The organism is Neobacillus sp. PVCKKU3 (assembly GCF_058323225.1).
In genome coordinates, this window is record NZ_JBLVQN010000027.1 from 1 (window position 1) to 57,058 (window position 57,058).

Below are 57,058 nucleotides of genomic sequence, written 5' to 3' on the forward strand. Positions count from 1 at the left end.
AAGGGGGGAAACGTATGAATTTTAAGGCAGGTTTATGGCAACAACAAACTCTGAAATTAACCATGACGCAGGAACTGTCCCAGGCGATTGCCTTATTGCAGTATTCAGCGCAAGAATTGACAGCATTTTTAGAAAATAAGGCACTTGAAAATCCCCTAGTACAAATTGAAAATTTCAATGAGCGACCGATGAATCCGCTGCTTGACCGGAACCGGCGCAAACATCAAAAGACGGAAAAAGACTGGATTGAGCAGATTGGTGCAAAGCCATACTCGCTTGAGGAACAATTAATTTCACAGTTAAATATATCAAAGCTACCGGCGGAGGAGTTAAAAGCAATACGCTATCTTATTCAGAATTTAGATGAAAACGGTTACTTTACTGGCGATTTACACGAGGTAGCCGCAACATTAAGAATACCGCTTGAACTAGCTGAAGACGGCCTGGCCGTTCTTCAGACGCTTGAACCGGCGGGAATTGGGGCGAGAAACCTGCAGGAATGTTTGCATATCCAGGTTGACTATCTAATGCCTGATAACGAGCTTGCCAAAAAGATAATCTCTGACTATTTTATCCCGTTTGCCGAAAAGAAATGGAAGCAAATTGCGAAGGAGCTTCAGGTCTCGTTAAAGGAGATCCAAGGTGTTTTTGACGAGATCCAATTTTTGAACCCGAAGCCGGGGGCCCTTCTGGGAATAGAAACGGCTTCTTACATCATTCCAGATGTGATTATTGAACAAACACAAGAAGGGCTAATCGTCCGAATGTTTGATGACCCCATTCCGAAAATTAGTTTTAATGATAAATATTTTCATAAATTTAAGGACCAGGATCAGCAGGTCAGCAAATTTCTTCATGAGAAGGTACAGGATTATCAATGGATTTTAAAAAGCATTGAGCAGCGCAAGGAAACGCTGACAAGGGTGGTTACCAAGATTGTCGAAAAGCAGCCTGCTTTTTTCCAAAAGGGTCCGCAATATTTGGCACCGATGACGATGAAGGAAATTGCCTCCGAGTTGGATGTTCATGAATCGACTGTCAGTCGGGCGGTTCGGGAAAAATATGTGCAAACTCCGATTGGGACATTTCCGTTGAAGTCGTTTTTCTCGAGTACGATCCAAACCGTATCGGAGGAAGAGTCCACCTCGTCGACACAGGTAAAGAATGCTATTAGCAAACTGATTGAAAAAGAAAACAAAGAAAAGCCTCTTTCAGATCAGGATATCGCTGAACAATTAAAGGTCTTGGAGGGAATCGTCGTCTCCAGAAGAACGATTGCCAAATACCGGGACCAACTTGGCATCCCGTCTTCTTCGAAGAGGAAGAGGTTTAACTAGTGTGGCAATTGGAGAGATATAGCTGCCCCTCGCATGATAAAAGTTAGAAAGGATACAAATAATGCCGCAATCAACCATTACCCTATACACAAGAAACGGCTGCCCTCTATGTGATAAAGCCAAAGCTACCTTGCTCGAACTGAAGGAGGAATATAATTTTTCTCTGGAAGAAATCGATATCGAGCAGGATGATGAGCTTCATGAGCGCTACGGACTGATGATCCCGGTTGTCCACATTGATGGGGAAGAAGCTGCATACGGGTTCATTGATAAATATGAAATAAGTAATCGTTTGCAAGAAAAATCCTAAGTTTTATTTGTTGAATTAAATTTTCACTCCTGCTACAATAAAAAACGTAGTAAGGGTGATTTTTTTTTGGTGGTTGTGGGACATAATATGTCTATGGTGGACATTTTTTGACCAACTGCATATAATAAAGGAGTATGAAAACATGCAGTCATTCATCGATATGACAAAAAGATTATTGCCCGATTTCCTTCCAGTCCTGCAAAAACGTCATTCCATCCTAAGATACATAGGAATGATGCAGCCTGTAGGCAGGAGGAGTTTAGCCACAAGCCTTGGACTGACCGAGAGAATCCTTCGTAGTGAAGTAGAATTCCTCAAAGAGCAAAATCTTATTTATACAAACAATGTAGGAATGAGTTTAACTCTTGAGGGAAAAAATTTGCTTGAGGATTTAAACGGGTTTATGCGTGAGTTGAAGGGTATCGACGTCATGGAGCTTGAACTAAAGCATCAGCTTGGTATTAAAAAAGTCATCATTGTTCCAGGAGACAGCGACGAATCCCCGATGGTCAAAAGTGAGCTTGGCAAGGCGTCTGCGGCCTGCATGAAAAAGCTTTTTCAAGGGGAAAATATCATCGCTGTTACAGGTGGTTCAACGATGGCTGCTGTAGCGGAATGGCTCTCACCTATAGCCTCTGGCAAGGAATTGTTGTTTGTGCCAGCACGAGGCGGGGTTGGCGAGGATGTTCAAAATCAAGCCAACACAATTTGCTCCAATATGGCGCAAAACACCCATTCTAGACACCGCGTCTTTTATGTTCCCGATCAGGTCAGCACGGAAATTTATGACTCCCTGATTAAGGAACCTGGCATCCACGAAGTTTTGGAATTAATCCGCTCCGCCAACATGGTTCTCCATGGAATTGGGGATGCTATGACAATGGCCGAACGGCGCAAGACGAACCCTGATATATTGGAAAAGCTGGAAAATGGTAAAGCTGCCGGCGAGGCTTTCGGCTATTATTTTAGCGAGGCTGGCGAGATTGTCCACAAAGTGGTCACCATTGGACTTCAGCTAGAGGATTTGGAAAAGATTCAAAACGTGATTGCAGTCGCTGGTGGAACGTCAAAGGCGAAAGCAATCAGGGCCTATATGAAGCAGGCACCGCCATCCACGATATTAATTACGGATGAAGGGGCAGCGAACAAATTATTAAACCAGTAATAGTTAATGAAAAGGATTATTCCTTTTTAAAAATAAAACCCTGCCCATTTAAAGGAGGAAATTAACATGACAGTAAAAGTTGGTATTAATGGTTTTGGACGTATCGGTCGTAACGTATTCCGTGCGGCATTAAACAATAGCGAAGTAGAAATCGTAGCAATCAATGACTTAACAGATGCAAATATGCTTGCTCACCTTTTAAAATATGACACTGTTCACGGAACACTTGCAGAAGATGTAACTGTTGATGGTGAATACCTAGTAGTTGGCGGCCTCAAAGTGAAGGTTTTAGCTGAGCGCGATCCTGCGCAATTAGGCTGGGGCGACCTTGGTGTAGACATAGTAGTAGAATCTACTGGCCGTTTCACAAAGCGCGAAGATGCAGCGAAACACCTTGAAGCAGGTGCAAAAAAGGTTATCATCTCTGCTCCAGCAACTAACGAAGATATCACAATCGTTATGGGTGTTAACGAAGACAAATACGATGCAGCTAACCACCATGTACTTTCAAACGCATCTTGTACTACTAACTGCTTAGCTCCATTTGCAAAAGTATTAAATGACACATTCGGTATCAAGCGCGGTATGATGACTACTGTTCACTCTTACACTAACGACCAGCAAATCCTTGACTTGCCACACAAGGACTACCGTCGTGCTCGTGCAGCAGCTGAAAACATGATCCCGACTTCAACTGGTGCTGCAAAAGCGGTAGCGTTAGTTTTACCAGAACTAAAAGGCAAATTAAATGGTATGGCAATGCGTGTACCAACTCCAAACGTTTCTATCGTTGACTTAGTTGCTGAATTAGAAAAAGATGTAACTGTTGACGAGATCAACTCAGCTCTTAAAGAAGCTGCTGAGGGTCCATTAAAAGGTATTCTTGCATACAGCGATCTTCCATTAGTTTCTAGCGATTACAACGGTGCTACCGTTTCTTCTACTGTTGATGGTTTATCAACAATGGTTCTTGAAGGAAACATGGTAAAAGTATTATCTTGGTACGATAACGAAGTTGGTTACTCTAACCGCGTTGTTGACCTTGTAGATTACATCGCTCAAAAAGGACTTTAATTCTTTTTTCCAATCCCGTTGGATAGGAATGGAATTTTTACCGCAAACTATTTATAATGATTAATGGTATTCCAAGGGGAGTGGGTGATGGGAGCCCCTCTCCTTTTTTACTGTGTTTTACCAGGGATTTTTTCAATAGCCATACATAAGGAGGTCCTTTTTCGATGAACAAAAAGTCAGTAAAAGATGTTGATGTGAAGGGTAAACGCGTGTTTTGCCGGGTGGATTTCAACGTTCCAATGCAAGATGGAAAAATTACCGACGAAACGCGAATTCGTGCTGCACTGCCAACGATTCAATATTTAATCGAGCAAGGTGCAAAAGTAATTCTGGCGAGCCATTTAGGCCGACCAAAGGGCAAAGTGGTTGAAGAGATGCGACTAACTCCAGTAGCGGTTCGCCTGTCTGAACTTCTTGGAAAAGAAGTGAAGAAAGCAGATGAAGGCTACGGGGATTCTGTTAAAGCGTTAATCGACACCATGACTGAAGGCGACGTTTTATTGCTTGAAAATGTTCGTTTCTACCCTGGTGAAGAAAAGAATGATGCAGAACTTGCGAAGTCATTTGCAGAGCTAGCCGATGTTTATGTAAATGATGCATTTGGTGCTGCCCACCGTGCTCATGCTTCCACAGAAGGAATTGCACACCATCTGCCAGCAGTATCAGGCTTCTTAATGCAAAAAGAGCTTGATGTTCTTGGCAAGGCATTGTCAAATCCGGAACGTCCATTCACAGCGATTATTGGCGGGGCAAAGGTAAAGGACAAAATTGGTGTTATTGAAAATCTATTAGAATTAGTTGACAATTTGATTATCGGCGGTGGCCTTGCTTATACGTTCGTTAAGGCACAGGGCCATGAAATCGGTAAATCACTGCTTGAAGAGGACAAAATTGACTTAGCTAAATCCTTTATGGAAAAAGCAAAGGCGAAGGGCGTTAACTTCTATATGCCGGTTGATGCGATAGTTGCTGACGATTTCTCAGCAGATGCCAATACAAAAGTGGTTGCGATCGAAGAGATTCCTGCCGATTGGGAAGCATTAGATATCGGACAAAAAACAGCAGAAATTTACCGCGATGTCATTCAAAAATCCAAGCTTGTCATTTGGAACGGGCCAATGGGTGTGTTTGAAATCGATAAGTTCGCTGGCGGCACGAAGGCTGTTGCACAGGCTTTGGCAGATGCTGAAGGTGCGTATTCCGTTATTGGCGGCGGCGATTCAGCAGCGGCAGTTGAAAAATTCGGCCTTGCTGATAAAATGAGCCACATCTCCACAGGCGGCGGTGCTTCATTGGAGTTTATGGAAGGAAAAGCACTTCCAGGTGTAGTGGCGTTGAACGATAAATAATTTTATCTACAAATTTAAGGTTGATATCTACAAAGATTGAGCCGATATCTACAATTTTTAAAATATATCTACAAATTTTAGGCAGATATCTACAAATTTTGTACTGATATCTACATTTCAATTTTTTTAACCAAAGAAAGGGATGTTCCAGCATGCGTAAACCAATTATTGCAGGTAACTGGAAAATGCACAAAACACTTTCCGAAGCGAAAAGCTTTGCGGAAGAAGTGAAAGGCCTTGTGCCTGCTGCTGACAAGATGGATTCTGTCATTTGCGCACCTGCGTTATTTTTACAAAGCCTTGTGGAAACGGTCAAAGGCAGCGAAGTGAAAATTGGTGCTCAAAATGTGCATTTTGAAGAAAAGGGTGCATTTACAGGTGAAATCAGCCCTGTGGCACTTGCTGACTTAGGCGTTCAATATGTCATTATTGGCCACTCTGAGCGCCGTGAAATGTTCAATGAAACAGATGAATCAGTTAATAAAAAGGTTCTTGCAGCATTTAAACACGGCCTAACACCAATTGTTTGCTGCGGTGAAACATTAGAGCAACGCGAAAACGGCGAGACGATGAACCTTGTTGGCTCCCAGATTGAAAAAGCACTTGCAGGCTTAACTGCGGATCAAGTAAAAGAAACAGTGATTGCTTATGAACCAATTTGGGCAATCGGAACAGGTAAATCTTCGACTGCTGCAGATGCAAACGAAGTCTGCGCGCACATCCGCCAAGTTATTGGTAAGCAATTTTCCGATGATGTTGCAGCGGCTATCCGTATTCAGTACGGCGGCAGCGTGAAGCCAGAAAACATTAAAGAATACATGGGACAGCCTGATATTGACGGTGCCCTTGTTGGCGGCGCAAGCCTTGAACCGCAGTCATTTTTGCAATTACTAGAGGGTGGTAAATATGAGTAAAGCTCCTGTTGCCCTCATCATCCTTGACGGCTTCGGCTGCCGGGACGAGCATAAAGGTAATGCGGTCTACCATGCGAAAAAGCCAAATTTTGATCGCTATTGGGAAACATACCCACATAACCATTTAACCGCGAGCGGTGAAGCAGTCGGCTTACCTGAGGGGCAGATGGGTAACTCGGAAGTCGGTCACCTGAATATCGGTGCTGGCCGGATTGTTTACCAAAGCTTAACTCGTGTTAACATTGCTATCCGTGAAGGGGAATTTGAAAAAAATGAAACCTTCCTAGGCGCGATGGAGCACGCGAAGAAAAATGGCACAGCTTTGCATCTGTTTGGCCTTCTGTCTGACGGCGGGGTGCACAGCCATATTAACCATATGTTTGCCCTTTTAAAACTGGCCAAGGAAGAAGGCGTGGAAAAAGTATATATTCACGCATTCCTTGACGGCCGCGACGTCGGCCCACAAACAGCACCAACATATATTAAAGAAACAATGGAAAAAATGAAGGAGATTGGTGTCGGCGAAATCGCCACCATTTCCGGACGCTATTATTCCATGGACCGTGACAAGCGCTGGGAGCGTGTTGAAAAATCATATCGGGCAATGGTGTATGGTGAAGGTCCTTCTTACAAGAGCCCACTAGAGGTTGTAGAGGATTCTTATTCTCACGGAATCTATGATGAATTCGTCCTGCCATCGGTAATCGTCAAGGAAGACGGACAGCCTGTTGCAACCATCCAGGACAACGATGCAGTTATTTTTTATAACTTCCGTCCGGACCGGGCCATCCAGATTTCGAATACCTTTACCAACGAAGATTTCCGTTCGTTTGACCGCGGACCGAAGCATCCGCAACATTTACACTTCGTTTGTTTAACGCACTTCAGCGAGTCAGTCGACGGCTATGTTGCCTTTAAGCCGACAAACTTGGACAACACGTTAGGTGAAGTATTGTCGCAAAATAATATGAAACAGCTGCGCATTGCTGAAACGGAAAAATATCCGCATGTCACGTTCTTTATGAGCGGCGGACGCGAGGATAAGTTCCCTGGTGAGGAGCGGATCTTAATCAATTCGCCAAAGGTACCAACTTATGACCTGCAGCCGGAAATGAGCGCCTACGAAGTTACTGATGCTTTGTTGAAGGAAATTGCAGCGGACAAGTTTGATGCGATTCTTTTAAACTTTGCCAACCCAGATATGGTCGGGCACTCTGGTAAGCTTGAACCAACCGTCAAGGCAATCGAGGCAGTAGATGAGTGCTTAGGAAAAATTGTTGATGCAATTCTTGCAAAAGGCGGTACAGCGATTATCACTGCCGACCACGGAAACGCTGATGAAGTAGTGACTCTTGAGGGCAATCCGATGACGGCGCACACCACTAACCCCGTGCCGGTTATTGTCACAAAGCAGGGTGTTGAGGTTCGTGACGGTGGTATCCTTGGAGATTTAGCGCCAACTATACTGGATCTTCTAAATGTGAAGCAGCCGGCTGAAATGACTGGAAAATCGTTGATTAAGTAGGAGTTCGCTTAAAAAATCGATTCGCCAATAGAACGTTGAAATTCGCCAATAGAATGCTGGTATTCGCCAATAGAACTGCGAAATTCGCCAATAGGACTCCCGAATTCGCTAGTAGAACCGGAAAATTCGCTAATAGGGTGTAATTTTTCACCTAAAATTGAACAGAACTTGATTAATAAAATTAATTTTTCAAAGGAGAGAATTAAAAATGCCATATATTATTGATGTTTATGCTCGTGAAGTATTAGATTCCCGCGGTAACCCAACAGTAGAAGTTGAAGTTTTCACTGAATCAGGCGCATTTGGCCGTGCATTAGTACCAAGTGGTGCTTCTACAGGTGAATACGAAGCAGTTGAACTTCGTGACGGCGATAAGAGCCGCTACCTTGGCAAAGGTGTTCAAAAAGCAGTTGACAACGTAAACGACATTATCGCGCCAATGCTAGTAGAAGAAGGCTACAGCGTACTTGATCAGGTTTCTGTCGATAAGGCTCTTATCGAGTTAGACGGAACTGAAAACAAAGGCAAATTAGGTGCAAACGCAATTCTTGGCGTTTCTATGGCAGTGGCTCATGCTGCAGCAAACTACCTGGATGTTCCTTTATACCAATACCTTGGCGGCTTCAACTCCAAGCAGCTTCCAGTCCCAATGATGAACATCGTGAACGGCGGCGCGCATGCTGATAACAACGTAGACATTCAGGAATTCATGGTTATGCCTGTTGGTGCTCCTAGCTTCAAAGAAGCTCTTCGCATGGGCGCAGAAATTTTCCACAGTTTAAAGTCTGTTTTAAAAGGCAAAGGCTTAAACACTGCTGTTGGTGACGAAGGCGGCTTTGCTCCAAACCTAGGCTCTAACGAAGAAGCATTACAAACAATCATCGAAGCTATTGAAAAAGCTGGCTACAAGCCTGGCGAAGAAGTTATGCTTGCTATGGACGTTGCTTCTTCTGAACTTTACAGCAAAGAAGACGGCAAATACCATCTTGAAGGCGAAGGCAAAGTCAAGACTTCTGAAGAAATGGTTGCTTGGTATGAAGAGCTTGTTTCCAAATACCCAATCATCTCTATCGAAGACGGCCTTGATGAAAACGACTGGGAAGGCCACAAGCTATTAACTGAGCGCATCGGCGGCAAAGTTCAATTAGTCGGTGACGACCTATTCGTTACAAACACTAAGAAACTTGCAGAAGGAATTGAAAGAGGCATTGCCAACTCTATCCTTATCAAAGTTAACCAAATCGGTACATTAACTGAAACTTTTGATGCGATCGAAATGGCTAAGCGTGCTGGCTACACTGCGGTTATCTCTCACCGTTCTGGTGAAACAGAAGATGCAACAATCGCTGACATCGCTGTTGCTACAAACGCTGGTCAAATCAAGACTGGTGCACCATCTCGTACAGACCGCGTTGCGAAATACAACCAATTGCTTCGCATTGAAGATCAATTAGGTGAAACTGCACAATATAATGGCATCAAGTCTTTCTATAACTTGAAGAAGTAATTTTTAATAAAATTAGGACCTCCTGCCGGACACTTGGCTGGAGGTCCTTTTATTATGTTTTGGGGGTTACTGTTGGATAAGTCGCTTTTACTGGCGGATAACGTATGGTTACTGTCGGATATATCGCTCCAACTGTCGGATAGCATTTCGTCACTGTCGTTTACTGTCGTAAGGAGTTTTTTCACTGTAGTAGCATCCATTTATGAAAAAATTTGGAACGAAAAGCAGGGAATGAACTCGCCTTTGTATAATAATACTTAGATAACAACATTGTTTAATACAGATAGACTGGGGAAGATGGGAATGAAAAAAATTCTGAAAAGGTTATCGAAGATACAGTGGGTGCTTATAATTGTTGCTGTTCTTGCTGCAGGATATTATCTTTTCAACGGAGCTTTTCCTTTTCAAAAAGCGGATGTCACTATGAAGGAGCAAAAAGCAAAGAGTGGGGAAACCGTCATCCAAATTGAGGATGCTGACGTCAGCCAAATTGCAGTGGAGTTCCCAATGGATATGTCCGAAACGGCAGTCATGGATGCTATTCACAAAATGTCTCACCAAAAGGTGATCGCCAATAAAAAGTGGGGAGCAATCCCATTAACAAAGGAACGGGTGGAACGATTGCTGGAAATAGTCAATACACACCCTGCCAAATATGAAAATGCAGCCCTTTATATTGCTATTTTGAACCGCTGGGAAAAAGGAGAGTTTTCAAGGGTTGATACCGACCACAATGCTATTTGGAATCTTCAAGGCGGAACCATTGGAAAAGCGACTGGAGTATTATCACTGGATGAAGAGAAAAAGTATATCGAGGCCAATTTCAATATTAAGGTAAAACAATAATCCTTTTCTTACAGTCCTCCAATCCAAAACCTGTCACAGAAAGTTGTATTGTTAAAAAGGCTTAATTATGGTAAATTTAATATACTGTGTATTGTACGTCTACAGGAGGTGGCCTTCATGCATGCATTTTTAGTTACATTATTAGTGATCGTAAGTATTGCACTTATCGTTGTTGTCTTACTTCAATCAGGTAAAAGCGCTGGTTTATCCGGTGCCATTTCCGGTGGTGCTGAACAGTTATTCGGTAAGCAAAAAGCACGTGGACTTGACTTGATCCTTCATAGAATCACAGTCGTTCTATCAGTCCTATTCTTCTTGCTCACCTTAGCCGTTACCTACTTCAAAATCTAATATAAGTAAAAAAACCCGGCCCCGCGCCGGGTTTTCTGCGTTTCTGGAAAGGACGTGTTGAGAGGTGTCCATATGGGGTGGACAATGTCCACGGGCGATGCCTGACACGCTATTCAAGCATTTTGGTAGAATGTTCACTTCTTGTTTGATTAAACTAAGGAATAGCGATATTTTGTGTTAGTGAAGGAGTAGTAAGTATGAGAATTTCATTGCCAAAACCATTTACCTTTGAGGGAGGGAAGCGGGCGGTTTTGCTGCTGCACGGATTTACCGGCAATTCTTCGGACGTCCGGATGCTGGGCCGTTTTTTGGAAAAGAAGGGCTACACCTGCCATGCGCCGCATTATAAGGGACACGGAGTCCCCCCTGTGGAACTGGTCCATACAGGTCCGGAGGATTGGTGGCAGGACGTATTGAACGGGTATGAATTTTTGAAAAATAAAGGCCACGAGGAAATCGCGGTTGCCGGTTTATCCCTTGGCGGCGTATTTTCCTTGAAATTGGGATACACTGTACCTGTAAAGGGAATTGTCACCATGTGTGCCCCGATGTATATCAAAAGTGAACAAGTTATGTACGAAGGAGTTCTCGAATATGCCCGTGAATTTAAAAAGCGGGAAGGAAAATCAGACGAGCAAATCGAATTTGAAATGGATGAATTTAAAAAGACACCAATGGGGACGCTTAAGGCTCTCCAGGAATTGATTGCCGATGTACGCGACAATGTCGATATGATCTATGCCCCAACATTTGTGGTTCAGGCCCGCCACGACAACATGATCAACACCGAGAGCGCCAATATTATTTTTGAAAATATTGAATCAGAAAAGAAGGAAATCAAATGGTACGAAGAATCCGGCCACGTCATTACGCTGGACAAAGAGAAGGAACAATTGCATGAAGATGTGTACGCCTTTTTAGAAAAACTAGATTGGCTCGTATAACGTTAAAAACCTTTTTAAAGGAGGGCTAATATGGAAGAAAATATTAAAAAGCATATCGACAGGCTTTTGCAATATATGAAGGACGAGGCATACAAGCCGTTAACAGTTCAGGAGCTGGAATCCGCGTTGGGTATTTCGGATTCTGCTGATTTTAAGGAATTTGTCAAAGCACTTGTGCAAATGGAGGAAAAGGGTCTTGTTGTAAGAACCCGGGCGAACCGTTATGGTCTTCCGCAAAAAATGAATCTAATCCGTGGCAAGTTGACAGGGCATGCAAAGGGATTTGCGTTTGTTATTCCCGAAGAGCCAGGGATGGATGATATTTTTATCCCTCCGACAGAAACGAATAATGCCATGCATGGGGATACCGTGTTAGTTCGAATTTCCTCTGAAAGCTCTGGCCAGCGCCGCGAGGGAAGCATTATCCGGATCATCGAACGGGGCATACAGCAAATTGTCGGTACGTATGTTGAAAGCAAAAGCTTTGGTTTCGTCATACCGGATGACAAGAAATTTGCTAGTGATATTTTTATCCCAAAAGAGGCATCCAAGGGTGCGGTCGAAGGTCACAAGGTAGTCGTTAAGCTTATCTCCTATCCTGAGGGGAGAAAAAGTGCTGAGGGTGAAGTCATCACAATTCTCGGCCATAAAAATGACCCTGGTGTGGATATTTTGTCTGTCATACATAAGCACGGGCTGCCGATGGCGTTTCCGGATGAAGTTCTGCAGCAGGCTAATGAGACACCAGACACAATCGATGAAAGTGAGCTGGTAAATCGCCGTGACCTTCGTGGCGAAACCATTGTGACGATTGATGGTGCGGATGCAAAAGACTTGGATGACGCTGTTACTGTTACGCGACTCGAAAATGGTAACTACAAGCTCGGCGTCCATATTGCTGATGTCAGTTATTATGTAAAAGAAGGTACGCCGATTGATGTCGAAGCAGCAGACCGGGCTACAAGTGTTTATTTAGTAGACCGTGTAATTCCGATGATTCCACATCGGTTGTCGAATGGAATCTGTTCCCTGAATCCAAAGGTAGACCGGCTAGTGCTATCGTGTGAAATGGAAATCAACGAGGAAGGCCAAGTCGTCTCTAATGAAATTTTTCAAAGCGTGATTAAAACGACTGAGCGGATGACGTATTACGATGTCAACCGGATACTCGTCGATAAGGACGAGGAAACCCGTGCGCGCTACGAGGCGCTGGTACCAATGTTCGAATTGATGGGCGAGCTTGCTTCGATTCTTCGGGCTAAACGAATGAAGCGGGGCGCAATAGATTTTGATTTTAAAGAATCAAAAGTATTGGTGGATGAGGAAGGAAAACCAAGCGATGTGGTCTTGCGCGAACGTTCAGTAGCGGAACGCCTGATTGAGGAATTCATGCTGGCGGCCAACGAAACGGTGGCAGAGCATTTCCACTGGATGGATGTTCCGTTCATTTATCGGATTCATGAAGATCCGAAGGAAGATAAGCTGCGAAAGTTTTTCGAGTTTATTACTAACTTCGGGTATTTTGTAAGGGGGACAGCAAACAATGTCCATCCGCGGGCATTGCAGGAAATTATTGAAGAGGTCCAGGGCAAGCCAGAGGAAATGGTTGTTTCCACTGTGATGCTGCGCTCCATGCAGCAGGCGAAATATGATCCGGAAAATCTTGGCCACTTCGGGTTATCAGCCCAGTTTTACACCCATTTCACCTCGCCAATCCGCCGTTATCCGGACACGATTGTGCACCGGTTAATCCGGACATATATTATTGAAGGAAAACTGGATGAGGCCACAAGGGCAAAATGGAATGCTGAACTTCCGGATATTGCAATGCATTCTTCAAAAATGGAGCGCCGTGCCGTTGATGCGGAGCGCGAAACCGATGAATTGAAAAAAGCAGAATATATGGAAGATAAGATTGGCGAAGAGTACGACGGAATTATTAGCTCCGTCACGAACTTCGGTATGTTTGTAGAGCTTCCAAACACGATTGAAGGCCTTGTCCATGTCAGCTACATGACAGATGATTATTACCGTTTTGATGAGCGCCATTATGCGATGATTGGCGAACGAACCGGGAATGTGTTCCGCATTGGTGATGAAATTACTGTTCGGGTGGTTAAGGTCAATAAAGACGAGCGCTCGATTGATTTTGAAATCGTCGGCATGAAAGGCACGCCACGGCGTGAGCGTTCTGATGCGCCGAAGGTCTTTAGGACGGGCAGCAATGAGTCCAAGCCTCGCCGGAATAAGCAAGGTGAGCGCGGGCAGCAAGGCGGCCGAGGAGGCAAACAAGGTGACGGCAAGTCCGATGCTGGCGGCGGTGGCGGTCAGGGCGGCGGAAAGTCGAGAAAGAAACGCAAATTTTATGAGAACGTTCCGAAAAACAAGAGCACGAAGCGGAAGAAGAAGAAATATTAGGGGAGAGCCTTTTGGGCTCTCTTTTTAACTATAAGGTAAATAAATGATGAAGGACAAAATGCAGGCTGTGAAAGAGGATATGTCCTTCATGAGGCAGATGAAGACCAAAAAGCAGGGTATGCAAGCAGGATATGTCCTTCATGAGGCAGATGAAGGCCAAAAAGCTGGCTGTGAAAGCAGGAATGTCCTTCATAAGGCAGATGAAGACCAAAAAGCTGACTATGAAAGAACGAAATGTCCTTCATAAGGCAGATGAAGACCAAAATGCTAACTGTGCAAGCAGGAAATGTCCTTCATGAGTCAGATGAAGACCAAAATGCTAGCTATGCAAGCAGGAAATGTCCTTCATAAGGTGAATGAAGACCAAAATGCTAGCTGTGAAAATAGGAAAAGTCCTTCATGAGTCAGATGAAGACCAACTAGCAACTGTGGAAGCAAAAAAATGTCCTTCATCAGTCTCAGGCAGCCCAAACATCCTCTTTTATAATTGTATCCCCACACCTGTTCTGTTAAAATTAACACGTAAACGAGGTGAAAATTATGCCAAAAGGTGAAGGAAAAGTCGTTGCCCAGAATAAAAAGGCTTATCATGACTATTTTATCGAGGAAACATACGAGGCTGGAATCGTCCTGCAGGGAACGGAGATCAAGTCCATTCGTGCCGGCAAAGTAAACCTAAAAGACTCCTACGCGCGGATTCATAATGGAGAAATCACCCTTATCGGAGTGCATATCAGCCCATATGAGCAGGGAAACCGCTACAATCATGACCCAGAACGAGAACGAAAGCTGCTGCTTCATAAGCGCGAGATTTTAAAGCTTTTTGGAGATACTAGAGAAGCGGGCTATTCTTTAATTCCATTAAAGCTTTATTTGAAAAATGGTTTTTGCAAGGTGCTGCTTGGACTTGCAAAAGGTAAAAAGAACTACGATAAGCGTGAGTCTTTGAAGCAAAAAGAAGCAAAACGTGAAATCGAGCGCGCCTTCCGCGATCGTCAGAAGATGTAAAAAAGGCAATTTGATATGTCTTACAAATACTTACAATTGAAAAATCCTCTAAATGTGTTATAATAAATTTGTCGCTGAGATGAGCGGCAAACAACTTGGCTCAAGAGCTTGCCATTTTCCTAACGTCTTGCTTCATAAAAGCAACTTTTTATAATGGGGACGCTACGGATTCGACAGGGGTAGTTTGAGCTTAGGTTGCGAGTCGAGGGGATCGGCCTCGTTAAAACGTCAAAGCCATAACTGGCAAAACTAACAACAACTTAGCTTTCGCAGCTTAATAACTGCATAGCTGTTCGCCCCTCCATCGCCTATGTGGTAGGGTAGCGGACTCACTCTTAGTAGGCTACGCCGGAGTCCACCGCCTGAGGACAAAGGAAGAGAACAACCAGGCTAGCTGACCGGACGCCTGTCGATAGGCAGATGGATCAGCGAAGCGCGAATATGTCGACTACACTCGTAGAAGCTTAAGTGCCAATATTCTTGGACGCGGGTTCGATTCCCGCCGTCTCCACCATACATAGGTGGATACAAGATCAGCAGAAATGCTGGTCTTTTTTAATGCTCATTTTTCCCTAAATAAACCAAACGCATCCTAACCAGACCTTCGCCTCTCGACACATCCCAAAAAGTTTGTCGAACAATATATTGATACGAAATAGTACTCCGGTAGTATAATGGAAATTAAACGTTACTACATAATTACGAATTTACCAAAAATTATGAGATTTTGGTTGAATCGGCCTATGAGTAATTTTATACTTATGAAAAATATTGCGATGGAGGATAGTAAGAAAATGGAAAAGAGAGAGAGATTAAAAAGCAGATTTCGTCGAAAATCTAAACTATTTGCAGGTACCGTTGCGCTGATAAGTGCCGCATATATGTCATTAACTCCAATCACAGCATCCGCATCTTTGTTATCTTCAGACCCAATCACAACACTTAGTTCAACTCTTAACTCTACTACACAAACACTTACATCACAGACCCAATTAACAACAGGAGGAACGAACCTTCTCAACGGAACGACAAGCACCCTTACAGACGTGGGAACGGCCGTTGGCAGCACAGTTGGCGGAGTTGTCGGTGGTGTAACCGGCACAGTAGACGCAACTGTCCAACAGGCTGGAGAAATCCTAACGAATCCAACCACATTGCCAGATAAACTAAGCGATCCTGCAACTACCGTAGGCACTATTACAGACCCATTACTAGGAGGTTTGACAGGTAATCAACAAGGAACAAATCAGACCACCGTTCCTGGGACTGACCCAATCACAAAAACAGTTGAAACAGTAACAGATACCGTAAATAACACAACAAAAACGGTAACTGATATCCTACAAAATCCCGCCAATGTCGGGGAGACAATTAAGGATGCCATTCCGGGGGCAGGGGCCGGGGCCGGGGACCAGAAGGACTCTTCAGGGTTGTTAAATGCAAATATCATGACAAATGAAGCCTTAGGTGCAAGACTGCAAGAACAAAGCTCAGGTAAATATAAGCTGTTCCTTGAGTACTCAGGCGTACCAACTATAGCTGTTACCTTACTTAGTAAAACATATATATATTTTGAAATGCCTGAGGAATTTAAATCTTTAATGGCCAGCAAGGACTTTAAAAAGGCAATTAAAGCAACGTACAGTGTGCCGATTCTCGGTTCACCTGGGCCAAGTGCCATGAACAGCGGTGCTTTTGCTGACAGCGCCATAAAAATCAATACGGATACCAACACTATTATGTTAACGTATAGCGGCCAGATTAGTCTCGCTCTACAGTCAGCTTCAAAGTTCAGCCTGGAAATCAATTTGGACAGCCTTCCTGCATCTTCTGACAAGGTTTACACATTTTATTCAACAGCTTACGACAAAAATGCCATAAAAGTAGACTTGCTTGAAGATAAAGGAGCAAGGGCTGATGTCAATGTTCCGAATAACGGAAAGGGCTCTAACAATGAAAACACCAATCCTGGCAACAGCAGCGGAAACAATGGTGGTAGCAATGGCAGCAGCAGTAACGGCGGATCTGGTTCTGGCGGCGCAACTGGTGCCGATTCAAAAAGTACGGGTGCATCCTCTTCTTCCGGATGGCTTGGGGGGTTGCTTCCGAACACCTCCACAAATATATGGAACATTGGATTGATTGGTCTTGTACTCTTCATTGCCGGGGCAGCAATCAAATTCCATAAGATGAGAGGTCTTGTTTAAACCTTACTGAGGCTGTTTCAAAAAAGGACTTTTTGGAACAGTCTCATTTATAGTCCATAACGCGAGGAGAAAATCATGAAAAAAGTCGGAGATATTCTGGTAGCCGTTGGTCTCCTCATGATGGCTTTCACTGTTTTTAAAGTCTATCAAGTATACCAAAATCAAAATATCGGATTGGCCAAAGCGAAAAGTATCTTGAATGATAAAAGTCTGAAGGATATCAAAAACTTCCATCCGAAAGAAGACGACGTCATCGGAATACTTAAAATTCCTAAGCTGGATGATGACCTGGCCATCTACGAAGGGTCGGATGAAGATTCCTTAGAAAAAGGAGTCGGTCACCATCGTGCAACAGCGTTCCCTGGCCAAGGCGAGCAAATTCTATTAGCTGGGCACAGAGACACGGTATTCCGAAAGTTTGGCGAACTGAAACCAGGCGATGTTTTTATCCTTGAATTCTCTTATGGTACTTTTAAATACAAAATGGCTTCTTCGAAAATTGTCGATAAAAATGATCGGACCATCATTAGAAAGGCGGGCAAGGAGGAGTTAGTCCTTTCCACCTGCTACCCGTTCCATTTTGTCGGCAAAGCGCCGAAACGATATATCATTTATGCGTATCCGGTTGATTAAAACCGGATTTTTTTATACTCAAAAGGAGGAATTTTCAAATATTCGGAGAATATTTGATTACAAAAGGAATCATACAGAAAAGTTGATTCGAATTTTCATCAACAATCGTTGGGGGTGAGCGCCAGTGGAAAATGAGAACTTCTTTATATCAGAAGCCATGCGGATGAATGGAGTGGAAAAGTCGGATATCGAAACTATTTTGGTGTCGATTTTTCATGGAAGCTACGATGGAGTCTATGTTGCGGATAAAAACGGTGTCGGCGTGATGGTAAACCGGGCTTACTCCAAAATTACCGGTGTGAAGAGTCACGAACTGCTTGGAAAAAGTATGGAGACTGTGGTGAAAGAAGGGATTGTCTCTGAGTCGGTCACATTAAAAGTGTTAGAAGAAAAAAGACCGGTCACAATCATTCAAACAGTAAGAGGCAAGGAACTGCTGGTAACCGGGAGTCCGATTTTTGATTCGGGCGGTGACATAGCGTTTGTTGTCACGAATGTTAGGGATATATCAGATTTAAATCAAATGAAAAGCGCACTCTATCAATCTAGAAAATTAACAGAAAAATATTTAAGTGAAATTGAAGATTTCAAAAAACGAGAATTAATCCAGATGCATGTTGATGGAATTGTGGCACAAAGCCAGGAAATCATGAGGGTTTACCATCTAGCAAGAAAAGTGGCAAAGGTTGACTCGGGTGTGCTTATTTTAGGGGAGTCCGGGGTAGGAAAAGAAGTCATTGTCAATTATCTCCACAACGAAAGCGACCGGGCCGATAAGCCACTAATTAAAGTTAATTGCGGTGCCATTCCGAAACACCTGCTTGAATCTGAATTATTTGGCTATGAAAAAGGGGCGTTTACCGGAGCGGACAGCAATGGAAAACCAGGATTATTTGAGCTGGCAAACGGGGGCACCATCTTTTTAGATGAGATAGGTGATATGCCAATTGATCTCCAGGTGAAATTATTAAGGGTGCTGCAGGAGTTTGAAATCATGCGGATCGGCGGACGAAAAAGCATCAAAATTGATGTTCGGGTCATCTCGGCGACACATATGAATTTGGAGGAAATGGTGGATAAGAATGATTTCCGAAGGGACCTTTATTACCGATTAAACATCGTTCCTATCCGTATTCCGCCATTGCGTGAAAGGAAAGCAGACATTGTGCCTCTGGCGTTCTATTTTTTAAATAAAACGAATAAAAAAAGCAAGTCGAATAAGCGATTTCACCCTGAAATTCTGAATTTCTTTGAAAAATACCATTGGCCCGGAAATATAAGAGAATTGGAAAACCTGGTTGAAAGACTGGTAATTACCTCTGACCATGACGAAATCCACATTAAAGATTTGCCGCCAAATTTACTCAGAGGTTTGGAAAAAACAACAACAGAAAAGGGGAAGTTAAAGGAAATTTTGGCCAATGTGGAGCGGAAGGTCATAAAAGAACAAATGGAGGAATCCAGGACAACCAGGCGTGCTGCGATGGAATTAGGAATTAGTCAGTCTGCGCTAGTAAAAAAGATGCAAAAGTTAGGTATATAAAATCTTTGATGAAAAAAGGAATCAAAACCTAATACCCATATTTAAGAGCCGACGTTTATTTGTCGGCTTTTTTCTGTTCTTTTCAACAAGGTTTGACAAAAATTTTATAAAAATTTGTCGATTAATATCTAAATATTAAATATTTTCTATTTATTCAAAAATTGGCACGATAATTGCAATATAAAAATATGGATTGTCATTAAAAAAATAAATTTGACGGAAGGTGATGAAAATTGATGGATTTTCCAACTTTTGAGCTTAGTGGAAAAGTGGCCCTTGTAACCGGAGGAAGTAAAGGAATTGGCTTAGGTATGGCACAAGCTTTGGGTCGTTATGGGGCAACTCTTGTCATTACCAGCCGGGGGGCCGATGAAGGAGAAACGGCCGTACGACAATTAAAGGAAGAGGGCATGAATGCCGCTTATATTCAAGCTGATGTGACAAAAAAGGAGCAGGTAGAAAAGCTTGTCCAGAAAATAGTCGAGCGCTTTGGCTCGCTTGATATCCTGGTCAACAATGCCGGCATGAATATCCGCAAGCCGTTGGTCGAAGTGGAAGAAAGCGATTGGGACCGAGTTTTGGGGGTCAATTTAAAAGGGATTTTTCTGGTCGGGCAGGCTTGTGCCAAGCAGATGATCAAACAAAACTACGGGAAAATCATTAACATCTCCTCCATTTTTGGAACAGTGGGAATGTCGTTTCAAACTTCCTATGCTGCCAGTAAAGGCGGCATTAATCAATTAACAAAAATCTGGGCTGAGGAATTGGCACCAAATAACATTACTGTCAACGCGATTGGCCCTGGCTATATTATGACGCCGATGACGCAGGATTGGCTTTCTGATCCTGAGCGGGTCGAAAAGATCGTCAACTCTACGATGATCAAAAGATTTGGGGAAATATCAGACCTCGTTGGTCCAGTCGTGTTCTTGGCATCTGATACATCAAAATATGTAACAGGTCAAGTGCTCCATGTCGACGGCGGTTGGACGGCACGTTAAAGGAGGTCTACTACATGAATATCAAAAAAGAAACCCATTTTAATCGTGAATTAAAAGTATTCAAGAACCGGCCGCAGAATCTTTTTGCGATGTTGGAGGAAGCCGCCGGAAAGTACCCTGAACACGAAGCGCTGGTCATGAACGGAGTACGCTTGACCTACAAAGAAACGCACGATAAAGCACTAGAAATTGCCGGCAATTTACAAAGTTCCTTATGTGTAAAAAAAGGCGACAGAATTGCTCTTTTGTTGGGGAACAGTATTGAATTTAGTTTGCTGGTGTTTGCCTGCGCCAAATTGGGGGCTATTTTTGTACCATTAAATACCCGTTTAAAAGAAAACGAGCTTTCCTATATGCTGGAGCAATCAGGCAGCAAGCTATTGTTTGTTGACGATGAATTCTTGGAAACAGTTGAAAGCATGAGAGACAGCAGTTCAATCGATACGATTCAAAATTTCTTTTTAATCGGAAATAAAACTCCTAAACGAAAAGACTATTTACCTTTTGAAATCCTTGAGCAGCCTGCATCTGTCTCCGAGGTTCCTGTTTCAGAGGATGACCCACTATTTATTATGTATACTTCTGGAACTACCGGGTTGCCAAAGGGAGCAGTGGGAAGCCATTTAGGTGCCATTCACAGTTCCATCAATTATGAAACAGTATTTAAAACAACGCACAATGCAAAAACGCTGATTGCGGTTCCGCTTTTTCATGTGACCGGACTGATTGGCCAGCTTTTTCATATGGTACGAGTGGGCGGAACGTCCGTCATCATAAGGAGATTTAAGACGGAGGAATTCATCCGCCTGGCAGCCGAAGAAAAGGTAACATTCTTATTTAATGTACCGACCATTTATGTCATGATGACGTCCCATCAGGATTTCTCATTATACAGCTACACAAATGTAAACTGTATCGCGTACGGCGGCGCGCCGATGTCGACAGAAACCATTTATAAATTGAAAAAGTACTTTCCAAACGCCTATTTGCAAAATGCCTATGGCGCAACGGAAACCTCTTCTCCTGCAACGCTTATGCCACAGTCATATAACGAAGCGAAATTTCAATCGGTCGGCTTGCCGGTACCAGTTGGCGAGTTAAAGGTTGTAAATGATAACGATGAGCCATGCCCACCGGGAGAAGTCGGGGAACTATTAATTAAGGGGCCGATGGTTGTAGAGGGATATTGGGACAATGAAACAGCCAATCAAACCTCATTTGATAATGGATTTTGGCGCTCCGGCGACCTGGCCAAAATGGATGAGGACGGCTTTGTTTATATAGTCGACCGGAAAAAGGATTTGATTAACCGCGGTGGTGAAAAAATATTTTCCATCGAGGTCGAAAATGTCCTTTATAATCACCCAAAGGTGCACGAAGCAGCCGTAGTCGGCGTTCCTGATGCCATTTTTGGAGAAGTGGTCAAAGCGGTCATTGTACCGAAAGACCAGGCGGTTATTGACCCGCAGGAAATAAGAGATTTTGTAGCTGAAAGATTGGCAAATTACAAGATTCCGAAACTAGTAGAATTTGTTTCCGAGCTGCCTCGCAACCCTGCGGGGAAGGTTTTAAAAAATGCATTGAAGAACCTGCAAAGCTAATTTTACATTCGAAAGGATTTGATTCCATTGTCCACCATGGCAAAAAAAGCTTGGAAATATCGTTATGTCGTTCTTGTCATTCTTTGGTTAGTCTACATTATTAACTATTTTGATAGAATGGCCGTTCTCACCTTCCTTCCGTTTATCCAGAAGGATTTAAATCTGACACCGGTTGAGGTTGGCCAGCTTGCTTCCGTGTTTTTCTTTGCCTACGCTGCCGCCCAAATCAGCGCCGGTTTTCTCGCTGATAAAATTGGTGCCAAAAAGGTTATGTATATTGCAATTACCGTGTTCACCGCAGTTACGGCTGTGACAGGCGTGGTGAAAAACTTTGCCCAGTTCTTAGCGCTTCGTATCGGTTTGGGACTAGGGGAAGGCCATCATTTTGCACCAGCAATCCGCGCCATCAATAACTGGTTCCCGTTCAAGGAAAGAGGAAGAGCCGTATCGTTTTTTGCCACCTCTTGGGCTGTTGCACCGGCGATTGTTCCGGTTATCGTTACCAGCATTTCGGTTTACTTTTTCGCAGGTGACTGGCGTCCGGTCTTCTATGTTCTAGCTATCCCGGGTGCACTTGGAATTTTCTTATTATGGCGTTTTGTAGCGGATTCTCCAAAAGAAATGATTGAAAAAGGAAGATTGAGCAAGGACGAAGATATTGAAGATGGAGCGGTTTCTGCCACTCTTACAAAAGAAGAGAAAAGAAAGCAATACGGAGTTTTCTTAAAGGATAGCAATTTTTATGTATATACATTGTGCTTATTTTGCCAGCTGGCTGTCTATTGGGGTTCATCCACTTGGCTGACGTCTTTCTTGGTTACCCAGCATGGATTAAATATTAAAGAAATGGGCTTTTTCGCATCTGCTCCTTACATTGTGGCCTTCTTCGCAATGATGCTAGGCGGCTGGCTGATGGATAAAGTTCTACATCGTATGAAGCCTGTTGCCTTGATTGCTTATATCGGCTGTATTCCTGTCCTATGGATGCTTGGTGCCGTTGAAAAAGGTAATACCGGCATGTTGCTTACGCTCCTTTTACTTACTGGTTTCTTTGTTAACTTAAACTTCGGCTCCATCTATGCTTACTTGCCAAAGCGCTATCCAAAGGAGATCGTCGGAAGTGCAACTGGTCTTGCTAACGGTATCGGTCAATTGGGTTCATTTGTATCGCCGCTTGTTGCCGGCTATTTAGTAAAGGTTGGCGCAAATGGCTCACAGGATTTTAGCGGTGTTTTCATATTCTTCGCGTTGACTGCAGCGTTAGCGGCTGTGTGTGCGATTATTTTGAAAGAGAAGCAGATTCATCAGCTTGCGGTAGTAAAAAATGAAAAATCAGTAATTTAATTTTTAGAAAATAGGGAACGAATCTTTCTAAGCATCTTCGTTCCCGCTATTTGAAGCAAGGGGGACAAATCGTGCCAACAAATACAGCAAATAATGAGTCATCTATTCTTGAAAAAGAACAGAAGCGCTGGGAAAGATTTTTCAAAACTCTTAACAGTGGTGATTTCCGATTCGGTCATACGTCCAGACAATTAGTTTGGAAAAAGAATAAAGCCACCTTATGGCACTATCCGGCAGCAACAACAAAAAAATATGATGTTCCTATTTTTATTGTCTATTCGCTATTCAATCAGCCAACGATTCTCGACTTTGCTCCAGGCTCAAGTGTTCTCGAGGGCCTGGTAAACAGGGGGTATGATGTCTATTTATTAGACTGGGGCGTCGCCGGGTACGAAGATAAAAATATTTCAATTGAGGATTATGTAGCCAGCTATATCAAAAAAGCGGTTCAGCGGGCATTAAGGCATGCCGGTGCGGAGGAAATATCGGTGGTCGGATATTGTCTGGGCGGTACGCTGGCAGCGATGTATGCCTCCATAGCGGAAGAACCAATCAAAAACCTTGTGACGGCTGCTGTTCCAATTGATTTTAGTGTGGCGGCCTCCTTGCCTGAAAATTGGGCGGAAGCAATGCTTGAAGGGAACATGGATCTCGATCGCTTTATCGAAGTGTATGGATTAGTTCCTCCTGTTTACGTTGAGGCCATGTTCAGGTCGATCACTTCACCGGTCTACAACACCCCTTACACGCTCCTTTTATCACGGGCGCATGATCAAAGGTTTACGGAAAAATGGCATCGTATGAACACATGGACAAAGGGGCACGTCCCGTTAACCGGCGGAGCGTTTAAACAGTTAAATGAAGACTTGTTTAAAGGAAATAAGCTGGTTAAAGGTGAGTTTACCATTCACGGCAAAAAAGCGGATTTAAAAAATATTAAGTCAAACCTTTTGGCTGTCAGCATGAAAAGCGACAACCTGATTCCAGAAGAGCAAAGTAAGCCCATTATGGATTTAGTTTCAAGTGAAGATAAAACGTTTTTACGTATAGAAGGCGGCCATGTGAACTTAGCAATGTCCGGTAAATTTGCTGGAATTTTGGATGACTGGCTCAGTGAACGTTCAACCAAATAAAATAGCAAGGTGGGGAAGCAAATGCAGATGCTGCATTCGATATATGAGATGGTAAATGTAGAAGAATCGGTCCAATTTTTGCAATCTCTTATCCAAGTTAACAGTGTTAATCCTGACGGCAATGAAAAAAGGGTCGCTGAGGCTATTGAAACGTTTTTAGCTTCATCCAAGCTTCAAGTGGAGCTGGATGACCTAGGCAATAACCGGGCCAACTTGTTTGTTACTTATCCAGACAGAAAAACTGACGAGAGGTATTTAGTTTACAGCGGTCATTTTGACACCGTCCCAACCGGTAAAGTGGAGTGGCAGCATGGTCCTTTTTCCGGGGAAATCGTCGGCGACAAAATGTATGGCCGCGGCACTACTGACATGAAAGCTGGAGTTGCTGCAATGATTCTGGCGATGGAGTATTTATCTCGTGCAGGTGTGAAACTTAAGGGTAAGCTGCAGTTTGTTGGAACTGCAGGAGAAGAGGTCGACGGCTACGGTGCCAAGACGGTTGTTCAAAAGGGCCAGATTGACAAGGCCACTGCCATGGTCATCTCGGAGCCAAGCGAAAACGAAATTTATAATGCCCATAAAGGCTGCTTGTGGCTGGAGATTACTACGAATGGAAAAACTGCCCACGGTTCCATGCCGGATCAGGGTGTTAACGCCATTTTGGCAATGAACGACTTAATTAACGCGCTTCTTAAGTATGAGTTTTCTTATATACCACATCCAATCCTGGGGCATCCAACCTTAAATATTGGCACCATTGAAGGTGGCGTCAAGACAAATGTAGTGCCTGACCAATGCAGTGTAACGCTGGATATTCGAACAGTTCCGGGACAGGATATTGACCGGATTTTAAAAGATATTGAAGATATGCTAAAGGGAATCACTGAAAAATCAAAGGCGTCTTATCAGATTAAAATAATTAATAGAATGGAATCGGTTAGTACAAAGGAATCCGATGAATTTGTCCAATTGGCGGTCCGAACTGGTAAGAAAGAGTTGAACTTGGACTTGAATCCAACCGGTGTTAATTATTATACAGATGCTTCTGTTTATCAGCCTCATTTGCAGATTCCAACATTCATCTTTGGCCCGGGGCACCCAAAACTTGCCCATCAGCCGGATGAATATGTGGAAATTGACAAGTTCATTGAATCCATACGTTATTTTATGGCACTGGCCATTGAGTATTTAGGGGAGAAATAAAAGAGCTGGAGGCTGTCTTATTAGGGTCTGAACCCCCTTTAAGACAGTCTCCAGTTTTTATGTTTAATGCTTCAAATTCATGTTGTTGTTCATGCCCATATTCATATTAGGATTCATGTTCATATTCATGTTTTGAGTTTGCGGCATCCCTTGAGCAGGTGCAAAGGAATTAACGATTTGCGTCATATCCTGCTGGGCTAGCTGCGGTACCTGGTAGTAATGGTTTTTATTTTGATAAATGGAAAGCTCATAAGCCATTTCAATGCAGTTTGGCACAGAGTCCGCAAGCACGCGGCGGACAACCGGATTTGTCGTTTCACACGCAGCCATAGTCTTGTGTGTAGCACCGGATTTGCACGCTGTCAGCATACAGCCGGAAATAAACTCATCGGAGATTTCCGTCATGTTCTGCATTGGCTTCTTCGGCTGGGTCGGAGTTAACCCATAGACAAAGTCATTTCCCTGCTTCATTTTATAGCTTTGCGTCGGCTTAGACGGGTCCTGCCCGGATTGGAAGCACTGCAATGTAATATTATATTCATCTTGAATGAACTGATATTGGCGGTCTAAAATATCCAGTAGCTCTGGGTCCTTTACATGCGGACGCAGCATCAGATACTGATTCAAAGTACCAATTGACCCATTCAACACTTCATGTACATCAAACATTTCATGGCCGCCATGGTTCAACTGTTGCGGCACAGCCCCTGTATGCATATTTTGGTGCATTTGCCCCTGCTGATTCTGAATCATCAATCGAATCTCCTCCTCAAAAAAATTGGACACAGCCACTCATTATTTTGGTTAATGGAGGGATTGTTATTCTCTATTGAAATTTATAAAAACTTTCCATTGAGGCATGGGGACTGTTTGCGCATCAACAGCTAAAATAAACTGTGTTACAAAGGGCTAGTTTTTTGAAAATATTGTAAGGTATCCCGAAGCAAAATTAGCTTAGTATAAGTATTATTCAGCTGACAGATTAATTTGAATTGCAATCCTTTGCTTCGTGATACACATGAACATCGACGTTCTGGTTGTATTTTTTGATAAAACCAAATGATGCATAACACTCAAATAAAAAAGGACCTCATCCATTTTGGAGGATTCAGTCCTATAAAATGTTACATAACTATTTTTGTAGTATATTTTGCGTTATCTGACATTTCTTTAGGTGTTATAATTCTTATGAATTTCCCTCTCACAGATTGTGGTTTTGGCTTTGCCTTATCATCCACATGTTCTAGTTCAAAAGCTGCAAATCCAATCACCGATCTAGTGCTGGTACCTGTACCGCTTCCACTAACAATTGGTACGATAACATAGTCTCTTTTGTTTAATTCAGTTAAGATGGGGTTACTATCTATCGGATCGCCAGTTTCTGTACAAATAATCATATTAACTGATAAAGGTTCAGGAGCACCATCTCTAATGTAAGACGCAACTGTCGGGCTGCCACCGCTGTTACATTTTACATTGAGAGTGCCAGGTGCTTCTATTATATCAAAATTTAATAAACCATAGTTTCCTGTCTCTCCATCTCCTGGTGGGTAAGTTAAATCATAAATATTTCCGGGTTGGTCAGGAGTATATTTAATTCCAATAGGAATTACATCGGAGTAAGCAGGTGTAATAATTTTCACTTTTGAGTATGCCTTTACCTCAGAATTGGAATATCCTAATACTTTCATTAAAGCGAAATCAACTGTAACTGTACCTCTCATTTGATAATAGTTTTCTTTTCGACCTTCAACATAATCGGCAGTTGGTTCATAGGAGGCAGTAAGGTTATTATTAGCAACAACAGTTGCGACCGCTTTTATCTTAGTGTCGTTACTAGGTTCAAATTCCTTTTTGGGTACCAAATAATCATCTATTAAAGCATCTGCACCAGCCAATGCCCCGGCATCGACAGCCTTTTGCAGTTCAGATTTAGCAAGATACAACCTTCCCCCGTCAATGGCAAATCCTGCAATTCCAATTAAGGCAGTTAACATTAAAGCAACTAGAACCAAAGATTGTCCCTTTTCCTCTATCATGATTTTTTTAAACAATAGATTCCCCTCCTTTTTCGTTCTTTATAAAGAATAATAATATGAAACTGTATTATTGTATAGAGAATTCATAGATTAATTTCATTTAGGTTTAAGTGGTTTTGGAACAATCTATTATACTTCCGTTTTTTATTCCTAATTTTTTAATAGATCCTGCAGGAAGCTCTAACGTTGAATGGGCATCTTTTTCAGGTTTTGTTATTTTCCACGGCATTAAGTTTTCATATACTTTTACGACTTTATTTTGTTTGCTAAGAAATACGACATCAATTGGAAATCTTACAAAAAACATATGCACTGCATTGCAAGGTATGATCCAAAGTCCTTCATTAACAATAGGTTCCTTTCGAAACATTAACCCAATAACTCTTTTTGCAATTGAATCCGCTAATTTTATCTGATAAGGAATGTGAACAATATCTCTTTCCATAAAAATGCCCCTTTCAATTATATGTATTTATTATAATGAACAGTTTGTTTCCTTTAAAGAACAAAAAAGTGAGAAATATTTAGATATTTTAAGAGAATGATAAAAAAACATAGGAAATACCGCTAAAACGAACAAAAATGAGAGTTTTCAAAATTTGTTGTTCATTATATATTTAATTTAGGTTCTAAATATAGAACAATTAATTTTAAAAAGGATAATAGGAGGAGAAAAGAATGAACGTGATTAAAAAGTTGTGGAAAGAAGAAGAAGGACAGACATTGTCAGAGTATGGATTGATTATTGGATTGGTTGCAGCTGTTGTTATTGCAGCTGTACTTGCACTAAAAGCTGGAATTGACGATGTATTTTATGATATTAAAACCAAATTACAAAATGCAATAAATTAAGAAATTTTTAATAGCGGTTTTTGTTCAGCCCTGCATCACAAATCCGAAGCAGGGCTGAAGCTATAGGGAGGTGGATTTGTAAAAATGCAAATTATTATTTTATGTATTAGCCTAATAATTTGTTTAGTTACAGATATTAAATCACGAAAAATATTAAATATTGTAACTATACCAACTATTATTTTCAGTTTTGCTAATTCCATAGTTACATCTGGGTTTAATGGATTATTATTTAGCGGCAAAGGATTCCTAGTAGGATTAAGCTTACTATTAATTCCATTTATTTTAGGTGGAATGGGTGCCGGGGATGTAAAGCTTATGGCAGCAATTGGGGCCTTAATGGGTACGGAATTCGTATTTTATTCGTTTATTTATACAGCACTGATTGGCGGAGTAATTGGTCTTTTATTAATTATAAAAAATAAAGGCTTTATACCCCTGCTTAAGTCTTTTCTTTTTAATTTAGTATTTTTAAGAAGCAATCTTGGGGAGATCATTATATCGCAAGATAAAAAGGGAAGTGTTTCATTTCCTTACGGAGTAGCAATTGTCCTTGGTACACTATGCGCACTGGTCTGGGGTGGATTTTAATGAAATCAGAAAAAGGCCAATCACTAGTTGAATTTGCCTTAGTCTTACCTGTATTACTGTTACTACTATTTGGAATTGTTGATTTTGGAAGAATTCTACACGCGTATCTTACAATCGATCATGCCGGGCGGGAAGCAGCTCGAGCAGCAAGTATTGGCGGTGGAAATATTGAACAAGTCGCTGTTGATAATGCTGTAGGAATTAGCTTAACAACAGGAAATGTGAAAGTAACTAAAGGAGTACCAACTTCCAACGATGTAACAATTGCTATTACCTACCCAATTACATTTCTAACACCAATAATCAGTAGTGTAATTGGGGAAGTCGAACTAAAAGATAAAACGGTAATGAGAGTGGAATAAGAAAAGTTAAATTTGCAAGAAGCAAGCAGTGAAAGATTGTAATAGTTAGATTTTCATAACTATTATTTTTTCCACAGCTTTAAAGATAGATAAAGTGTGAGTAATTATATTAATGGAAATTCAGGTCATAAGGGAGTTAGGGAGGTTCACAATGAACACAAAAAAAATCTGGCTAATATCATTAATCTTCGGAATAGCTGTCGCGGGTGTTGTTTATTTTACAGTATTTTCAAAAGGTAACGGGTCAACCCCAGCAAGTGCACCAATCACCGAGAAACTGAAGGACGTCGCAGGTGAAAAGTCCAAGAAAGAAATTGAAAAAGAGAAACAAGCTGAAAAAGAAAAAGCGCTAGAGAGGCAGTTCGTTAACCCAATGGTAGATGTCAGCGAGGGGAAAAGGGCCATTTCAATAAGAGCTGAAAAGGAAGAAGGCGTTTCTGGGTATATAGCGCCAAATTCAATGGTCGATGTCATTGCCTATGAATCTACCAAAGACGATGCAACTGGAAAAGAGTATAAATCCGCAGTGCTTGTCCTTGAAAATGTGAAAGTCCTTACGTCCGGTAAATCAGCGGATAACAAGGAAGCCGCCCTTAACTATGAAACGGTTACGCTGGAAGTGAAGCCAGAGGAAGGGGTCATGCTTAGTCTAGCTGCGAAAGATAAGGATGGTTTCTATTTAATGCTTCGCAATACAAAAGATTCAGAAACAGGAAAAGCTGGCTTTAAGCAGACAAGGGAAGTCATTAAAGAGGGGGATTCTGGTAAGAAATGAACATAAATTGGGTTTATTTTTCAGACTCTTACACTTTTCCGGAAGGCGTCAGTACATTTTTAGAAAAACAGGAATACACTCTGACCTTCGTTAATCAGATCGAAAAATTACGGCAAGCATTAGAAAGTCAAATAACGGTCTTATTTATTAATGTCCAATCACAATATGACGTCTATGAGTTATCTCAAGAGATTTCAGTACTTTACCCTCATATTTACATCATCCTTATGGTACCTGAGGAAATGGAAAACTTAAAAAAGGCAATGCAAGTGGGAGCTTCGGATACCCTTCGAACAAATTACAGAATCGAGGACCTTGCTGAAACAGTTGCCCATGCCAAGAAATTTATGCAGCATCGGGCAAAAATGGAGCCTAGTGTTGCCAGTCTCAGAAAGGACATCGGAAGAGTCATTGCTGTTTCTGGTCCTAAGGGAGGCATTGGCAGAACGGTTCTAACCGTAAATCTGGCAGTTGCTTATGCCAGATTGGGAAAAAAGGTTGCGGTGATTGATGGCAACTTCCAATTTGGTGAAATCTCTATCTTCTATAATGTGAAGCCTAAGCGAACCATTTACGAATGGGTCAAGGAAGGGTATGGGCAAGACCATTATTCCTTACGTCAATACATGACTCTTGTGGATGGGGACATCTCAGTTCTTGCCGCACCAACACGCCCTGAATTTTTTGAAGGGATTACAGAATTACATATGAAAGCGGCAATCGAGGAGGCAAGGGAACTATTTGATATTATCCTAATCGATTTGCCTGCCTATCTATCCGATATTCATTTGCGCAGCCTTAATATGGCGGACGAAATTTTGCTGATGACAGGAAACGATTTATCTGTTTTAAGGTTAACGAAGCTTTACCTGGAAACCTTGGAAGCTATTCAACTCAAGGAAAAAGTAAAGCTGGTATTGAATCGTTATGTTAAGGGTCAGGGGCTTGAGCTTAATCGAATTGAAGAAATTTTAGAATCTAAGGTTTATCATACTCTTCCGGAGCAGACTAATGTCGCAGCTTCCTCCATTAAGGCGGGTCAGCCATTCATGTTATCGAGTTCACGGAGTCAGCTTGGTAAGGCTGTATGGCAAATGGCCGAAAACTCTAATTTCCAAAAGCCGGTGGTAGTTAACGGGAAAAGGAAAGAGAAAAAATGGTATCAACTAGGAAAGTGAGGCGGTGATGTAAGTGTCATTATTTAAACGATATTTAGAAGAGGCCCAGGGTAGTGCCCCCAAAATGGATGTTCCCGTTTTAACTGAGGCAAAAAAGTCACAGGAATTTTGGGAGATTGAAACCAATCTTCATAATCATCTGCTGGAGGAATTGAAGAAATACCCAGGGCAAGATAAGGAAAAGGAAAAACGTAAAATCGTGGAATTGGCAGATGCGTTCTTTGAACAGGAAGGCACCAGGCTTACCTTTGAAGAAAAACAGGAAATCATTGATTATGTGACAAATGAGCTTCTCGCCTATGGTCCCATTACTTCACTTTTGCAAAATCCATTAATTTCTGAGGTAATGGTTAATCATTTTGATGAGGTTTATTTCGAGCAGGAGGGGAAAATCTCAAAGAGCCATGTTCATTTTGTGGATAATCAGCATGTGATGCGGGTTATTGAAAAAATTGTCTCACCAATTGGACGCCGTATCGATGAAAGTTCCCCTATGGTAGATGCCCGCCTTCCTGATGGTTCTCGTGTTAATGCAATCATTCCGCCGCTGGCATTAAAGGGGCCAAGTTTAACGATTCGTAAATTCTCTGAAACCCCCTTTACGATAACGGATTTGATTGGATTTGGTACTCTTGATCAAACGATGGCAGAGTTTCTTGAAATATGCGTAAAATCCAGACTTAATGTCTTTATCAGTGGAGGTACCGGTTCGGGGAAAACGTCTACATTAAATGTGTTATCCTCCTTCATTCCAAATAAAGAGCGGATTGTTACCATCGAGGATGCGGCTGAGTTGAAACTTAATCAGGAGCATATTGTGGGATTAGAATCAAGGCCGCCGAATATTGAAGGAAAAGGGGAAATCACCATCAGGGATTTGGTAAGGAACGCCCTAAGGATGCGGCCGGACCGAATTGTAGTAGGAGAAGTTCGTGGTGCTGAAGCTTTGGATATGCTTCAGGCTATGAACACGGGACATGATGGTGGACTCAGCACGGGACACGCCAACTCACCGCGCGATATCCTATCCCGGATTGAGACGATGGTATTAATGGCAGGTTATGAACTGCCAGTTAAGGCCATCCGGGAACAAATTGCGAATGCGATTGATTTAATTGTTCATCAAGCCAGAATGAAGGATGGAACAAGAAAAATCACTCATATTACCGAAGTCTTAAACTTGGAAGGGGACACCATTGTTCTTCAGGATCTTTTTGTGTTTAAGGAACAGGGCTATTCCGAAGATGGCCGTATCTTGGGAGACTTTGTCAGTACCGGTATCCGCCCGAGGTTTACCGAACAGCTTGAAATGAATGGTTATAAACTGCCAGCAACATGGTTTTATGGAGGTTGGTAGAAATGGATACAGCGCTCCAACTGATTCTAATCTGTATTGGCGTAACCATTGGATTTTATTTATTTTTGAGAAGCTTTTCTGCGAAAAAAAGGCTGGATAACCGTATGAAAACCTTTTTGCACTCTTCACAAACAACGGAAGAGAGCGAAGAAGAGAAACAGCCTTTCATTTTTAAGAAATTCTTTTCCTCTTTTGCTGCTATTTTCAAAAATATTAAGGTTAGTAGAGATACAGAAAAATTATTGTATGAAGCGGGAAGCAGCTTTAAACCGGAAGAGTTTTTGGCGCTTAGATTTCTTGCCGCAGCTGGACTCATCATCTTGGTGTTCCTAATAGGGCTTCCCTGGTACCTGTGGATTGTGGCTTTTGTTATTGGATTTATCGTTCCCAAAACCTTCATGAAGCAAAAAAGAAAGAAGCGGTTAGCACAAATTAATTATCAGTTAATTGAGGTATTGGGGATGATGGCAAACTCCATGCGGGCAGGCTTTAGCTTCATGCAGGCCATGCAGCTAGTCGGCAAGGAAGTCACAGATCCGCTTGGTCCGGAATTTGACCGGGCATTCCGCCAGGCAGGGTTGGGTATGCCGATGGAGGATATTTTCGAAGAAATGGTGGAGCGCTTGCCTAATAATGAATTGGAGGTCGTTGTCAGGGCCATCCTCGCACAAAGGAGAAGCGGGGGGAATTTGGCCGAACTTCTGGAAACCATGGAAGAAACGATTAGGGGCAGGGTCAGGATTTTAGAGGAGCTCCGGACGTTGACAGCACAGGGAAGGATGTCATCGTGGATTATTACTCTTCTCCCAGTAGCACTTGCTGCCTATTTATCTTTGGTAAACTGGGAATATTTTGCGCCAATGCTGCAGCACCCACTGGGCTGGATGATGATATTTGTTGGGGCAGCCGGAAATATCATTGGCTGGGTTTTTATCAGGAGAATCATCCAAATTGAGGTGTAATGAAGATGGGAGAATTGTTATTAGTTTTTTTGATAACCGGGTTTGTTACGACTTTGTTTGCTGCCATATTATTAACGATCTATAAAAGGAAAATTGCCTTTAATGAGCGTGTTAATACGTATTTTGGCGGCGTGGCAATAAAAAGTGATGAGCGAATCCCGCAAAAACAAGAGAAAGATGTTAAACATTTCTTTAGTCAATATTGGGAAAAAGGAACCGATGTTTTGAACAAAAAGGTTTCGAAAGAGGAAAGAAGAAGGCTTGATTCCTTACTAAGAGATGCGGGATATCCATTTAAGTCAGCTATCGATTTCAGGCTATTCCAGATTCTCCTTAGTGCTGTAATGGGGCTTGTTGTTTTCATGTTTTTTATGCCGATAGCTGAGAATAAAACTTTAGCCTGGGTCATGGTTACTGTTGTAGCATTATTAGGGTTCCGGCTGCCCATTTTTTATCTTGGAAAAAAGAAAACAGAAAGAATCAAGTCGATTAACAAAGCAATGCCGGATTTCTTTGATACTGTTAATCTGCTGCTTGAAGCAGGGATGGGGCTCGATTTAGCTTTAAAAGAGGTTTCTCATAATATCAAAGGTCCGTTAGCAGATGAATTCCTGCTTACGCTCGAAGATATGAAACTCGGCAAATCAAGAAGGGAAGCATTTTACGAGCTAAGGAGGCGAGTTCCATCTCACTCCTTTCAAAGTTTGATTACTTCGCTTATTCAAGCTGACCAGCTTGGAATAGGTATGGCTAAGGTGTTAGGGAACTTAACGATAAGGGTCCGTGAGCAGCGGCGTGAGGCGGCCCGTGAGCAAGCAATGAAGGCACCGGTAAAAATGCTGTTTCCAATGGTATTTTTCATCTTCCCTTCACTTTTTATCGTGATTTTAGGTCCTTTGGTTATTACATTGATTACTAAGGGATTTGGAGGTTAAGAGTAAGAGAGTCTAGGATATTATTGTATTGGAAGGTGTTAACAAAAGGGAGAGGTACGATGGATGGAAAAAAACTTCAGAGGCTCCGGAAAATAAAAGGGTACTCAATTACAAAGCTTGGTCAACTAACAGGTATTTCGAAGTCCTATTTAAGCTTAATCGAGCGTGATATTCAATCCAACCCTAGTTTAGAAATATTAGAAAAAATTTCAAAAGCTTTAGAGGTTGATGTTGAACACTTAGTGAAGAATAAAGAAGATAGTAACCTAGCGAATAATAGAAAAAAATCAGTTAAGAGTGTGTTAAAGGTTGAAATCGAATTGTCTGAGGACCAATTGAGTCCTCAGAAATTAAAACAAATAAAGACATTGATTGCTGCGATAAATGCAGAAGAGTAATTAAATGACCAATTGATGCAATAGGGAAAGAATAGAAAGAAACGCAAAACTGCTCAATATAGATATTGCCCATTTTAGCGGTATTACACGAAGCCGTGAGAATAGGAATGAGGCACATAAGCTAAACCATATGACAATCATCAAAATGATGAAGCCATCAAGCAGATAGTATGGAAGTCTTCCCCAATAGACGAACCCTCCAAGACCACCACTTAGAAACAGGGGAATAAGTACATCCTTCCGTTGATTTATGATAGGCAGGCTAGCAGGATCAAGCGCTTTTGTCGAAAGTAACGGATAAAGAAAGTAGGGGAGTACCAATCCAAAGCATATCCCGGTCACTAGTCTACGTGCATTCGTACTTTCAAACAAGTGCGCATACGAGCCTACACCGTCCATTATTAAAGGGAGCATAAATAAAAGAAGAAAAAAGCTTATTTTTATTGACGGAATGGTGATGCTGTTTTTTCGTTTCACTAAATGTAAGTAGATGAGCGAAGAAAAAATACCAATGTAAATCCCCGTGTCTCGGGCGCAGACTGACAGGTCCATCCCGGAGGCATGGAGTGAGCGTTCCTTGATTTGGTGGCAGATCGCCCCGCCGAAAAAATGCAGTATCTCATGCAGCATACACATCACTCCTTCGTCAAAAGAACCCAACCTCATAAAGTTGGGTTCTTTATTTTAGAATCCATCCTATCCTAATACCCAGTCATAAACGCCGGAGACAGTGACAACGCCGACAACGCGAACCAGCAGATGCAGCTTAACACAATAGAAACAATTCCTAAGATCAAACAAGTTTTCCCAATAGCCTTTTTCTCCATGTCTTGGTCATTCATCCAGATAATCCCTAATATAATTCCAACAACGGGTATAAAAAACGATAAGATATAAAGCAGTGCTTTTAATCCACCCGACACGAGATCACCTCCAAATGTCGAAAACTTGCGACGGGAAAATCCTCACACACTGATATGTATGTCATGGAAAAATGGAATTTGCCTGTACCATTTGGAAATTTCTGATTAATTTTCCACCCGTTTGCAGTGTTTTTGGGTTACAATGAGGAGGAAGGATTTTGTAACTACTTGTCTAAATATCTATTAATCTGCCAGTTATCTTAATATAATTGTAATATTTTTAATAGATTTGTAACAACGCGTAGGGAAAATCGTCTATAATGGTGGATGAAAAATAAATACCTTCAAAGAGGGATGAACGATGGGGAAACTGAAGAGGAGAAGACAGGTGAGGGGGGCTGTATTCCTTCTTACCATGATTGGGCTGCTGGCCATTGGAATGTTTGCCGTAAACTATTTTCAGGCGAATGCGGCAGGAGAATCTGCTAATCATGAAAACAACGAGTCTATAAAAAAGGCAAATGCTGCGATGAAGGGAAAAGGGGCCCTTGATTATCAGCAGGAAAAAGAAATGATCCGAAAACAAACGGAAAAAGCCATGGCGTCAAGAAATGAACAAGAGGCGAAAAATGGCCAAGAAAACCCACCATCTGAGACGGCTTCGGTCCAATCACCAGCCAATACACCAGCTCCTGAAACTAAACCAGAATCCAACACGAATCAGTCACAACCGGCAGCAGCCCAACCGCCTGCTCAGCCAAATGGCAAAAGAACAATTTATTTAACATTTGACGATGGGCCCTCTGCCATATCGGGCGACATCATTGCACTCTTAGAACAACACCATTTTAAAGGCACTTTTTTTATGATTGATGGTAATATCCGCAAATATCCTGATGCAGCGAAATTAATGGTGCAGACTGGGGAAGCAGTGGGACTGCATAGTGTCTCACACCGGAAAGAAGTTTTCTATGCTTCGGCAGATTCTGTTTTAGGCGAATTAACCCAGAATCGGAATACATTAAGGGAAATTACAGGAGTGGATTCTTTTTTGGCAAGAACACCATACGGAAGCTCGCCTTATATGACCCCTCAATATAAACAGGTTGTTAAGGATAACGGCTATTTCATGTGGGATTGGAATATTGACAGTAAAGACTGGTATTATAAAGACGCGCGGTACATCGACAATGTTATTGCCCAACTCAATGCAAAGGCAGGCCATAATGGGCCTCTTGTGATTCTTCTTCATGAGAAAAAAGAAACGCTCGCCCATTTGCCGCAACTGCTCGATTATTTAACCCAGCAGGGCTATGAAAGTAAGGCGATTGACAGCACGATACCACCTGTTCAATTTTAAAAAAGTATGTGTTCACATTTAATCCAATATTTAAATTCGAAAAAATGTAAACAAATTTGATATAATAAATTTGTAAATTTCACAATTTTAGTGAACGTTATAGTAAACATAATGGGGTTTGATAATTACAGATGATGAATAAACTTTACCAAACCAGAGGCTTCAAAAGAATCTTAATCTTTATTGTGATTGCATTGGCTTTATATGCGATGAAATCAATTATTAATTTAATATTGCTGACCTTCATTTTTGCGTTTTTAATGGATCGGCTCGTTCAATTTATTGAAGACAAAATCCCGCTAAATAGAAAGCTGCTGGTGGTCATTTCGTATGCTACCATTGTCGGTTTGCTTACCTATGGGCTGGTTATGTACCTGCCGATGATTGCGGGAGAAATCACCGCACTCATTAAACAGCTGACGGCTTTTTATACATCGAAGCATGATAATGTGGTCCTGAATTATATTGTCAGCCAAATGAATGAAGTGAAAATCTCCAGTTATTTGGAACAGGGAGTCACATACCTTTTAAAGTACTTTACAGACATTAGCAAAATAAGTCTGCAGGTTTTGCTGGCGCTTCTTTTAAGTTTATTTTTCCTGTTAGAAAAACCAAGGTTGATTGAATTTACTGGGAAATTTAAGACGAGTAAGGTTGCCTCGATTTATGTTGAAATTGAATTCTTTGCGCAGAAGTTTGTCCGGACGTTTGGTAAAGTAATCGAAGCGCAATTAATTATTGCGGTTGTAAACTGTATTTTAACAACGATTTCACTTTGGCTGCTGGACTTCCCGCAGCTAGGCGGCTTGTCGATTATGATTTTCCTGCTGGGCTTGATTCCTGTAGCAGGGGTAATTATTTCTTTGATTCCGCTGACCATCATCGCCTATAGTATCGGAGGCCTGATGAAGGTCCTTTATGTCGGGATTGCCATCGCCATCATCCATGGCATTGAGGCCTATATTTTGAACCCGAATTTAATGAGCTCGAAAACGAATTTGCCTGTTTTCTATACCTTCATTGTATTGATTTTTTCTGAGCACTTCTTCGGGGTTTGGGGGTTAATTATCGGGATTCCTGTATTTGTCTTCCTCCTTGATGTTTTGGAAGTTACCGAAACTAAGAAACCTTAATTTTCGAAAAGCCCTTCACCCAGGGGCTTTTTTGATTGGCCAGAAAAATGGTATTCTAATGTTAATTAGACATGGGAGGGAAGCTTATGAGTGAATGCAAATTGGATCATACACATGATGATGTGAAAAAGAAGTACGAATCACAGTTGGCCTTTTTACCGGATGACATGAAGCCGTTGTTTAAGCAGTTTTTCGAAAAAGAACACACCCAGGACATTTTGAATGAAGTGTTTCATTTATTGAAAAAATATGATTTAGTATCCGAGGAAGAAAAGAGTGAACGGATAAACCGTTTGAATATGGTGTTGAGAAATTTATAAAATGAAGTTGTAGCCTCCCGTGTATTAAACTTGGGAGGTTTTCGTTGTTTAAGGTGGGGTGTTCAAGGACACTTTATAAACAATTGAACAGTATATTACGGAGGTTCATAAATGAAGCACTCCTTTATTCGTTTTTTAATAGTCGGGGTCATCAATACGATTGTAGGTTTAACCACAATGTACATGCTGCTTAACGGGTTACGTTTATCCTACTGGTGGTCTACCCTACTAGGCAATATCGTCGGGGCAGGGATCAGTTTTATATTAAACAGAAATTTCACCTTTAAAAACGAGGCAGCGATTGGCGGCAGCTTAGTTCGGTTTGTCATTGTGATTGGTATTTGTTATTTTGTTTCTTACTCTTTAGGATTGAAACTGGCTAATTGGTTTTTAGATAAATTGACTTTGTTTCCGAAGGAGTTTGCAAAGGATTTAGCTGTTTTACTAGGGACTGGTATTTATACTATTATGAATTATTTAGGTCAGAAGCATTTTGTTTTTAAAGGTGCAGAAAAAAGTAAAACGGACCCCAATGTTATTACATAGGGGATCCTTTCAAATTAGCAAATACACGTTTTCCTCTTAACGCCAATTTTATCTCGTTCTGCAATTTTTTTAATATAATCTGTTGCTAATGGTACCTTACAAGCTGTTTTTCCGACATCAACGTGGACCTTACCAATTTTCTCTGCCACAAGTTTGGCTTCTTCGTGAAGTTCCGTCACATAGGCACCGACACTAATAACAAACCCATTCATCACATAGCGAACACGGTTTTTCTCCTGATGGATTGTAGACTGGACCTGATCTAGTAGGCTCCGAATCTCCACAAGATCGAGCAATTCGTCAGGAGTTATGGAGAGATAGTTTGAATAGGTACTCCACCCAGCAACAGCAATCATTTCCTCATCCGATTTCATCCATTCCCGAGCCAGTTCCAGCACAAACAGGCTTTCAGCAGCAACTCCGGCAACCGTGTATTCGGCGAGCATATACCAATCGGCTTTTTGAACCCAACGCTGGAGAGATTCTTTGGTTATTAATTTTGGGTTGATTGAAAGACCGGCCAGGTACATTGCATCACTATTCCCGGTTTCGTATAAAGCCAGCGCCAAGTCTTGATCCTTTTTTACATTTTTGACGAGTTTTTTTAAATCGCCGACTTTTACTCCAAGTAAAGGCCCGCGTGCCCCATGATTGATAAATATCTTCTTCGTTTGTTCCGAACCGAGCTCCTCGAGAGTCTGCATAATCTCATCTAATTTCATTTCCTGCCCTCCGGCTTTTCTCTTATTTTATCATCATTATGGAAATTTTTCTGTTATCGCATTCATTAAACCTTTTTAGAAAATATTAAGATTAGCCAATTTTAAGAGAAAAGGGGATACGGATGGGAGAACTATTTAAGTTATTAAAGCGTGGAAATAAATCGGCAATGCTGGCGGCTATTGTGAATACCGTTATTGCTATTATCAAAGGCGTAGCTTATATGTTTACCGGAAATGTAGCGATGTTTGCGGAAACCATGCATAGTTTAGGGGACGCTGCAAACCAGTTTTTTGTGTTTATCGGTTCGGCTTTAAGTAAAAAAGCCCCGACGGAAAAATTTCCAAACGGATTTGGCCGCCTTGTCAATCTAGTTTTGCTAGGTGCAGTGTTGATTGTCGGGATTATGGCGTTTGAAACGATTAAAGAAGGATATCACCACATGGTTCATCCAACTGTGTCTGGCGGTTTTATCATCAATATTATCGTTTTAGGGGTGGCGACCATCCTTGAGACTTTTGTTCTTTTTAAAGCGATGAAAGAGGTCCTCCATGAAATTGGCCTGGAAGCAAGCGGTCCTGGCGTATTTGCTAAGAGCTTTGCCAATCTGGGTAGAGCCAAGCCGGCGACGAAGCTTGTATTTATGGAGGACCTTGTTGCAACCATGGGTGGTTTGCTGGCCATTATCGCAGTAGTTATTGCCCATTTTTCCAACATCCATTGGCTCGAGGGATTAGCTTCCATTTTGATTGGAGCCATGATGTTTTTTGTGGTCGGCAGGGTCTTTTTGGACAATGCAGCAGGGGTAATTGGCCAAGCCGACGAAGAAATGGAGAACAAAATTGGCTCGCTTGTTATTGCAAATCCAGATGTCAAGGATATTCAGGGAATTACCGTCATCAAGGAAGGGGAAGACCTTCATGTTGAATTGGAGATCGAAGTCGACCCACAGCTAACAGTTGCGGAGGCGGATGATATTAGAGACCGCTTAGCGGAAAAAATATTGGCTGAAAACGGCGTAGTCGATGTCAAGATTGAAATTGATGAAGAAGACGAAGTTATGCATTGGGAAAACAAACCCCGGCCAACTGTGTAGCAGGTCCATTTTCCTGACGGTTTGTTCTTTATAATGAAAATTTGGTGTTTTTTAGGTGCATCTTATTGATGCACAAGAACCGTCCCCATGCTTCACTTTGTATAAAATGGATGAATTACAGGGATTATATTCTTAGAGTACTTTTTTTAGGGAGGCTTACGTATGTCTGAGCGCAGCATTAGGTTGTCAAGTTCGGAAATTGCCGCATTATGGGCTACGTATATACAGGAAAACATGACGGTCTGTTTGCTCACCTATTTCCTGCATCACAATCAGGATGTGGAAATTAAGCCGATCCTTGAGAGGGCATTTCAGAATTCGGAAACACACCTTCAACAAATTACGGACATTTTTGTAAAAGAAGGCATTCCAATACCTGATGGTTTTTCAGAAAAAGATGTGAATTTGGCGGCCCCGCCTTTATTTTATGATATGTTTGGGCTCAGCTTCGTTTATTCCTTGACCCGTCTAATGATGATTAATGGGAGTTTTTTGACGGCTAATGTTGCCAGGAAGGATGTTTTGGATTTTTTTATCACGATGAACTACAAATCAACCGAACTTTATAGGCAAGCAACTGAGTTAATGCTGTCAAAGGGGATTTTTGACCGTCCGCCATATGTTCCGTATCCGGATAAAGTGGAATATGAAGACAAACTTTCCTATATAAGTGGTTTTGGAAAAAAAAGGCCATTAAATGTAGCTGAAATAATGGAGATTTTCTTTAATATTGAGCGAAATTATTTTTCGGTATTGCTCTGTATGGGCCTTCTTCAAGTGGTTAAGGATAAAGAAATTCATCACTTTATTAAGGAAGGAAAAAAAATCTCTGAACAACAAATTAGAACGTTTAATGATATATTGATGAAAGAAGAGCTGTATGGCATTATTACAACCAATATTGAAGTGACGGATTCAACCGTCTCTCCATTTTCTGATCGGCTGGTTGTTACCCTTTTTCATTCCTTAAACGGCATTGATATCGCCCTGCTCGGTCATGCGGTATCGTTATCGATGAGAACGGATTTAGTGGCCTACTATCAGAAATATATTGCTGAAATTCTTTTATACTCTGCTAAGGGAGTGGACCTTTTAATGGATCGCGGCTGGTTCCAAAAACCGCCTCATGCTCCTAGCAGAATAGACCTTCAAAAAATAGACTAGGTTCGAGCAGTGTGCAGTGAACCTAGTCTATTTTCTTACCTATTAAAGACTCCAGGTTATTCCCACGGTTTTTGCGTTGTAAAGTATCCGGCCAGTTCTTTACTGTGTCTCCGATGTTCTTTCCGTTTTTCGGCCCTTTCTTTCCCTGTATCGTATAACTTCTTTTCTTCCTCAGTCTCAGGGATGATACCAGGGACTTTGGTTGGCTTGCCATCGTCATCTAATGCCACAAATGTTAAAAAAGCAGTGGCGGCAATTTTTCGATCACCGGAAATCAGGTTTTCGGCAATAATTTTCACAAAAACCTCCATTGAAGACGTACCAGTCCAAGTGACAAACGATTCGAAGCAGACCGAATCCAACGGTGTAATCGGTTGAAGGAAGTCGACGGAATCGGTCGAAGCAGTCACACATTCGCTTCGTGAATGTCTAGTTGCTGAAATCGATGCAAGCATATCAACATCGCTCATCAGCTTCCCGCCAAACAATGTATTATGGTTGTTGACATCGTTCGGGAATACCCGACTGGTCCTGACTACTCGAGACTCATTGCATGTTTTAGCTTCCATTATATAAAAAACCTCCATTTGCTTAACTATTTCTATTTTGCCCTAATTTCGTTCAATTTTTAGTGAAAATTCAGCGATTGTGGTACATTACAATATAATAGCACTTTCCAGGAGGTTTCAAATAAATGAGCATGCAGGCACAAATTATGAAGGATTTAAACGTCTCTCCCAACATACAGCCGAAAGAAGAAGTCCGGAAGAGGATCGATTTCTTAAAAATGTATTTAACCAAAACGAAGGCAAAAGGCTACGTGCTTGGAATCAGCGGCGGTCAGGATTCCACGCTGGCAGGACGCCTGACGCAGCTGGCGGTCGAAGAGCTGCGAAATGAAGGGACGGATGCCTTATTCATCGCTGTCCGCCTGCCATATGGAGTCCAGCAGGATGAGGAAGACGCGAAGCGGGCGCTAGAATTTATTCGTGCCGATCGGGAAATGGTGTTTAATATTAAAGGAGCGGTGGACGAGGTCCAGAAGGAATACGACACAGCTACACCAACACAGCCGTTGAGCGACTATCAAAAAGGAAATGTTAAGGCTCGAATGAGAATGATTGCTCAATACGCCGTCGGCGGGATGGAAGGGCTGCTTGTAATCGGGACAGACCATGCAGCTGAGGCGGTCACTGGTTTTTACACAAAATACGGGGACGGCGGGGCTGATGTTCTGCCGCTGACCGGCTTATCCAAAAGGCAGGGCAAGGCACTTCTGAAGGAATTGGGTGCAGACGAACGTCTATATTTAAAAGTCCCGACTGCCGACCTGCTCGACCAAAAGCCTGGTCAGGCCGATGAAACGGAGTTAGGCATTACCTACGATGAACTCGACGATTACCTCGAAGGCAAACAGGTTTCTGAGGAGATTGCGGAAAAAATCGAGCAGCGCTATATCTTGACTGAACATAAACGGAGACTTCCCGCCAGTATGTTTGATGAATGGTGGAAGTAAGAACACCAAAATGAGACTGCCCGCTTAAATGGCAGTCTCATTTAAATCAACCCACTTTTTGCAGCCGCAAATGATCAGCAATCAGTGCAATAAATTCACTGTTCGTCGGCTTTCCTTTTAAAGGGCTTACAGTGTTGCCGAAGACCAGATTTAAATGCTCGATACTGCCGCGGTTCCAGCCCACCTCAATCGAATGCCGGATGGCTCTTTCAACCCGGCTTGGGGTAGTATTGTACAATTTGGCGATGGCCGGATAAATCAATTTTGTGATCCCGCCTAATAATTCCACATTGCGGAACACCATTTGGATGGCTTCCCGTAAGAAAATATACCCTTTTAGGTTTGCTGGAATTCCCATCGAGCGGAGCACATCGGTGATTCTTATTTCTAAGCTCTCGCCGCTCTTATTCTCGTTCGCCGGTTTAGATTCTCTCGAGATTTTTATTGAATAACTTTCGTTTGAACAAATCGTTCTAATTGTATCGGATAACTGAGATAGCTCAAATGGCTTTAACAGAAAATAAGATACCCCTAACTCATTTGCTTTCTTAATGATATCCTCTTTTCCAAAGGCCGTTAACATTAAGACTTTGGTCGAAATATGATCGGCATAAAGTTTTTCGAGTAAAGAAAATCCGTCGGTATGAGGCATGATTAAATCCAGAATGACCACATCTGGCTGTTCCCGTTTGATCAACTCCAAGCCCTCCATGCCATTATGGGCGATTCCGACCACCTTCATATCGACTAGTTTTGACAGGTATTCATTAAGTATTTCCGTTAATTGAAAATTATCATCTATAATTCCAATTTTTATCATAATTAACCAATTCCTTCCTAAGTAAATCCCGCTACTTAGTATTTTTCGATAAATTTCGTTAGGAGACAAGTAATATTTTCCAACAAAAAACTTAGTATTTATATAAAACCCCTATGGTATTTGTTTGTTCCTGTCGAACTTTTAGCTTTATTGTAAAAATAAAATGGCTATTGAACTAGACTGTACTATTCAATTTCGGTATTAATGTCTAATCCAAAGATAGTATAGAAGGAAGGAACTTTTAATACATAAGTCCTATATTGAAAGCGATTGCTAAATAGTCATAAAAATGCAACAATTACAGATGCTGTAAGGGGCATTTCCCGTTTTATAATAAAATCATAACGGGGAGGTGTACCTAAATGAGATCCCATTTAACGGAGGGTAAATTTCTAGTTTATTCAACCATTGCGATCATCCTGCTGTTAGCCGTTCATTTATTTCAGCAGAAAATCATAACCCTGTATAATCCGGAAAACTACGTTGGCTTCCATTTCATCTTAGAGGTTTTCAGCATCTCCATATCTGCGGCCATCTTCCTGTATGCTTTAAAAACCTATGGGAAAACTCGGTCGAGAAGGATGCTGCTGCTTGCCTTTTCTTTCTTTATCGTGGGGGCACTAGATACAATCCATACCTTGTCCTTTAAGGGTATGCCTTTTTTCTTTACCGAAAGCTCTGTTGCAAAAGCTACTTGGTTTTGGGTAGCAGCAAGGGTTTTTCAGGCGCTGTTTATTTTTCTGATTCTTCTTCTCCCCGACAGAACACTAAAAAAAGACTATCGATGGCCAATGTTTATCTTTGCCACAACCTTGGTTGTGCTCATTAGTTCCATTTTTATTTTTTTCGAAAAAAGCCTTCCGTTGCTGGTGATTGAAGGAAAAGGAACAACGCCGTTGAAAAATGGCTTTGAGTATTTTGTCAGCTTCGTACAGTTTGTTTCACTCATTATTACCTTGTATCAATATTATATGGAGAAAAGCGAAGCGAAACTGGCAATCGCCCTGGCACTTGTCTATCTATTGCTAACAAGCTTAATTTTTACCGTCTATCAAAGTGTCTTTGATTTAGACAATTTTACTGGTCATTTATTCAAAACGATTGGATTTTACTATATATTAAGAGGTTTTTATTTTATCAGCAGCGAACAGGAGCACGAGAATCAAAAGGAAAAAACGATTATCAAGCAGCTGCCTGGCTTTGTTTTTAAAGCTATAAAAAGCGAGAGTGAATTTATTCTGACTTATGGGGAAGGAAATATGACTGAACATTTGGGCCATGATCAGAAAAACCTGCTGGGGCAGCCGCTAGCTAATGTTTTTCCGGATTCTCAAGGTATTCTTAGTGATTACTGTCGCTTGTGCATAAACAGGCAAGAGGAGCGTACTTTTGAAATAGACCTAAATGAGAAGGTATTGTTATTTTCCATTACACCATTTGTGGAGAACGATCAAGATGTCATTCTCGGTACAATCGTGGATGTAACCGGAATGTATCAGGAGCCTCCCTCCAAACTGAACGCCATTATATAAGAAATTTTAACCTATCAGAACCATTCTGATAGGTTTTTAATTTTTATAAAAGGGCAAAATAAACCCATCACTTTCATGGGATTAGCAAAACTCAAACTTAGGAGGTAACCATCATGAAAAAACTATCCATCATTTTCGCGTTGCTGTTGAGCTTCATGCTTGTTTTGGCAGCCTGCGGCAAGGATGACAAGGCCGATAAAAATAAAAAGACGGACAATAAAACGGCAGAGAAAAAGGACAACGACTTATTAGCAAAGGTTAAGGATGACGGAAAAATTTTAATCGGAACAGAAGGGACATACCCGCCATTCACCTTCCATGATACAAGCGGGAATTTAACTGGATTTGATGTGGAGCTTGCCGAAGAGGTGGCCAAGCGGATTGGCGTAAAAGCAGAGTTTAAGGAAACCCAGTGGGATGCCATGTTTGCCGGCCTTGATGCAAAGCGATTTGACATGATTGCCAATGAGGTCGGAATTCGTCCTGACCGTCAGGAAAAATACAATTTCTCAGATCCGTACATTACATCTGCTGCTGTTTTAGTTACCAACAAGAGCAATACAAAGGTTAAATCATTTGAAGATATAAAAGGATTAAATTCCGCGCAATCATTGACAAGCAACTATGGCGATATGGCGAAAAAGTACGGCGCAAATCTTGTGGGTGTGGATGGCTTCCAGCAGGCAGTAGAGCTGCTTGCACAAAATCGCGTCGATGTTACGATTAATGATAAAATTGCTTATTTGGATTATACAAAGCAGAAGCCAGATGCACCGATTAAAATTGTGGCTACTGGTGAAGATGCGTCATCAAGCGGATTTATGTTCCGTAAGAAAAGCGACACGCTTGTTGATTCCGTAAACAAGGCCTTAAAAGACATGGTCGATGACGGCACCTACAAAAAAATCTCCGAGAAATGGTTTGGTGTAGATGTACTTAAATAGTATTTTCGCTGACCCGGAACGAACGGCCCGGTTAATGGATATCGCCAAAACCTCCCTCCAGCCAATGCTGGAGGGTGCAATTATGAACACGATTCCCTTAACCATTATTTCGTTTATTGTCGGGATCATTTTAGCTGTATTGACAGCCCTTGCCCGAATTTCGCAGGGGAAAGTATTGCGGGGGATTGCCGGAGTTTATGTATCCGCCATCCGCGGTACGCCTCTGTTAGTGCAATTATTTATCATCTTCTACGGGCTGCCGAACGTCGGAATTACACTTGATCCGTTTATATCTGCCGTCATCGGTTTTTCGTTGAGCGTCGGGGCATATGCATCGGAAATTATCCGCGCAGCGATTCTTTCGATCCCAAAAGGACAGTGGGAAGCCGGCTATTCCATTGGCATGACATACGCACAAGCTTTAAAAAGAATCATTTTGCCGCAGGCTGCGAGAGTATCCGTACCGCCATTATCGAATTCATTCATTAGTCTTGTTAAGGATACTTCACTCGCTTCTCTCGTGCTTGTAACGGAAATGTTCCGCCGCGCTCAGGAAATCGCATCCCGGAACTATGAATTTCTGTTGGTCTATACCGAAGCAGCCCTCATTTATTGGGTTATTTGCTTTTTCTTGTCTGTGCTCCAACAATACATGGAAAAGCGGCTGGATCGGTATGTGTGATGAAACTTTTCGCTAAAATATGGTGAAATTTTCGCAGAATCAATGACAAAAGGAAATTTTTATACTTAAAAAGGGTATCATTTACGATTTTTTGCATTCGATAAGATTCTATCAGCGAATTTTACGGGTCTATCAGCGAATTCGGCCGTTCTATCAGCGAATTTCACCGTCCTATCGGCGAATTGAGCTATTCTATCAGCGAATCGATTATTAATGACCTTTTTTTAGAAAAAACCCGATTGAAAAAGGGAGTTTTCCAATGATTTCAATTAAAGGATTACACAAGCAATTCGATCAATTAGAAGTACTAAAGGGAATCGACCTCGAGGTGGGGAAAGGTAAGGTTGTGGTTGTGATTGGTCCGTCCGGATCGGGGAAAACAACGATGCTTCGCTGCCTGAACGTACTTGAGATTCCCACAGAAGGTATTATTTCTATTGAAGGCAACAGTCTTGATTTTTCAAAAAACGTTTCGAAAAAAGGCATCGCCTCGTTTCGCCGCTTGACTGGAATGGTGTTTCAAAACTATAATCTCTTCCCGCATAAAACGGCTCTTGAAAATGTTATGGAGGGGCCGGTGGTGGTGAAGGGGATGGAGAAATCAAAAGCACGCGAGAAGGCAGCGGCCCTTCTTCAAAAAGTTGGCCTCGGCGATAAAATGGATTACTATCCTTCGCAGCTATCGGGCGGCCAGCAGCAGCGGGTCGGAATTGCCCGGGCCTTGGCAATGGAGCCGGAGGTAATGTTGTTTGATGAGCCGACATCAGCGCTCGACCCTGAGTTAGTAGGCGAGGTGTTAAAGGTCATGAAGGACCTTGCCCAAGAAGGGATGACGATGATTGTAGTTACCCATGAAATGCGTTTTGCCCGTGAGGCAGCAGACGAAGTCATCTTCATGGATGGCGGCGTCGTTGTCGAGCGAAACAAACCTGAAGAAATCTTTACCAACCCGAAAGAGGAACGTACCCGGAGGTTTTTGAATATGATTCAATAAGTGCTTCAGCCGAGGGCTGGGGCACTTTTTGTTGTGCGGTTGGATTGGTCTGTTCTAATTGTCGTATAAACCTAGTTTACTGTCGGATAACTCGCTCTTACTGTCGTATAAACCTGGTTAACTGTCGGATAGCCCGGTCTTACTGTCGTTAAACAGATTCACTGTCGGATAACCCAGTTTTACTGTCGCATAAACCATTTCAACTGTCGCTTAAGATTTTTATGAAAAATTTCATAAATAATCCCCAAAAAGTGAAACTTTTCCCTTTTTTATCCGTATTATTGACTATACATATGACAGAGGAAAGGGACGGATGCCCTATGCTCAAATGAAAACAAACTTTCCCCATTATGAAGGAAAAGGATGATGCACATGGAACTTTTCGGCTTGCCAATAGCCACGATTTATTTGTACGGTCTCATCATTTCTGGAGTATTAACTGTTTTATACGTGTTATTTGCTGATGTGTTTCATTTTGACACAGGCGACGGCGGTCTGCACTTTCTCAACCCTGTCCTTGTCTTTGCTTTTGTCACGGTCCTGTCTGCGAGCGGTTACCTGTTTGAAAGGCTGTCGGCCCTTCATTACCTACTGATCCTAGGAATATCAGCTGTTATCGCATTTATAGTCGTTACTTTATTAAATGTATTTGTTCTTGTACCGTTGTCCTCCGCTGAGGAATCGCTTGTCTATAAAGAATCTGATTTAAGAGGCCGGATTGGCACCGTTATTACGCCGATTCCTGCTGATGGCTTTGGCGAGGTTATCATTGAAAATGCCAGCGGACGGATTGCCAAGCCTGCCACAAGCTTTGAAGGGGAATCCATACCAAACGGTGTAAAAGTGCTCATTGTTCAGGTGAAAAATGGTGTCCTTGAAGTAACCATTCACCAGGAACTTGAAAGCTTTTTATAAAAGAGAGAGAACGAGGAGGTTAAAACATGGAATTTGGTTTTGTATGGGTAATTATTGGGATTGTCGCACTTATCTTAATTGCATTAATCGGAGTATTTATTACCAAGTATCGGACGGCTGGGCCGGATGAGGCACTGATTGTAACCGGCAGTTTCCTCGGAAACAGAAATGTCCACGTCGACGAATCGGGCAACAAAATAAAGATCATTCGCGGTGGCGGTACGTTTATTTTACCAGTTTTTCAACAGGCAGAACCGTTAAGCTTGTTATCTAGCAAACTAGAAGTAACGACTCCGGAGGTTTATACAGAGCAGGGCGTACCGGTCATGGCTGATGGGGTATCCATCATCAAAATTGGCGGTTCCATCACCGAGATTGCCACAGCTGCTGAACAGTTCCTCGGCAAGCCGAAGGAAGAAAGAGAAAATGAGGCAAAAGAGGTTCTCGAGGGCCATCTGCGTTCCATTCTTGGTTCGATGACAGTCGAAGAAATTTATAAAAACCGGGACAAATTCTCGCAGGAAGTGCAGCGTGTGGCATCACAGGACTTGGCTAAAATGGGTCTTGTCATTGTCTCATTTACGATTAAAGATGTTCGCGATAAAAACGGTTACCTTGAGGCCCTTGGTAAGCCGCGGATTGCCCAAGTGAAGCGAGATGCTGACATCGCTACAGCTGAAGCAGAAAAAGAAACCCGCATTAAAAAGGCGGAGGCCGATAAGGAAGCGAAGCGTTCAGAGCTGGAGCGGGCAACAGAAATCGCCGAGGCTGAAAAAGTCAATCAGTTGAAAACAGCGGAATTCCGCCGTGAGCAGGACATCGCCAAGGCCCGTGCCGACATGGCTTACGACCTTGAAAGCGCCAAGGCCAAGCAGGACGTAACCGAGCAGGAAATGCAAGTTAAAATCATTGAAAGGCAGAAGCAAATTGAACTCGAGGAAAAAGAAATCCTTCGTCGTGAACGTCAATATGATTCTGAAGTGAAAAAGAAAGCCGACGCCGACCGCTATTCAATTGAACAGTCTGCTGCGGCAGAAAAAGCCCGGCAAATTGCTGATGCGGAAGCGAATAAATACCGGATTGAAGCGATGGCGAAAGCGGAGGCGGAGCGCGTGCGTTTGGACGGTCTTGCTAAAGCAGAATCGCAAAAGGCACAGGGTCTTTCTGAAGCCGAAATCATCCGCATGAAAGGTCTTGCCGAAGCGGAAGCGAAGCAAAAGATTGCGGAAGCATTCGAACAATTCGGCCAGGCTGCGATTCTCGATATGATCATTAAAATGCTTCCAGAATACGCGAAGCAGGTGGCAAGCCCGCTATCCAATATTGAAAAAATTACGGTCGTGGATACAGGCGGCGGTTCCGGCCCAAATGGCGGTGCCAATAAAATCACCGGCTATGCTACTAACCTGATGGCCAGCCTGCAGGAGTCATTAAAGGCATCAAGCGGTTTGGATCTGAAAGAGCTGATTGAAAACTACTCCGGCAAATCGAACGTAAAAAGAAGCATTGAGGAATTAACAGACGAAATTAAAAAGAAAGATTAATAGAAAGGGGCTGACCGGCTTAACTGCGGTCGCCCCTTTTTCAATTTGCACAGGATGAGCGAAGTCTAGGAGTCGCAGCGGGATTCAACCCGAACACCACGGCTAACTCAGGACTTACCTCCCCTGTTTTTCAATAAAATTGTACATCGCGCCAATCATTCCAGCATCATTTTGATACTTGCAACGCTCAACCGGTATCTTAATCCTTTTCCACCAAGGGAGCTGGTCAAGTTTATGATTGATTTTACTAATCAATCCTTGTTGGGCGATTACTCCGCCGCCAATTAAAATCTTTTGCGGGTTTAAGGTTGCGGCCAGATTGAAAATTCCATAACTTATGTGTTGAACCCACTCATCAACTAGTTTTCGTACCGAACTATTTTTCTTGGATTCCAGAAACACTCTTTCTCCTTCAATATGTTCGTGCTCACTAATGCCCTTTAGGTGTTTATAGGCTTTAATTAAGGCATTCGTAGAAGCATTGGTATGCAATATGTCAAAGTTATAATTTCCTGCTCTAGTAATCATAAAGCCAATTTCTCCGCCCCTAAAGCTGTGGCCATGTAAAAGGCTCCCGTTTACAAAGATACCGCCGCCAATTCCGGTACCAATGGTCATACAAATAAAGTCGCTGCAATCTTTGGCGTTGCCGCTTACTTTTTCAGCTAAGGCCGCACAATTTCCATCATTTTCAACTTCAACTGGCAGATAAATTCTTTTTTCTAATAGCTTTTTTAGGTTTTGATGATCCAGCGCTGTGACCGCGCCCCCGCTTTCTGAGTAACCTGTATGCGGATTGATAAAGCCAGGTAAGCTAATCGCAACACCGCTCACTTGATGAGTTTGGGTATACATATGAATTGTTTCTGCCATTTCTTTTAAAAATAGGTCCAGGTTCGTGCAATTGGTATTGTAGCTGTCCTTTGAAAGAATGGTTCCATTTCCTAACAATAGCCCATGCTTTACTTTTGTCCCGCCAACATCAAAACTGATATATTTTTTAGCTTCAGTCCCATCCATCTCAAAACTAGTATACTCTTTCACCTTTTATCCTCCTATTTGCGATTATCAAGCCCAGAAATTTGACTAATAGTCCCCTCATCCGAAGTAGGCTTCTCGAATTCCTTGTATATTTGTTTTAAAACATTATCTGATAACCGCTTTAAAATTCTGTTTCGTTTTTTACAAGTTTCATAATCAGTATCCACATAGAAAACTTCCAAAGTAAGGCCAAATTCCTTTGCTACCCGTCTCCATCTTTTTCGTCTGTCTCTCGTTCTGTTGGTGGTATCAACGAGCACATCATGTCCGCTTTTCAGCAATGTCCGGACCATGAGTTCAGCGTTTTCCCACACGAGAGGTTCTTCCTCTGCTTTATAAACTTGGCCATGTAAAGCAAGCCTAAGATCATCGAGAGATACCCGTACCCAACCTTGCTTCTGAAGAGTTTTACCGTAGGTTGATTTTCCGCTAAGCGGCATCCCGCACATAATTCCCAGTTTCACTGTTCATCCCCTCCAAAAAAAAATTCCTGCCTGTATTCGAAATGACAGGAACAGACACATCTTCACTTAAGCAGCAGGTTCTCTATTTTATTGAATGCGAATGAGCATACATTTGAAAGGTACAAAAAACTATGTTGAATTAATCGAAATATTAAGCTTGGGTGTGATACAAGCCGTTTCCATCCCATATCGGTTCACATAAGTATAAAAGAAACTTCTAATGTCCACTTAGAAGAAAAATGTTCGGTTGTTTATTAACAATCAGAAGAAGGTGAGAAAAAGTTATGGTCAGGAAAGCAATCATTCCTGCTGCAGGGTACGGCACGCGAAATCTTCCAATTACAAAAGTAATACCGAAAGAAATGCTGCCTGTGGGTTTAAAACCGGCCATTCATTATATTGTCGAGGAAGCAGTTCAATCGGGGATTGAACAAGTACTAATCATCACTTCAAATTCAAAAAACGCGATTATGGACTATTTTGATCATTCATTGGAGTTAGAGACATTGTTAAGAAGCAAAAACAAAGAATATTTGCTTAAACATTTGGAACTACCAAAAGTAGAAATTTTTTATACAAGGCAGTCCTATGCAAAAGGTCTTGGGGACGCGATTCGGCTAGGCAAAGAGTTTGTCGGAAACGAACCGTTTGGTGTACTGCTTCCGGATGATTTTGTCATTTCGAGCGAAGCCCCTGCTCTTAAACAATTAATTGATGTCTATAAGGAGACAAATAGCAGTGTTATCGGATTAAAACAAGTTCAACAAGAGCAATTAAAAAATTATGGTGTCATTCAATGTTCCAGTAAAACAAATCCAATCGAAATCGAGAATATTGTGGAGAAACCTAAAACAGACCCACCTTCTGATATGGCTGTTATCGGGAGATATATTTTCACCCCAGAGATATTTAAATGTCTGGAGGGAATAAAAGCAGGGGTCGATGGGGAAATTCAGCTGACTGATGCTATTAAAAACTTGCTTGGCACAGAATCCATCTATGGAAAAATCATTTCCGGAGATCGTTACGATATTGGGGTTTTGGATGAATACGTTGAACTAATGAAAATCATGAGCAAAAGATAAAAAAGGGAGAAAAACGGGAGAAAAAAGGAGAGCGTTGTCGTTGTTAGAAAATGTATCAATCATTATACCATTCCAAACAGACAATGGGCCAAGGGCGAGGGCTTTTGAATGGATCAAAAAGTACTATGCCAAGGTCATGCCCGAAGCTGAACTATGTTTGGGAATCATCAGTGGAGACATTAATAAAGCGAAAGCCATCAACTTAGCAGCTAAAAAGGCTACAAAAGATATCTTTGTCATAGCAGATGCGGATGTCGTTTATGACCCCTCACTTATTGAGGAAGCCATCAAAGTACTAAAAAAAGCAGCATGGGTTGTTCCTTTTACTGAGATATATAATGTTGAAAAGCAAGGCACTAAAAAATTGCTTCAAACAAAACCAAAATGGCCGATGGATGTAAACTCCGGAGATTGTACAAAAGCAAATTGGCTTTATCAAGGTTTTGCCGGTAAACTCTTTGTCATACCAAGGGCAAACTTTGAAGCAGTCGGTGGTTTTGATGAACGGTTTATTGGCTGGGGAGGGGAGGATGATGCTTTTTCACATTCTGTCCGCACCCTATGCGGGGACATTGTAAATGTTAAAGGAAGAATCTATCATTTATGGCACCCAAGTTCAAGCTATCAAACAAACCCAAATGGAAAGGCGAATGCCAATCTTCTCGGACGCTATCAACGTGCAAGTGGCAACAAGAAGAAAATGGCCGAGATTATTAATGAACGACGGGAAAGGAATAATCCTATTAAAATAGAAAATGAAAATGCATCAACAGCTTCCCCCAACAGTAAAATCTGTTTTGCCATCCTTGTTCATGAAGACAGAGAGTTAGTTAAGCAGCTAATTGATAATGTCCGCTATTATTGCCCAAGCAGTACCATTGTCTTATACAACGGGGGAGAGGACCCGAAACTATGTGAGGGATTAGGTGTTCCTTTCTGCCCTTCCAGCCATAAATTAAAGCGGGGATGGACGACCATTTACTTTTTGGAAACAATGGAATGGATAGAAAAACAGGGGATACAGTACGATTATTTTATAAATATTGATTCGGATGCCTTGTTTATTAGAAAAGGCTATGAGGAATTTGTTCAAGAAGAAATGAAAGATACGGATTATATGGCCGTCAAACTGAGAATCCCAAAAAGCGGCTGGTATATTGGAAAAGAACTGAAGAAGGACATTAATCGTTGGAAAAAATTATTTAATGTTAACCCTTTCTATGGCGTATTTAATGTGGGCCAGGTGATTTCAAGGCCGCTCGTTCAAGCTTTACTAAAACAGGAACGGCTGGAAAGGCTAAAAAATGCTCTCAACAAAACGATTTCCTTCGGCACAGATGAGGTCCTGTTTGTTAACATGGCAAAGGAGCTTGGCTTCAGAATGAAAAAATATCCAAATGATACGGCCTCAACGATGATCCGCTATCGTCCATACTTTACACTGGACGAAATGATATCCTGCCTGAACAATAACGAAACTGGCGGGCTGTGCCACCCGGTGATAAGAGATCATGACGATCCAGTCCGAAAACTAATCCTTCATATGAACAGTGACACTCATACTAAACGATATAAAAGCAAGGAGTATCCATGGCACGATAGTAACCCTAATAATTATTCGATTACGATTCCAATCAAAAGTAAATTCGGAAACAATGAGCTTATCGTAAGGTCAGGTTCGTCCTTGACCCACTATTGGCAGGACCCGGATGGGGAATGGAATAAAAGTGAGACATTTGCTACTAACGTTGTCGGAACCCCGATATTTTTTCAAAATAATGCAGGTCAATTTGTAGTAGTCTGTAAATTAAAAAATGGCAGGCTTGGATTTTGGCTCAGGGACAATGAAGCATCCGGCTATCCTTGGTATGGACGGTCTGTTTCCCGGCAGGAGAATATTGATGAGCTGATCATGGGAACCCAGCTTCAGAATAACGGCTGTGTCATCGTGTATAAATCCAACAATCAATTTTATTATTGGGAGTTTGATAAAAGTATATGGAAAGACATTTTTTCCAAATAAAAAAATTGGTGCCCCGACATCGGGACACCTTTTTATATTTTAAGAGAGGTATTTTGGGATGAGTAAGAGGCCATAAAGACCAACTACCATTCCGAAGAGGGGATTGCTTCGATAACTTGGGGGTCCGTCGAGAATCCCTTCTTCTTAGATGTCCTTATTTTAGCGGGAAAGATTGAAGATGTTATGAAGAACTTATGATGATTTTGTGAAGTTACAAAAATCACAGACCCAAGATGATATATTAATGATATGGGGAGTGATAATAATGAAAATATTATTAGTCGACGATGAACGTAGAATCATAGAAGTTCTCGAAGCTTACCTAGAAAGAGAAGGCTATGAAATTCATAGCGCAGATAATGGAATAGATGCTTTAAAAAAGGCGAAAACCCTGCAGCCGGATTTAATCATATTAGACTTAATGCTTCCCGATATTTCCGGTGAAGAGGTTTGCCGGCTTGTCCGCAAGGAATCCGATGTGCCGATTCTGATGCTGACGGCCAAGTCAGCAGAAGACGACCGAATTAACGGCATTGTCATGGGCGCTGACGATTATTTAACGAAACCGTTCAGCCCGCGCGAGGTCGTTGTCCGCGTTCAGGCTATATTAAGGCGCGTCAAAAAGACCGAAAAGGTAGACCGCCTTGAATTTAACAGAAAGAAACTGGCGATAAATTTAGAGAAAAAAGAAGTAACCGTTAACGGACAATATATTACGCTTACCCCCATTGAATACAAGCTGTTAACCAACATGGCGGGCAATCCCGGCCGGGTGTACAGCCGTATGGATTTGCTTGAAAAAATTCAGGATGAAGGCATCTATTATGAAGGATATGAGCGCAGTGTTGATACCCATATCAAAAACCTGCGCAAAAAAATTGAGACCGACTCACGACAGCCGGAGTTCATCATGACTGTTTTTGGCATGGGCTACAAATTTGGAGGGATTCCCGATGCTGCAAACGCTCCGGTCTAAAATTCTCTTTTACCTGCTTTTGATTTCGATGATCGGTATATTGATCGTCAGCTTTTTTATTCAGTACGGTTTTGAAGAGAGTTTTAATAGTTACTTGGACCGGAATCGCGAAAAAAAGATTGATAGGGTGATCACCGAAATTGAAAAGGATTTTCGGCAAAATGGCCATTTTACAAGGGACCCGGTGTTTGCGATGCTGCACGAATATGCGATGGGCGATCAGCTTTATTTTCAGCTGTATGACCGCTACGGACAAATCCAGATGGACTCCTCCAATATCCGCAGCATGCTAAACAGTCTCGGCCTGACCGAACCGGAGCCAAGCGGTGAGGAATGGCATTCAAAAAATTATACACTCAAGGTCGACAATATCATGATTGGAAAGCTCGTCGCCATTTATCCAGAGGGCTTAATTGATGACGAGTACAAATTTATCCAAACCATCCAGTTATACATAT

60 protein-coding genes and 1 other RNA gene (1 of these 61 cut by a window edge) are annotated in these 57,058 nt (G+C 42.0%); 50 read left to right on the forward strand and 11 right to left on the reverse strand.

All coding sequences use genetic code 11. The annotated features are described in order from the left end of the window. The first annotated feature begins 14 nt into the window (after window positions 1-14). The 7 genes from rpoN (at window position 15) to gpmI (ending at window position 7,674) form a co-directional block, all read left to right on the forward strand. On the forward strand, window positions 15-1,337 hold the full coding sequence (gene rpoN / locus ACNQGS_RS17860; RefSeq protein ID WP_491488502.1) for an RNA polymerase factor sigma-54: 1,323 nt from the start codon (window positions 15-17) through the stop codon (window positions 1,335-1,337). A 61-nt stretch (window positions 1,338-1,398) separates the two neighbouring features. Further along, window positions 1,399-1,647, forward strand: a complete 249-nt coding sequence (locus ACNQGS_RS17865) for a glutaredoxin family protein (RefSeq protein WP_491488503.1) — start codon at window positions 1,399-1,401, stop codon at window positions 1,645-1,647. A 142-nt stretch (window positions 1,648-1,789) separates the two neighbouring features. Further along, window positions 1,790-2,812 carry a sugar-binding transcriptional regulator gene (locus tag ACNQGS_RS17870; RefSeq protein WP_491488504.1) on the forward strand — a complete coding sequence of 341 codons (1,023 nt, stop codon included), beginning with the start codon at window positions 1,790-1,792 and terminating at the stop codon, window positions 2,810-2,812. Window positions 2,813-2,878: 66 nt separating this feature from the next. Then, complete coding sequence (gene gap / locus ACNQGS_RS17875; protein WP_491488505.1) at window positions 2,879-3,886, forward strand: type I glyceraldehyde-3-phosphate dehydrogenase; 1,008 nt, start codon at window positions 2,879-2,881, stop codon at window positions 3,884-3,886. 164 nt (window positions 3,887-4,050) lie between these two features. After that, window positions 4,051-5,235 carry a phosphoglycerate kinase gene (locus ACNQGS_RS17880; RefSeq protein WP_491488506.1) on the forward strand — a complete coding sequence of 395 codons (1,185 nt, stop codon included), beginning with the start codon at window positions 4,051-4,053 and terminating at the stop codon, window positions 5,233-5,235. 152 nt (window positions 5,236-5,387) lie between these two features. Then, window positions 5,388-6,149: a triose-phosphate isomerase gene (tpiA, locus tag ACNQGS_RS17885; RefSeq protein ID WP_491488507.1), complete on the forward strand. Its 762-nt coding sequence runs from the start codon at window positions 5,388-5,390 to the stop codon at window positions 6,147-6,149. Then, on the forward strand, window positions 6,142-7,674 hold the full coding sequence (gene gpmI, locus ACNQGS_RS17890; RefSeq protein WP_491488508.1) for a 2,3-bisphosphoglycerate-independent phosphoglycerate mutase: 1,533 nt from the start codon (window positions 6,142-6,144) through the stop codon (window positions 7,672-7,674). The genes tpiA and gpmI overlap by 8 nt, the downstream gene beginning before the upstream one ends. Window positions 7,675-7,682: 8 nt before the next feature. Here gpmI and ACNQGS_RS17895 read toward each other — a convergent pair whose 3' ends face one another. Further along, window positions 7,683-7,889, reverse strand: coding sequence for a hypothetical protein (locus ACNQGS_RS17895; protein WP_491488509.1), 207 nt, complete (start codon window positions 7,887-7,889; stop codon window positions 7,683-7,685). Here ACNQGS_RS17895 and eno point away from each other — a divergent pair. The 17 genes from eno (at window position 7,883) to ACNQGS_RS17980 (ending at window position 25,413) form a co-directional block, all read left to right on the forward strand. Then, window positions 7,883-9,181: a phosphopyruvate hydratase gene (gene eno, locus ACNQGS_RS17900; RefSeq protein WP_213144249.1), complete on the forward strand. Its 1,299-nt coding sequence runs from the start codon at window positions 7,883-7,885 to the stop codon at window positions 9,179-9,181. The two genes, ACNQGS_RS17895 and eno, sit on opposite strands and share 7 nt — an antisense overlap. A gap of 303 nt (window positions 9,182-9,484) precedes the next feature. Beyond that, window positions 9,485-10,027, forward strand: a complete 543-nt coding sequence (locus tag ACNQGS_RS17905; protein ID WP_491488510.1) for a DUF6241 domain-containing protein — start codon at window positions 9,485-9,487, stop codon at window positions 10,025-10,027. 117 nt (window positions 10,028-10,144) lie between these two features. Next, on the forward strand, window positions 10,145-10,378 hold the full coding sequence (secG, locus tag ACNQGS_RS17910; RefSeq protein ID WP_491488511.1) for a preprotein translocase subunit SecG: 234 nt from the start codon (window positions 10,145-10,147) through the stop codon (window positions 10,376-10,378). Window positions 10,379-10,575: 197 nt separating this feature from the next. After that, on the forward strand, window positions 10,576-11,322 hold the full coding sequence (locus ACNQGS_RS17915) for an alpha/beta hydrolase (protein ID WP_491488512.1): 747 nt from the start codon (window positions 10,576-10,578) through the stop codon (window positions 11,320-11,322). A 30-nt stretch (window positions 11,323-11,352) separates the two neighbouring features. Continuing rightward, on the forward strand, window positions 11,353-13,740 hold the full coding sequence (rnr, locus tag ACNQGS_RS17920; RefSeq protein ID WP_491488513.1) for a ribonuclease R: 2,388 nt from the start codon (window positions 11,353-11,355) through the stop codon (window positions 13,738-13,740). Between the two features lie 46 nt (window positions 13,741-13,786). After that, window positions 13,787-13,987, forward strand: a complete 201-nt coding sequence (locus tag ACNQGS_RS17925) for a hypothetical protein (protein WP_491488514.1) — start codon at window positions 13,787-13,789, stop codon at window positions 13,985-13,987. A gap of 109 nt (window positions 13,988-14,096) precedes the next feature. After that, window positions 14,097-14,294, forward strand: coding sequence for a hypothetical protein (locus ACNQGS_RS17930; protein ID WP_491488515.1), 198 nt, complete (start codon window positions 14,097-14,099; stop codon window positions 14,292-14,294). Beyond that, complete coding sequence (gene smpB, locus ACNQGS_RS17935; protein ID WP_213144254.1) at window positions 14,281-14,748, forward strand: SsrA-binding protein SmpB; 468 nt, start codon at window positions 14,281-14,283, stop codon at window positions 14,746-14,748. Before ACNQGS_RS17930 ends, smpB begins: the two co-directional genes overlap by 14 nt. Window positions 14,749-14,903: 155 nt before the next feature. Next, window positions 14,904-15,262: a transfer-messenger RNA gene (gene ssrA, locus ACNQGS_RS17940) on the forward strand. A gap of 280 nt (window positions 15,263-15,542) precedes the next feature. After that, complete coding sequence (locus tag ACNQGS_RS17945; protein ID WP_491488516.1) at window positions 15,543-16,955, forward strand: hypothetical protein; 1,413 nt, start codon at window positions 15,543-15,545, stop codon at window positions 16,953-16,955. Window positions 16,956-17,030: 75 nt separating this feature from the next. Further along, complete coding sequence (locus ACNQGS_RS17950; RefSeq protein ID WP_491488517.1) at window positions 17,031-17,588, forward strand: class D sortase; 558 nt, start codon at window positions 17,031-17,033, stop codon at window positions 17,586-17,588. 124 nt (window positions 17,589-17,712) lie between these two features. Continuing rightward, entirely contained in the window at window positions 17,713-19,131 is a 1,419-nt protein-coding gene (locus ACNQGS_RS17955; RefSeq protein WP_491488518.1) for a sigma-54 interaction domain-containing protein, read from the forward strand. 236 nt (window positions 19,132-19,367) lie between these two features. After that, on the forward strand, window positions 19,368-20,132 hold the full coding sequence (locus tag ACNQGS_RS17960) for an SDR family NAD(P)-dependent oxidoreductase (protein ID WP_491488519.1): 765 nt from the start codon (window positions 19,368-19,370) through the stop codon (window positions 20,130-20,132). 14 nt (window positions 20,133-20,146) lie between these two features. Further along, complete coding sequence (locus tag ACNQGS_RS17965; protein WP_491488520.1) at window positions 20,147-21,733, forward strand: class I adenylate-forming enzyme family protein; 1,587 nt, start codon at window positions 20,147-20,149, stop codon at window positions 21,731-21,733. Window positions 21,734-21,769: 36 nt separating this feature from the next. Continuing rightward, window positions 21,770-23,077: an MFS transporter gene (locus ACNQGS_RS17970; protein WP_491488521.1), complete on the forward strand. Its 1,308-nt coding sequence runs from the start codon at window positions 21,770-21,772 to the stop codon at window positions 23,075-23,077. A 71-nt stretch (window positions 23,078-23,148) separates the two neighbouring features. Next, complete coding sequence (locus tag ACNQGS_RS17975) at window positions 23,149-24,210, forward strand: alpha/beta fold hydrolase (RefSeq protein ID WP_491488522.1); 1,062 nt, start codon at window positions 23,149-23,151, stop codon at window positions 24,208-24,210. 21 nt (window positions 24,211-24,231) lie between these two features. Beyond that, window positions 24,232-25,413: a M20 family metallopeptidase gene (locus ACNQGS_RS17980; protein ID WP_491488523.1), complete on the forward strand. Its 1,182-nt coding sequence runs from the start codon at window positions 24,232-24,234 to the stop codon at window positions 25,411-25,413. 63 nt (window positions 25,414-25,476) lie between these two features. Here ACNQGS_RS17980 and ACNQGS_RS17985 read toward each other — a convergent pair whose 3' ends face one another. The 3 genes from ACNQGS_RS17985 to ACNQGS_RS17995 form a co-directional block, all read right to left on the reverse strand. Next, the gene (locus tag ACNQGS_RS17985) at window positions 25,477-26,166 is read right to left on the reverse strand and encodes a spore coat protein (RefSeq protein ID WP_491488524.1); all 690 of its coding nucleotides are present in this window, start codon (window positions 26,164-26,166) and stop codon (window positions 25,477-25,479) included. 371 nt (window positions 26,167-26,537) lie between these two features. Next, window positions 26,538-27,467 carry a pilus assembly protein TadG-related protein gene (locus ACNQGS_RS17990; protein ID WP_491488525.1) on the reverse strand — a complete coding sequence of 310 codons (930 nt, stop codon included), beginning with the start codon at window positions 27,465-27,467 and terminating at the stop codon, window positions 26,538-26,540. Between the two features lie 91 nt (window positions 27,468-27,558). Further along, complete coding sequence (locus ACNQGS_RS17995; RefSeq protein WP_491488526.1) at window positions 27,559-27,897, reverse strand: DUF192 domain-containing protein; 339 nt, start codon at window positions 27,895-27,897, stop codon at window positions 27,559-27,561. 233 nt (window positions 27,898-28,130) lie between these two features. Between ACNQGS_RS17995 and ACNQGS_RS18000 the strand changes: the two genes are divergently transcribed. The 9 genes from ACNQGS_RS18000 to ACNQGS_RS18040 all read left to right on the forward strand — a co-directional run bounded on the left by ACNQGS_RS18000 (window position 28,131) and on the right by ACNQGS_RS18040 (window position 34,862). Continuing rightward, on the forward strand, window positions 28,131-28,304 hold the full coding sequence (locus ACNQGS_RS18000) for a Flp family type IVb pilin (protein WP_491488527.1): 174 nt from the start codon (window positions 28,131-28,133) through the stop codon (window positions 28,302-28,304). Window positions 28,305-28,388: 84 nt separating this feature from the next. Continuing rightward, entirely contained in the window at window positions 28,389-28,895 is a 507-nt protein-coding gene (locus ACNQGS_RS18005) for an A24 family peptidase (protein ID WP_491488528.1), read from the forward strand. Beyond that, on the forward strand, window positions 28,895-29,257 hold the full coding sequence (locus ACNQGS_RS18010) for a TadE/TadG family type IV pilus assembly protein (protein WP_464491460.1): 363 nt from the start codon (window positions 28,895-28,897) through the stop codon (window positions 29,255-29,257). Before ACNQGS_RS18005 ends, ACNQGS_RS18010 begins: the two co-directional genes overlap by 1 nt. A 151-nt stretch (window positions 29,258-29,408) precedes the next feature. After that, complete coding sequence (cpaB, locus tag ACNQGS_RS18015; protein ID WP_491488529.1) at window positions 29,409-30,032, forward strand: Flp pilus assembly protein CpaB; 624 nt, start codon at window positions 29,409-29,411, stop codon at window positions 30,030-30,032. Next, the gene (locus ACNQGS_RS18020) at window positions 30,029-31,210 is read left to right on the forward strand and encodes a CpaE/TadZ family protein (RefSeq protein WP_491488530.1); all 1,182 of its coding nucleotides are present in this window, start codon (window positions 30,029-30,031) and stop codon (window positions 31,208-31,210) included. Before cpaB ends, ACNQGS_RS18020 begins: the two co-directional genes overlap by 4 nt. A 13-nt stretch (window positions 31,211-31,223) precedes the next feature. Beyond that, window positions 31,224-32,567 carry a TadA family conjugal transfer-associated ATPase gene (locus tag ACNQGS_RS18025; protein ID WP_491488531.1) on the forward strand — a complete coding sequence of 448 codons (1,344 nt, stop codon included), beginning with the start codon at window positions 31,224-31,226 and terminating at the stop codon, window positions 32,565-32,567. A gap of 2 nt (window positions 32,568-32,569) precedes the next feature. Next, window positions 32,570-33,529: a type II secretion system F family protein gene (locus ACNQGS_RS18030; RefSeq protein WP_491488532.1), complete on the forward strand. Its 960-nt coding sequence runs from the start codon at window positions 32,570-32,572 to the stop codon at window positions 33,527-33,529. A 5-nt stretch (window positions 33,530-33,534) separates the two neighbouring features. Then, entirely contained in the window at window positions 33,535-34,464 is a 930-nt protein-coding gene (locus ACNQGS_RS18035) for a type II secretion system F family protein (RefSeq protein ID WP_491488533.1), read from the forward strand. 59 nt (window positions 34,465-34,523) lie between these two features. After that, entirely contained in the window at window positions 34,524-34,862 is a 339-nt protein-coding gene (locus ACNQGS_RS18040; RefSeq protein WP_491488534.1) for a helix-turn-helix domain-containing protein, read from the forward strand. Here the strand turns inward: ACNQGS_RS18040 and ACNQGS_RS18045 are convergent, their stop codons facing one another. Both ACNQGS_RS18045 and ACNQGS_RS18050 read right to left on the reverse strand, forming a co-directional pair. After that, window positions 34,863-35,492: a DUF2085 domain-containing protein gene (locus ACNQGS_RS18045; RefSeq protein ID WP_491488536.1), complete on the reverse strand. Its 630-nt coding sequence runs from the start codon at window positions 35,490-35,492 to the stop codon at window positions 34,863-34,865. Between the two features lie 71 nt (window positions 35,493-35,563). After that, window positions 35,564-35,785: a hypothetical protein gene (locus ACNQGS_RS18050; protein ID WP_491488537.1), complete on the reverse strand. Its 222-nt coding sequence runs from the start codon at window positions 35,783-35,785 to the stop codon at window positions 35,564-35,566. A 301-nt stretch (window positions 35,786-36,086) separates the two neighbouring features. On the opposite strand from ACNQGS_RS18050, the gene ACNQGS_RS18055 reads away from it, so the two are divergent. The 4 genes from ACNQGS_RS18055 (at window position 36,087) to ACNQGS_RS18070 (ending at window position 39,084) form a co-directional block, all read left to right on the forward strand. Next, a complete protein-coding gene (locus tag ACNQGS_RS18055) occupies window positions 36,087-37,085 on the forward strand; it encodes a polysaccharide deacetylase family protein (RefSeq protein ID WP_491488538.1) in 999 nt (332 codons plus the stop codon). A 131-nt stretch (window positions 37,086-37,216) separates the two neighbouring features. Further along, window positions 37,217-38,218 carry an AI-2E family transporter gene (locus tag ACNQGS_RS18060; protein ID WP_491488539.1) on the forward strand — a complete coding sequence of 334 codons (1,002 nt, stop codon included), beginning with the start codon at window positions 37,217-37,219 and terminating at the stop codon, window positions 38,216-38,218. An 86-nt stretch (window positions 38,219-38,304) separates the two neighbouring features. Next, window positions 38,305-38,538 carry a hypothetical protein gene (locus ACNQGS_RS18065; RefSeq protein ID WP_491488540.1) on the forward strand — a complete coding sequence of 78 codons (234 nt, stop codon included), beginning with the start codon at window positions 38,305-38,307 and terminating at the stop codon, window positions 38,536-38,538. 111 nt (window positions 38,539-38,649) lie between these two features. Then, on the forward strand, window positions 38,650-39,084 hold the full coding sequence (locus tag ACNQGS_RS18070) for a GtrA family protein (RefSeq protein ID WP_491488541.1): 435 nt from the start codon (window positions 38,650-38,652) through the stop codon (window positions 39,082-39,084). Between the two features lie 14 nt (window positions 39,085-39,098). On the opposite strand, the gene ACNQGS_RS18075 is transcribed toward ACNQGS_RS18070, so the two are convergent. Continuing rightward, window positions 39,099-39,806, reverse strand: coding sequence for a DNA alkylation repair protein (locus ACNQGS_RS18075; RefSeq protein WP_491488542.1), 708 nt, complete (start codon window positions 39,804-39,806; stop codon window positions 39,099-39,101). A 122-nt stretch (window positions 39,807-39,928) separates the two neighbouring features. On the opposite strand from ACNQGS_RS18075, the gene ACNQGS_RS18080 reads away from it, so the two are divergent. Together ACNQGS_RS18080 and ACNQGS_RS18085 are read left to right on the forward strand one after the other, a co-directional pair. Continuing rightward, complete coding sequence (locus ACNQGS_RS18080; protein WP_491488543.1) at window positions 39,929-40,900, forward strand: cation diffusion facilitator family transporter; 972 nt, start codon at window positions 39,929-39,931, stop codon at window positions 40,898-40,900. Window positions 40,901-41,062: 162 nt separating this feature from the next. Beyond that, a complete protein-coding gene (locus ACNQGS_RS18085; protein ID WP_491488544.1) occupies window positions 41,063-42,064 on the forward strand; it encodes a DUF3231 family protein in 1,002 nt (333 codons plus the stop codon). 56 nt (window positions 42,065-42,120) lie between these two features. Here the strand turns inward: ACNQGS_RS18085 and ACNQGS_RS18090 are convergent, their stop codons facing one another. Next, on the reverse strand, window positions 42,121-42,633 hold the full coding sequence (locus ACNQGS_RS18090) for an acyl-CoA thioesterase (protein ID WP_213144285.1): 513 nt from the start codon (window positions 42,631-42,633) through the stop codon (window positions 42,121-42,123). A gap of 125 nt (window positions 42,634-42,758) precedes the next feature. Here ACNQGS_RS18090 and nadE point away from each other — a divergent pair, with 125 nt between their 5' ends. Next, entirely contained in the window at window positions 42,759-43,580 is an 822-nt protein-coding gene (gene nadE / locus ACNQGS_RS18095; protein WP_491488545.1) for an NAD(+) synthase, read from the forward strand. Window positions 43,581-43,626: 46 nt separating this feature from the next. Here the strand turns inward: nadE and spo0A are convergent, their stop codons facing one another. Next, window positions 43,627-44,400: a sporulation transcription factor Spo0A gene (spo0A, locus tag ACNQGS_RS18100; protein ID WP_491488546.1), complete on the reverse strand. Its 774-nt coding sequence runs from the start codon at window positions 44,398-44,400 to the stop codon at window positions 43,627-43,629. A gap of 362 nt (window positions 44,401-44,762) precedes the next feature. On the opposite strand from spo0A, the gene ACNQGS_RS18105 reads away from it, so the two are divergent. The 6 genes from ACNQGS_RS18105 (at window position 44,763) to floT (ending at window position 51,011) form a co-directional block, all read left to right on the forward strand. Then, window positions 44,763-45,932, forward strand: a complete 1,170-nt coding sequence (locus ACNQGS_RS18105) for a membrane-associated sensor domain-containing protein (protein ID WP_491488548.1) — start codon at window positions 44,763-44,765, stop codon at window positions 45,930-45,932. A gap of 113 nt (window positions 45,933-46,045) precedes the next feature. After that, window positions 46,046-46,876, forward strand: coding sequence for an amino acid ABC transporter substrate-binding protein (locus ACNQGS_RS18110; protein ID WP_491488549.1), 831 nt, complete (start codon window positions 46,046-46,048; stop codon window positions 46,874-46,876). After that, on the forward strand, window positions 46,863-47,558 hold the full coding sequence (locus ACNQGS_RS18115; RefSeq protein WP_213117796.1) for an amino acid ABC transporter permease: 696 nt from the start codon (window positions 46,863-46,865) through the stop codon (window positions 47,556-47,558). The genes ACNQGS_RS18110 and ACNQGS_RS18115 overlap by 14 nt, the downstream gene beginning before the upstream one ends. Before the next feature lie 259 nt (window positions 47,559-47,817). Then, window positions 47,818-48,552, forward strand: coding sequence for an amino acid ABC transporter ATP-binding protein (locus ACNQGS_RS18120; protein ID WP_491488550.1), 735 nt, complete (start codon window positions 47,818-47,820; stop codon window positions 48,550-48,552). 372 nt (window positions 48,553-48,924) lie between these two features. Next, on the forward strand, window positions 48,925-49,467 hold the full coding sequence (locus ACNQGS_RS18125) for an NfeD family protein (RefSeq protein ID WP_491488551.1): 543 nt from the start codon (window positions 48,925-48,927) through the stop codon (window positions 49,465-49,467). A 26-nt stretch (window positions 49,468-49,493) separates the two neighbouring features. Next, on the forward strand, window positions 49,494-51,011 hold the full coding sequence (floT, locus tag ACNQGS_RS18130; RefSeq protein WP_464491437.1) for a flotillin lipid rafts scaffold protein FloT: 1,518 nt from the start codon (window positions 49,494-49,496) through the stop codon (window positions 51,009-51,011). A gap of 114 nt (window positions 51,012-51,125) precedes the next feature. On the opposite strand, the gene ACNQGS_RS18135 is transcribed toward floT, so the two are convergent. Both ACNQGS_RS18135 and ACNQGS_RS18140 read right to left on the reverse strand, forming a co-directional pair. Beyond that, entirely contained in the window at window positions 51,126-52,055 is a 930-nt protein-coding gene (locus tag ACNQGS_RS18135; protein ID WP_491488552.1) for an ROK family protein, read from the reverse strand. Window positions 52,056-52,066: 11 nt separating this feature from the next. After that, the gene (locus ACNQGS_RS18140; protein WP_491488553.1) at window positions 52,067-52,516 is read right to left on the reverse strand and encodes an AAA family ATPase; all 450 of its coding nucleotides are present in this window, start codon (window positions 52,514-52,516) and stop codon (window positions 52,067-52,069) included. Window positions 52,517-52,800: 284 nt separating this feature from the next. Here ACNQGS_RS18140 and ACNQGS_RS18145 point away from each other — a divergent pair, with 284 nt between their 5' ends. The 4 genes from ACNQGS_RS18145 to ACNQGS_RS18160 all read left to right on the forward strand — a co-directional run. After that, window positions 52,801-53,601 carry a UTP--glucose-1-phosphate uridylyltransferase gene (locus tag ACNQGS_RS18145; protein ID WP_491488554.1) on the forward strand — a complete coding sequence of 267 codons (801 nt, stop codon included), beginning with the start codon at window positions 52,801-52,803 and terminating at the stop codon, window positions 53,599-53,601. 40 nt (window positions 53,602-53,641) lie between these two features. Beyond that, window positions 53,642-55,624: a galactosyltransferase-related protein gene (locus tag ACNQGS_RS18150; protein WP_491488555.1), complete on the forward strand. Its 1,983-nt coding sequence runs from the start codon at window positions 53,642-53,644 to the stop codon at window positions 55,622-55,624. 265 nt (window positions 55,625-55,889) lie between these two features. Continuing rightward, window positions 55,890-56,600 carry a response regulator transcription factor gene (locus ACNQGS_RS18155; RefSeq protein WP_491488556.1) on the forward strand — a complete coding sequence of 237 codons (711 nt, stop codon included), beginning with the start codon at window positions 55,890-55,892 and terminating at the stop codon, window positions 56,598-56,600. After that, window positions 56,578-57,058: the 5' portion of a HAMP domain-containing sensor histidine kinase gene (locus ACNQGS_RS18160; RefSeq protein ID WP_491488557.1), read on the forward strand. Its footprint extends 893 nt past the window's final position; only the first 481 of its 1,374 coding nucleotides appear in the window; its start codon is at window positions 56,578-56,580; the stop codon falls past the right edge of the window. Before ACNQGS_RS18155 ends, ACNQGS_RS18160 begins: the two co-directional genes overlap by 23 nt.

What these genes read in the sequence shown, in the direction of transcription:
- ACNQGS_RS17970 (WP_491488521.1), top strand. Translation starts at nt 21,770, where the DNA reads ATGGCAAAAAAAGCTTGGAAATATCGTTATGTCGTTCTTGTCATTCTT.
- secG (WP_491488511.1), top strand. Translation starts at nt 10,145, where the DNA reads ATGCATGCATTTTTAGTTACATTATTAGTGATCGTAAGTATTGCACTT.
- ACNQGS_RS17870 (WP_491488504.1), top strand. Translation starts at nt 1,790, where the DNA reads ATGCAGTCATTCATCGATATGACAAAAAGATTATTGCCCGATTTCCTT.
- ACNQGS_RS18030 (WP_491488532.1), top strand. Translation starts at nt 32,570, where the DNA reads ATGGATACAGCGCTCCAACTGATTCTAATCTGTATTGGCGTAACCATT.
- smpB (WP_213144254.1), top strand. Translation starts at nt 14,281, where the DNA reads ATGCCAAAAGGTGAAGGAAAAGTCGTTGCCCAGAATAAAAAGGCTTAT.
- ACNQGS_RS18145 (WP_491488554.1), top strand. Translation starts at nt 52,801, where the DNA reads ATGGTCAGGAAAGCAATCATTCCTGCTGCAGGGTACGGCACGCGAAAT.
- ACNQGS_RS18045 (WP_491488536.1), bottom strand. Translation starts at nt 35,492, where the DNA reads ATGCTGCATGAGATACTGCATTTTTTCGGCGGGGCGATCTGCCACCAA.
- rnr (WP_491488513.1), top strand. Translation starts at nt 11,353, where the DNA reads ATGGAAGAAAATATTAAAAAGCATATCGACAGGCTTTTGCAATATATG.
- ACNQGS_RS17945 (WP_491488516.1), top strand. Translation starts at nt 15,543, where the DNA reads ATGGAAAAGAGAGAGAGATTAAAAAGCAGATTTCGTCGAAAATCTAAA.
- ACNQGS_RS18020 (WP_491488530.1), top strand. Translation starts at nt 30,029, where the DNA reads ATGAACATAAATTGGGTTTATTTTTCAGACTCTTACACTTTTCCGGAA.
- ACNQGS_RS18090 (WP_213144285.1), bottom strand. Translation starts at nt 42,633, where the DNA reads ATGGAAGCTAAAACATGCAATGAGTCTCGAGTAGTCAGGACCAGTCGG.
- ACNQGS_RS17965 (WP_491488520.1), top strand. Translation starts at nt 20,147, where the DNA reads ATGAATATCAAAAAAGAAACCCATTTTAATCGTGAATTAAAAGTATTC.
- ACNQGS_RS17950 (WP_491488517.1), top strand. Translation starts at nt 17,031, where the DNA reads ATGAAAAAAGTCGGAGATATTCTGGTAGCCGTTGGTCTCCTCATGATG.
- ACNQGS_RS18125 (WP_491488551.1), top strand. Translation starts at nt 48,925, where the DNA reads ATGGAACTTTTCGGCTTGCCAATAGCCACGATTTATTTGTACGGTCTC.
- ACNQGS_RS17880 (WP_491488506.1), top strand. Translation starts at nt 4,051, where the DNA reads ATGAACAAAAAGTCAGTAAAAGATGTTGATGTGAAGGGTAAACGCGTG.
- ACNQGS_RS18055 (WP_491488538.1), top strand. Translation starts at nt 36,087, where the DNA reads ATGGGGAAACTGAAGAGGAGAAGACAGGTGAGGGGGGCTGTATTCCTT.
- ACNQGS_RS18070 (WP_491488541.1), top strand. Translation starts at nt 38,650, where the DNA reads ATGAAGCACTCCTTTATTCGTTTTTTAATAGTCGGGGTCATCAATACG.
- eno (WP_213144249.1), top strand. Translation starts at nt 7,883, where the DNA reads ATGCCATATATTATTGATGTTTATGCTCGTGAAGTATTAGATTCCCGC.
- floT (WP_464491437.1), top strand. Translation starts at nt 49,494, where the DNA reads ATGGAATTTGGTTTTGTATGGGTAATTATTGGGATTGTCGCACTTATC.
- ACNQGS_RS18105 (WP_491488548.1), top strand. Translation starts at nt 44,763, where the DNA reads ATGAGATCCCATTTAACGGAGGGTAAATTTCTAGTTTATTCAACCATT.
- ACNQGS_RS17960 (WP_491488519.1), top strand. Translation starts at nt 19,368, where the DNA reads ATGGATTTTCCAACTTTTGAGCTTAGTGGAAAAGTGGCCCTTGTAACC.
- ACNQGS_RS18040 (WP_491488534.1), top strand. Translation starts at nt 34,524, where the DNA reads ATGGATGGAAAAAAACTTCAGAGGCTCCGGAAAATAAAAGGGTACTCA.
- gpmI (WP_491488508.1), top strand. Translation starts at nt 6,142, where the DNA reads ATGAGTAAAGCTCCTGTTGCCCTCATCATCCTTGACGGCTTCGGCTGC.
- ACNQGS_RS18010 (WP_464491460.1), top strand. Translation starts at nt 28,895, where the DNA reads ATGAAATCAGAAAAAGGCCAATCACTAGTTGAATTTGCCTTAGTCTTA.
- ACNQGS_RS18000 (WP_491488527.1), top strand. Translation starts at nt 28,131, where the DNA reads ATGAACGTGATTAAAAAGTTGTGGAAAGAAGAAGAAGGACAGACATTG.
- ACNQGS_RS17995 (WP_491488526.1), bottom strand. Translation starts at nt 27,897, where the DNA reads ATGGAAAGAGATATTGTTCACATTCCTTATCAGATAAAATTAGCGGAT.
- ACNQGS_RS18035 (WP_491488533.1), top strand. Translation starts at nt 33,535, where the DNA reads ATGGGAGAATTGTTATTAGTTTTTTTGATAACCGGGTTTGTTACGACT.
- ACNQGS_RS17980 (WP_491488523.1), top strand. Translation starts at nt 24,232, where the DNA reads ATGCAGATGCTGCATTCGATATATGAGATGGTAAATGTAGAAGAATCG.
- ACNQGS_RS18065 (WP_491488540.1), top strand. Translation starts at nt 38,305, where the DNA reads ATGAGTGAATGCAAATTGGATCATACACATGATGATGTGAAAAAGAAG.
- ACNQGS_RS18005 (WP_491488528.1), top strand. Translation starts at nt 28,389, where the DNA reads ATGCAAATTATTATTTTATGTATTAGCCTAATAATTTGTTTAGTTACA.
- cpaB (WP_491488529.1), top strand. Translation starts at nt 29,409, where the DNA reads ATGAACACAAAAAAAATCTGGCTAATATCATTAATCTTCGGAATAGCT.
- spo0A (WP_491488546.1), bottom strand. Translation starts at nt 44,400, where the DNA reads ATGATAAAAATTGGAATTATAGATGATAATTTTCAATTAACGGAAATA.
- nadE (WP_491488545.1), top strand. Translation starts at nt 42,759, where the DNA reads ATGAGCATGCAGGCACAAATTATGAAGGATTTAAACGTCTCTCCCAAC.
- ACNQGS_RS17925 (WP_491488514.1), top strand. Translation starts at nt 13,787, where the DNA reads ATGAAGGACAAAATGCAGGCTGTGAAAGAGGATATGTCCTTCATGAGG.
- tpiA (WP_491488507.1), top strand. Translation starts at nt 5,388, where the DNA reads ATGCGTAAACCAATTATTGCAGGTAACTGGAAAATGCACAAAACACTT.
- ACNQGS_RS17915 (WP_491488512.1), top strand. Translation starts at nt 10,576, where the DNA reads ATGAGAATTTCATTGCCAAAACCATTTACCTTTGAGGGAGGGAAGCGG.
- ACNQGS_RS18080 (WP_491488543.1), top strand. Translation starts at nt 39,929, where the DNA reads ATGGGAGAACTATTTAAGTTATTAAAGCGTGGAAATAAATCGGCAATG.
- ACNQGS_RS18085 (WP_491488544.1), top strand. Translation starts at nt 41,063, where the DNA reads ATGTCTGAGCGCAGCATTAGGTTGTCAAGTTCGGAAATTGCCGCATTA.
- ACNQGS_RS17930 (WP_491488515.1), top strand. Translation starts at nt 14,097, where the DNA reads ATGAAGACCAAAATGCTAGCTGTGAAAATAGGAAAAGTCCTTCATGAG.
- ACNQGS_RS18120 (WP_491488550.1), top strand. Translation starts at nt 47,818, where the DNA reads ATGATTTCAATTAAAGGATTACACAAGCAATTCGATCAATTAGAAGTA.
- ACNQGS_RS17985 (WP_491488524.1), bottom strand. Translation starts at nt 26,166, where the DNA reads ATGATTCAGAATCAGCAGGGGCAAATGCACCAAAATATGCATACAGGG.
- ACNQGS_RS18115 (WP_213117796.1), top strand. Translation starts at nt 46,863, where the DNA reads ATGTACTTAAATAGTATTTTCGCTGACCCGGAACGAACGGCCCGGTTA.
- ACNQGS_RS18155 (WP_491488556.1), top strand. Translation starts at nt 55,890, where the DNA reads ATGAAAATATTATTAGTCGACGATGAACGTAGAATCATAGAAGTTCTC.
- ACNQGS_RS18110 (WP_491488549.1), top strand. Translation starts at nt 46,046, where the DNA reads ATGAAAAAACTATCCATCATTTTCGCGTTGCTGTTGAGCTTCATGCTT.
- ACNQGS_RS17905 (WP_491488510.1), top strand. Translation starts at nt 9,485, where the DNA reads ATGAAAAAAATTCTGAAAAGGTTATCGAAGATACAGTGGGTGCTTATA.
- gap (WP_491488505.1), top strand. Translation starts at nt 2,879, where the DNA reads ATGACAGTAAAAGTTGGTATTAATGGTTTTGGACGTATCGGTCGTAAC.
- ACNQGS_RS18060 (WP_491488539.1), top strand. Translation starts at nt 37,217, where the DNA reads ATGATGAATAAACTTTACCAAACCAGAGGCTTCAAAAGAATCTTAATC.
- ACNQGS_RS17865 (WP_491488503.1), top strand. Translation starts at nt 1,399, where the DNA reads ATGCCGCAATCAACCATTACCCTATACACAAGAAACGGCTGCCCTCTA.
- ACNQGS_RS17895 (WP_491488509.1), bottom strand. Translation starts at nt 7,889, where the DNA reads ATGGCATTTTTAATTCTCTCCTTTGAAAAATTAATTTTATTAATCAAG.
- ACNQGS_RS18075 (WP_491488542.1), bottom strand. Translation starts at nt 39,806, where the DNA reads ATGAAATTAGATGAGATTATGCAGACTCTCGAGGAGCTCGGTTCGGAA.
- rpoN (WP_491488502.1), top strand. Translation starts at nt 15, where the DNA reads ATGAATTTTAAGGCAGGTTTATGGCAACAACAAACTCTGAAATTAACC.